Origin of the sequence: Bordetella genomosp. 13, assembly GCF_007679965.1 — a bacterium.
GTDB lineage: Bacteria > Pseudomonadota > Gammaproteobacteria > Burkholderiales > Burkholderiaceae_B > Bordetella.
Genome location: NZ_VEHL01000003.1, coordinates 341,768 through 396,745 on the forward strand (window position 1 = coordinate 341,768; position 54,978 = coordinate 396,745).

54 protein-coding genes (2 of these 54 only partly in view) are annotated in these 54,978 nt (G+C 70.2%); 21 read left to right on the forward strand and 33 right to left on the reverse strand.

Features of this window, described 5'->3' with window-relative positions; translation table 11 throughout:
• On the forward strand, positions 1-8 hold the end of the coding sequence (locus FS845_RS10275) for an LLM class flavin-dependent oxidoreductase (RefSeq protein ID WP_144633920.1). 1,372 nt of this gene lie to the left of the window's left edge; 8 of the gene's 1,380 nt are visible here — the last part of the coding sequence; its start codon lies beyond the left edge, outside the window; it ends in the stop codon at positions 6-8.
• A gap of 52 nt (positions 9-60) precedes the next feature.
• Complete coding sequence (locus FS845_RS10280) at positions 61-1,311, forward strand: acyl-CoA dehydrogenase family protein (protein ID WP_144633923.1); 1,251 nt, start codon at positions 61-63, stop codon at positions 1,309-1,311.
• Between the two features lie 83 nt (positions 1,312-1,394).
• Here the strand turns inward: FS845_RS10280 and FS845_RS10285 are convergent, their stop codons facing one another.
• The 7 genes from FS845_RS10285 to FS845_RS10310 form a co-directional block, all read right to left on the reverse strand.
• Positions 1,395-2,180: a 2-keto-4-pentenoate hydratase gene (locus FS845_RS10285; RefSeq protein ID WP_144633926.1), complete on the reverse strand. Its 786-nt coding sequence runs from the start codon at positions 2,178-2,180 to the stop codon at positions 1,395-1,397.
• Positions 2,181-2,225: 45 nt separating this feature from the next.
• A complete protein-coding gene (locus tag FS845_RS10290; RefSeq protein WP_144633929.1) occupies positions 2,226-3,257 on the reverse strand; it encodes a DUF1963 domain-containing protein in 1,032 nt (343 codons plus the stop codon).
• 71 nt (positions 3,258-3,328) lie between these two features.
• A complete protein-coding gene (locus FS845_RS10295; RefSeq protein WP_186332228.1) occupies positions 3,329-5,206 on the reverse strand; it encodes a PAS domain-containing sensor histidine kinase in 1,878 nt (625 codons plus the stop codon).
• Between the two features lie 195 nt (positions 5,207-5,401).
• Entirely contained in the window at positions 5,402-5,572 is a 171-nt protein-coding gene (locus FS845_RS26485; RefSeq protein WP_186332229.1) for a hypothetical protein, read from the reverse strand.
• 67 nt (positions 5,573-5,639) lie between these two features.
• A complete protein-coding gene (locus FS845_RS10300; RefSeq protein ID WP_144633932.1) occupies positions 5,640-6,602 on the reverse strand; it encodes an aldo/keto reductase in 963 nt (320 codons plus the stop codon).
• A gap of 104 nt (positions 6,603-6,706) precedes the next feature.
• Complete coding sequence (locus tag FS845_RS10305) at positions 6,707-8,221, reverse strand: putative bifunctional diguanylate cyclase/phosphodiesterase (RefSeq protein ID WP_186332230.1); 1,515 nt, start codon at positions 8,219-8,221, stop codon at positions 6,707-6,709.
• A 214-nt stretch (positions 8,222-8,435) separates the two neighbouring features.
• Positions 8,436-9,548, reverse strand: coding sequence for a calcium:proton antiporter (locus FS845_RS10310; protein ID WP_144633939.1), 1,113 nt, complete (start codon positions 9,546-9,548; stop codon positions 8,436-8,438).
• A 223-nt stretch (positions 9,549-9,771) separates the two neighbouring features.
• On the opposite strand from FS845_RS10310, the gene FS845_RS10315 reads away from it, so the two are divergent.
• On the forward strand, positions 9,772-10,362 hold the full coding sequence (locus FS845_RS10315) for a DUF4142 domain-containing protein (RefSeq protein WP_260986232.1): 591 nt from the start codon (positions 9,772-9,774) through the stop codon (positions 10,360-10,362).
• 74 nt (positions 10,363-10,436) lie between these two features.
• On the opposite strand, the gene FS845_RS10320 is transcribed toward FS845_RS10315, so the two are convergent.
• Both FS845_RS10320 and FS845_RS10325 read right to left on the reverse strand, forming a co-directional pair.
• Positions 10,437-12,311 (reverse strand): ABC transporter ATP-binding protein, encoded by a 1,875-nt coding sequence (locus FS845_RS10320; protein WP_144633941.1) that lies wholly within the window; start codon positions 12,309-12,311, stop codon positions 10,437-10,439.
• Between the two features lie 377 nt (positions 12,312-12,688).
• A complete protein-coding gene (locus FS845_RS10325) occupies positions 12,689-14,491 on the reverse strand; it encodes a uracil-xanthine permease family protein (protein ID WP_144633944.1) in 1,803 nt (600 codons plus the stop codon).
• 201 nt (positions 14,492-14,692) lie between these two features.
• Between FS845_RS10325 and FS845_RS10330 the strand changes: the two genes are divergently transcribed.
• The 10 genes from FS845_RS10330 (at position 14,693) to FS845_RS10375 (ending at position 24,159) form a co-directional block, all read left to right on the forward strand.
• Positions 14,693-15,910, forward strand: coding sequence for an acyl-CoA dehydrogenase family protein (locus FS845_RS10330; protein WP_144633947.1), 1,218 nt, complete (start codon positions 14,693-14,695; stop codon positions 15,908-15,910).
• 191 nt (positions 15,911-16,101) lie between these two features.
• Positions 16,102-16,914 carry a MetQ/NlpA family lipoprotein gene (locus FS845_RS10335; RefSeq protein ID WP_144633950.1) on the forward strand — a complete coding sequence of 271 codons (813 nt, stop codon included), beginning with the start codon at positions 16,102-16,104 and terminating at the stop codon, positions 16,912-16,914.
• 45 nt (positions 16,915-16,959) lie between these two features.
• Positions 16,960-17,550, forward strand: coding sequence for an NADPH-dependent FMN reductase (gene ssuE, locus FS845_RS10340; protein ID WP_144633953.1), 591 nt, complete (start codon positions 16,960-16,962; stop codon positions 17,548-17,550).
• A gap of 56 nt (positions 17,551-17,606) precedes the next feature.
• On the forward strand, positions 17,607-18,779 hold the full coding sequence (gene ssuD / locus FS845_RS10345; RefSeq protein ID WP_144633957.1) for an FMNH2-dependent alkanesulfonate monooxygenase: 1,173 nt from the start codon (positions 17,607-17,609) through the stop codon (positions 18,777-18,779).
• Complete coding sequence (locus FS845_RS10350) at positions 18,776-19,951, forward strand: acyl-CoA dehydrogenase family protein (protein ID WP_144633960.1); 1,176 nt, start codon at positions 18,776-18,778, stop codon at positions 19,949-19,951. The genes ssuD and FS845_RS10350 overlap by 4 nt, the downstream gene beginning before the upstream one ends.
• A gap of 24 nt (positions 19,952-19,975) precedes the next feature.
• Positions 19,976-20,794: a methionine ABC transporter ATP-binding protein gene (locus tag FS845_RS10355; RefSeq protein WP_144633963.1), complete on the forward strand. Its 819-nt coding sequence runs from the start codon at positions 19,976-19,978 to the stop codon at positions 20,792-20,794.
• Positions 20,794-21,459: a methionine ABC transporter permease gene (locus tag FS845_RS10360; RefSeq protein WP_144633966.1), complete on the forward strand. Its 666-nt coding sequence runs from the start codon at positions 20,794-20,796 to the stop codon at positions 21,457-21,459. The genes FS845_RS10355 and FS845_RS10360 overlap by 1 nt, the downstream gene beginning before the upstream one ends.
• A gap of 39 nt (positions 21,460-21,498) precedes the next feature.
• Positions 21,499-22,329 (forward strand): MetQ/NlpA family ABC transporter substrate-binding protein, encoded by an 831-nt coding sequence (locus FS845_RS10365; RefSeq protein ID WP_144633969.1) that lies wholly within the window; start codon positions 21,499-21,501, stop codon positions 22,327-22,329.
• Between the two features lie 80 nt (positions 22,330-22,409).
• Positions 22,410-22,625 carry a molybdopterin-binding protein gene (locus FS845_RS10370; protein ID WP_144633972.1) on the forward strand — a complete coding sequence of 72 codons (216 nt, stop codon included), beginning with the start codon at positions 22,410-22,412 and terminating at the stop codon, positions 22,623-22,625.
• Positions 22,626-22,860: 235 nt separating this feature from the next.
• Positions 22,861-24,159 (forward strand): acyl-CoA thioesterase/bile acid-CoA:amino acid N-acyltransferase family protein, encoded by a 1,299-nt coding sequence (locus tag FS845_RS10375; RefSeq protein WP_144633975.1) that lies wholly within the window; start codon positions 22,861-22,863, stop codon positions 24,157-24,159.
• Positions 24,160-24,261: 102 nt separating this feature from the next.
• Here the strand turns inward: FS845_RS10375 and FS845_RS10380 are convergent, their stop codons facing one another.
• The 10 genes from FS845_RS10380 to FS845_RS10425 all read right to left on the reverse strand — a co-directional run bounded on the left by FS845_RS10380 (position 24,262) and on the right by FS845_RS10425 (position 33,772).
• Complete coding sequence (locus FS845_RS10380; RefSeq protein WP_144633978.1) at positions 24,262-25,047, reverse strand: ABC transporter permease; 786 nt, start codon at positions 25,045-25,047, stop codon at positions 24,262-24,264.
• A gap of 139 nt (positions 25,048-25,186) precedes the next feature.
• The gene (locus tag FS845_RS10385) at positions 25,187-25,963 is read right to left on the reverse strand and encodes an ABC transporter ATP-binding protein (protein ID WP_144633981.1); all 777 of its coding nucleotides are present in this window, start codon (positions 25,961-25,963) and stop codon (positions 25,187-25,189) included.
• Complete coding sequence (locus tag FS845_RS10390; protein WP_144633984.1) at positions 25,960-27,072, reverse strand: ABC transporter substrate-binding protein; 1,113 nt, start codon at positions 27,070-27,072, stop codon at positions 25,960-25,962. The genes FS845_RS10385 and FS845_RS10390 overlap by 4 nt, the downstream gene beginning before the upstream one ends.
• 163 nt (positions 27,073-27,235) lie before the next feature.
• The gene (locus tag FS845_RS10395; protein ID WP_144633987.1) at positions 27,236-28,777 is read right to left on the reverse strand and encodes a class I adenylate-forming enzyme family protein; all 1,542 of its coding nucleotides are present in this window, start codon (positions 28,775-28,777) and stop codon (positions 27,236-27,238) included.
• Positions 28,778-28,808: 31 nt separating this feature from the next.
• Positions 28,809-29,234, reverse strand: a complete 426-nt coding sequence (locus FS845_RS10400; RefSeq protein ID WP_144633990.1) for a PaaI family thioesterase — start codon at positions 29,232-29,234, stop codon at positions 28,809-28,811.
• A 152-nt stretch (positions 29,235-29,386) separates the two neighbouring features.
• Positions 29,387-30,391, reverse strand: coding sequence for a zinc-binding dehydrogenase (locus FS845_RS10405; RefSeq protein ID WP_222129982.1), 1,005 nt, complete (start codon positions 30,389-30,391; stop codon positions 29,387-29,389).
• Positions 30,392-30,427: 36 nt separating this feature from the next.
• Positions 30,428-31,441, reverse strand: coding sequence for an ABC transporter substrate-binding protein (locus tag FS845_RS10410; protein WP_260986233.1), 1,014 nt, complete (start codon positions 31,439-31,441; stop codon positions 30,428-30,430).
• The gene (locus FS845_RS10415; protein ID WP_144633996.1) at positions 31,438-32,220 is read right to left on the reverse strand and encodes an ABC transporter permease; all 783 of its coding nucleotides are present in this window, start codon (positions 32,218-32,220) and stop codon (positions 31,438-31,440) included. The genes FS845_RS10410 and FS845_RS10415 overlap by 4 nt, the downstream gene beginning before the upstream one ends.
• Positions 32,217-33,023 carry an ABC transporter ATP-binding protein gene (locus FS845_RS10420; RefSeq protein WP_260986234.1) on the reverse strand — a complete coding sequence of 269 codons (807 nt, stop codon included), beginning with the start codon at positions 33,021-33,023 and terminating at the stop codon, positions 32,217-32,219. The genes FS845_RS10415 and FS845_RS10420 overlap by 4 nt, the downstream gene beginning before the upstream one ends.
• A complete protein-coding gene (locus FS845_RS10425; protein ID WP_144633999.1) occupies positions 33,020-33,772 on the reverse strand; it encodes a GntR family transcriptional regulator in 753 nt (250 codons plus the stop codon). Before FS845_RS10425 ends, FS845_RS10420 begins: the two co-directional genes overlap by 4 nt.
• 400 nt (positions 33,773-34,172) lie before the next feature.
• Between FS845_RS10425 and FS845_RS10430 the strand changes: the two genes are divergently transcribed.
• Complete coding sequence (locus FS845_RS10430) at positions 34,173-35,378, forward strand: acetyl-CoA C-acyltransferase (RefSeq protein WP_144634002.1); 1,206 nt, start codon at positions 34,173-34,175, stop codon at positions 35,376-35,378.
• 251 nt (positions 35,379-35,629) lie between these two features.
• Complete coding sequence (locus FS845_RS10435; protein ID WP_144634005.1) at positions 35,630-37,213, forward strand: PepSY-associated TM helix domain-containing protein; 1,584 nt, start codon at positions 35,630-35,632, stop codon at positions 37,211-37,213.
• A 157-nt stretch (positions 37,214-37,370) separates the two neighbouring features.
• Here the strand turns inward: FS845_RS10435 and FS845_RS10440 are convergent, their stop codons facing one another.
• From FS845_RS10440 to FS845_RS10455, 4 genes are all read right to left on the reverse strand, one after another.
• On the reverse strand, positions 37,371-38,645 hold the full coding sequence (locus FS845_RS10440; RefSeq protein ID WP_144634008.1) for an RNA polymerase sigma factor: 1,275 nt from the start codon (positions 38,643-38,645) through the stop codon (positions 37,371-37,373).
• Positions 38,642-39,052, reverse strand: a complete 411-nt coding sequence (locus FS845_RS10445; RefSeq protein WP_144634011.1) for a VOC family protein — start codon at positions 39,050-39,052, stop codon at positions 38,642-38,644. Before FS845_RS10445 ends, FS845_RS10440 begins: the two co-directional genes overlap by 4 nt.
• Positions 39,053-39,075: 23 nt before the next feature.
• Entirely contained in the window at positions 39,076-39,492 is a 417-nt protein-coding gene (locus tag FS845_RS10450; RefSeq protein ID WP_144634014.1) for a YciI family protein, read from the reverse strand.
• Positions 39,493-39,604: 112 nt separating this feature from the next.
• Positions 39,605-39,958 carry a YciI family protein gene (locus FS845_RS10455; protein ID WP_144634017.1) on the reverse strand — a complete coding sequence of 118 codons (354 nt, stop codon included), beginning with the start codon at positions 39,956-39,958 and terminating at the stop codon, positions 39,605-39,607.
• 245 nt (positions 39,959-40,203) lie between these two features.
• On the opposite strand from FS845_RS10455, the gene FS845_RS10460 reads away from it, so the two are divergent.
• From FS845_RS10460 to FS845_RS10480, 5 genes are all read left to right on the forward strand, one after another.
• Positions 40,204-41,226 (forward strand): ABC transporter substrate-binding protein, encoded by a 1,023-nt coding sequence (locus FS845_RS10460; RefSeq protein WP_144634020.1) that lies wholly within the window; start codon positions 40,204-40,206, stop codon positions 41,224-41,226.
• Positions 41,223-42,038 (forward strand): ABC transporter permease, encoded by an 816-nt coding sequence (locus tag FS845_RS10465; protein WP_144634023.1) that lies wholly within the window; start codon positions 41,223-41,225, stop codon positions 42,036-42,038. Before FS845_RS10460 ends, FS845_RS10465 begins: the two co-directional genes overlap by 4 nt.
• Entirely contained in the window at positions 42,026-42,766 is a 741-nt protein-coding gene (locus tag FS845_RS10470) for an ABC transporter ATP-binding protein (RefSeq protein WP_144634026.1), read from the forward strand. Before FS845_RS10465 ends, FS845_RS10470 begins: the two co-directional genes overlap by 13 nt.
• A complete protein-coding gene (locus FS845_RS10475; protein ID WP_144634029.1) occupies positions 42,759-43,067 on the forward strand; it encodes a hypothetical protein in 309 nt (102 codons plus the stop codon). The genes FS845_RS10470 and FS845_RS10475 overlap by 8 nt, the downstream gene beginning before the upstream one ends.
• Before the next feature lie 182 nt (positions 43,068-43,249).
• Positions 43,250-43,909 (forward strand): HD domain-containing protein, encoded by a 660-nt coding sequence (locus FS845_RS10480; protein WP_144634032.1) that lies wholly within the window; start codon positions 43,250-43,252, stop codon positions 43,907-43,909.
• 276 nt (positions 43,910-44,185) lie between these two features.
• Here the strand turns inward: FS845_RS10480 and FS845_RS26810 are convergent, their stop codons facing one another.
• The 3 genes from FS845_RS26810 to FS845_RS10490 are packed head-to-tail and all read right to left on the reverse strand — an operon-like array spanning position 44,186 to position 46,160.
• Complete coding sequence (locus FS845_RS26810) at positions 44,186-44,311, reverse strand: hypothetical protein (protein WP_260986235.1); 126 nt, start codon at positions 44,309-44,311, stop codon at positions 44,186-44,188.
• Positions 44,312-44,340: 29 nt separating this feature from the next.
• Entirely contained in the window at positions 44,341-45,312 is a 972-nt protein-coding gene (locus FS845_RS10485; RefSeq protein WP_144634035.1) for a flagellar motor protein MotB, read from the reverse strand.
• Positions 45,309-46,160: a motility protein A gene (locus FS845_RS10490; protein ID WP_144634038.1), complete on the reverse strand. Its 852-nt coding sequence runs from the start codon at positions 46,158-46,160 to the stop codon at positions 45,309-45,311. The genes FS845_RS10485 and FS845_RS10490 overlap by 4 nt, the downstream gene beginning before the upstream one ends.
• A gap of 327 nt (positions 46,161-46,487) precedes the next feature.
• Between FS845_RS10490 and FS845_RS10495 the strand changes: the two genes are divergently transcribed.
• Positions 46,488-48,083: an NYN domain-containing protein gene (locus FS845_RS10495; RefSeq protein WP_144634041.1), complete on the forward strand. Its 1,596-nt coding sequence runs from the start codon at positions 46,488-46,490 to the stop codon at positions 48,081-48,083.
• 171 nt (positions 48,084-48,254) lie between these two features.
• On the opposite strand, the gene FS845_RS10500 is transcribed toward FS845_RS10495, so the two are convergent.
• The 7 genes from FS845_RS10500 to FS845_RS10530 all read right to left on the reverse strand — a co-directional run.
• The gene (locus FS845_RS10500) at positions 48,255-48,455 is read right to left on the reverse strand and encodes a DUF3008 family protein (RefSeq protein WP_144634044.1); all 201 of its coding nucleotides are present in this window, start codon (positions 48,453-48,455) and stop codon (positions 48,255-48,257) included.
• A 379-nt stretch (positions 48,456-48,834) separates the two neighbouring features.
• Entirely contained in the window at positions 48,835-49,575 is a 741-nt protein-coding gene (locus FS845_RS10505; protein WP_260986236.1) for an ABC transporter ATP-binding protein, read from the reverse strand.
• Positions 49,572-50,321, reverse strand: a complete 750-nt coding sequence (locus FS845_RS10510; RefSeq protein WP_144634047.1) for an ABC transporter ATP-binding protein — start codon at positions 50,319-50,321, stop codon at positions 49,572-49,574. The genes FS845_RS10505 and FS845_RS10510 overlap by 4 nt, the downstream gene beginning before the upstream one ends.
• On the reverse strand, positions 50,314-51,459 hold the full coding sequence (locus FS845_RS10515) for a branched-chain amino acid ABC transporter permease (protein WP_144634599.1): 1,146 nt from the start codon (positions 51,457-51,459) through the stop codon (positions 50,314-50,316). The genes FS845_RS10510 and FS845_RS10515 overlap by 8 nt, the downstream gene beginning before the upstream one ends.
• A 78-nt stretch (positions 51,460-51,537) precedes the next feature.
• Positions 51,538-52,419 carry a branched-chain amino acid ABC transporter permease gene (locus FS845_RS10520; RefSeq protein ID WP_144634051.1) on the reverse strand — a complete coding sequence of 294 codons (882 nt, stop codon included), beginning with the start codon at positions 52,417-52,419 and terminating at the stop codon, positions 51,538-51,540.
• Positions 52,420-52,437: 18 nt separating this feature from the next.
• A complete protein-coding gene (locus FS845_RS10525) occupies positions 52,438-53,598 on the reverse strand; it encodes an ABC transporter substrate-binding protein (RefSeq protein ID WP_144634054.1) in 1,161 nt (386 codons plus the stop codon).
• A gap of 138 nt (positions 53,599-53,736) precedes the next feature.
• Positions 53,737-54,978: the 3' portion of a benzoate-CoA ligase family protein gene (locus FS845_RS10530; protein WP_144634057.1), read on the reverse strand. 318 nt of this gene lie beyond the right edge of the window; the window shows 1,242 of its 1,560 coding nt (coding positions 319-1,560); its start codon lies beyond the right edge, outside the window; it ends in the stop codon at positions 53,737-53,739.

The following is a 54,978-nucleotide window of genomic DNA, read 5'->3' on the forward strand; positions in this document are numbered from 1 at the left end:
TGGCATGAGGCCGGCGCGCCTGCCCGGCGTGAAGGGCACGCACATGCGAGAGGGAACCCCATGAACCATGCCGATACGACCGACGTGGACGCCGGCTCCGATGCCTGGGGCGCCGCGCCCAGCGCGCGCTACGAGGCGCTGGCGCAGCCCTGGCGCCCGCTGTTCGCGCGCATCCGCGCCGGCGCGGTCGAGCGCGACGTGCGGCATCGCCTGCCGCACGAGGAGATCGCCTGGCTGCGCGAGGCCGGCTTCGCCCGCGTGCGCCTGCCGGAGGAATACGGCGGCGCGGGGGCGACGCTGCCCGAATTGTTCGGCTTGCTGGTGGAGCTGGGCGCGGCCGACACCAACGTGGTGAATGCCTTGCGCGCCCACCTGGGCTTCGTCGAGGATGTGCTGACCTCGCACGAGACGCAGTGGCGCGCGCGCTGGCTGGATCGGCTGGCCGCCGGCACGCTGATCGGCGCGGGGCTGTCGGAAGCGGGCGGCGCCAGGGTCGGCACGTTCTCGACCCACCTGACGCGCGACGCCGGCGGCGTGCGGCTGGACGGGCAGAAGTTCTACACGACGGGGTCGCTGTTCGCGGACTGGATCGCGGTGGGCGCCCAGGACGGCGACGCGACCGTGTTCCTGCAGGTGCCGCGCACCGCGCCGGGCGTGGAGGTGCTGGACGACTGGGACGGCTTCGGCCAGGCCCTGACGGCCAGCGGCACCGCACGCTTCACGGACGTGCGCGTCCAGCCCGACTGGCTGCGCCCGTCGGCGGAGCGCTTCCCGTATGCCGTGCCGTTCTATCAACTGGTGCACCTGGCCTCGATCGCCGGCATCGGGCGGGCCCTGGCCGACGACGTGGCGCGGCGCGTGCGCCAGCGCGACCGCGTCTACAGCCATGGCAACGCGGCGCGCGTGTCGGAGGATCCGCAGATCCTGCAGGTGGTGGGACGGGTGCGCGGCGCGGCCTATGCCGCCCGCGCGATCGCGTTGCAGGCCGCGCGGGCCATCCAGGGCAGCCACGACGCCCACGCCGATCCCTGCGGCGACCAGGCGCGGCGCCTGCGAGCCACCACGCTGGCCCACGTGGAAGTGGACCAGTCCGTGTCGGTCATCACGAAGCTGGTATTGGATGCCAGCACCGAGCTGTTCGACGCGCTGGGCGCCTCGGCCACGCTGCGCACCGAGGGCCTGGACCGGTATTGGCGCAATGCGCGCACGATCGCCTCGCACAACCCGCGCATCTACCGCGAGCGCCAGGTGGGGGCGTATGCCGTCAACGGCACGGCGCCGCCGACCTCGTATCGGGTGGGGAAGGGCTGACGTCGCGGCAGAGCTCGGCGCGAGAGCGAACGCCCGCCGGTCCGGACCGCCGCGCGAGGCGGCCCGCCATCATCGGCCGGAAGTCAGGCCCGGGCCAGCGATGCGCGCAGTTCGCCGCCCGCGTAGACGCCCGCGATCGACACGCCGGCGCGCGGCAGGTCGAAGGGCTTGGCGATGGCGCCGGCGGTGACGATCTCGCCCTTGCGCAAGGTGATGCCGCGTTCGCAAGCGAAGTCGTACAGGTAGCGCAGCGAATCCAGCGGATACGACAGGTCGTCGCCTTCGAGCGCCTGCGCGTGCGGCACGCCGTCGACCTCGACGCGGGCGCTGGCGATCACGCCGTCGATGTCGCCGGCGGCAATTTCCGCGCCCAGCACGAAGGCGTCGAAGCCCACGCCGTCGCCGATGAAGCTGGGCAAGCCCACGGCACGGCGGTCCGTGAAGCGTGATTGCACCAGTTCGAAGGCCGGATGCGTGCTGGCCACGGCGTCCAGCACGTTGGCTGGCGCATCGCCCGGGGCGATGTCCCGCGCCAGCACGAAGGCGATCTCGAACTCGACGGTGAATGCAGTGTCGGGGCGGGTGAGGCGCACGGTGGCGCCGGCCGCATGGACGCGTGTTTTCAGCAGGCGGCCGATCAGCGGGCGCTTCAGCTGCGCGGCGCGCAGGCTGGCGGGGCTGCCCAGGCCCAGCTTCCAGCCCGCCGTGGGCGTGCCCAGCACGGCGACGAAGCGGTCCTGCAATTGGTACCCCTGGTCCAGGTCGGCCGGCCGCTGGTCGGCGGGCAGTTCCTTCAGTTGCGGCGCGCCGCGCCAGGCGGCGGCAAGCAGTTCGGCGGCGGGGGCGGGATCGTAGGCGGAGGTGTTCAAGCTTGTGCTTCCGGGATGGGGAATGCGCCGGCGGCGGCGCGGGAGTCAGGTCTGCTGGTAGACCGCGACCACCTGGTCGAAGCGGCGCTCGGCCAGGTCGTTGGAGCGTATCAGGAAATACACGGTGCCTTCGCTCAGGTCGCCGCCCCAGTCGGACAGGTCGACCTGCCACAGCAGGCGCCATTGCTGCGCCTGCGCATGGATGCGATCGAAGTGCGCATGCCATTCGTCGCGGCTCAGGTGCTGCTTGCCGAACTGGGTGACGACCACGGCGTCATAGCGCGGATCGCTCTGCTCGGGCAGCGGGCTGCCCAGCAGCTGGTGCCGCTTCCAGGCCGGCTCGGGATAGGACTCGCCCAGCTGGTCGAGCACGTCCCGGTAGGTATCGGAGAACGCGCCGTCGCCTTCGGCGGTTTGCCGTTTCATCAGCGGCTCGGCTTCGAGGGCCTCGGGATCGGGCAGGCGCAGCGCGTACTTCAGCGTCATGAAATGCGCGGGGGCGCCGTAGTTCGTGGCCAGGGCCTCGGATGGCTTCTGGCCGTACTTCACCATCATGTCGCGCAGTTCGCGCTGCTGGCGCTGCATGGCCTCGGCCAGGTCGGGCGGCATGGCCAGCGGCTTCAGGGCCTCGCGCGGGGTCTGGTCCCACAGCACGCGCGCCGGGCGCATGCCGGTCTCCCACGGGCCCACGGCCAGGTCATAGAAGAACAGCAGGCGGCCCTGGGCGGGCAGGGGCTTGGCGACCTCGCCCAGCGCATGCGCCTCGGCCAGGTCGATCTGGCCCATGAAGGCATAGGGCAGCCTGGCCTTCAGGTGCGCGCGCATCTCGGCGGCCGCCGCGTCGTTGCCCCGCCTGGCCAGGGCCTCGGGATCGGCCGGCGGTAAGGGCCGCGGCCATTCGGCGCCCGCCGGCAGGTCGGGCGTGCCGCCCAGGCGGGTGGCGCCCGGCGCCTTGGCCGCCTGCCTGGCGGGCTGCAGCACGATGGACGGCACCAGCGCCTGCGTGACGGCCTGGACCTGTTGCGCAGTGAGGTGCTCCTGCAGGGCATGCATGGCGTCGGCGGGCATGTCGAACATTGCGCGGGTCCTTGGCGTGGCGTCGGGGCGTGGCGCCCATTATAGGGAGCAGCGCCGCTCCCCGCCGCGATTCAACCCTTCCCCGGCCCCTGGCCGCGCGCCAGGTTGCGCTGCTGCTGGTTGCGCAGCACGTGGCGCACCTTGCGGGCCAGCGCCTCGCGCGTGTAGGGCTTGCTGAGCAGTTCGACCCCGGGGTCGAGCCGTCCCGAATGCACGATGGCATTCTCGGTATAGCCCGAAGTGAAAAGCACCGCCACGTTGGGCAGGCGCTGGCGCGTCTGGCGGGCCAGCTCGGGGCTGCGCAGCGGGCCGGGCATGACCACGTCGGTGAACAGCAGGTCGACGGGCGCGCCGCTCTCGACGATGGCCAGGGCGCTGACCGCGTCCTTGGCCTTGAGGATGCTGTAGCCCAGGTCGGACAGCATGGCCACGACGGTCTCGCGCACCTGTTCGTCGTCCTCGACCACCAGGATGGCCTCGGTGCCGCCCACCACCGGGCCCACCTCGGGCTCGACCACGTCCTCCTCGTCCTGCGCCACGCGAGGCAGGTAGATGCGCACCGTGGTGCCTTCGCCGGGTTCGCTGTAGATCTTGATGTGGCCGTTGGACTGCTTGACGAAGCCATACACCATGCTCAGGCCCAGGCCGGTGCCCTGGCCCTCGGGCTTGGTGGTGAAGAAGGGCTCGAATACGTGTTCCAGCACTTCGGACGACATGCCGGGGCCGGTGTCGGAGATGGCCAGCATCACGTACTCGCCGGGTTCGACGTCGGCATGGCGCGCGGCGTACACGTCGGTCAGGGCGGCGTTGCCCGCCTCGATGGTGAGCTTGCCGTGGCCGGCCATGGCATCGCGCGCGTTGATCGCCAGGTTCAGCACGGCGTTCTCGATCTGCGAGGTGTCGGCCAGCGTGTTCCAGAGGCCCGCGGAGGCGATGGTCTCGACCTCGATGCCCTCGCCCAGCGCGCGGCGCAGCATGTCGTCCATGCCGCGCACGAAGCGTCCCAGATTGACGACGGTGGGCGCCAAGGGCTGGCGCCGTCCGAAGGACAGCAGCTGCGAGGCCAGCTTGGAGCCGCGCGACACGCCGTTCAAGGCGTTGCGCAGGCGCGTCTGGGCGCGTTCGTTGCCGCTGGCCGCGATTTCCTTGACCAGCAGTTGCAGATTGCCGCCGATCACCTGCAGCAGGTTGTTGAAGTCATGGGCTACGCCGCCGGTGAGCTTGCCGATGGCCTCCATCTTCTGCGATTGGCGCAGCGCATACTCCATCTGCGCGCGCTCGTGGGCTTCGTCGCGCAGCCGGGTGTTGGCGGCTTCCAGGCTGGCGGTGCGCTCGGCCACCATGGCCTCGAGCGACTGGTTCATCTGGGCCTGGCGCTCGATGATCAACTGCAGCACGTGCGCGGCGTGTTCGCGGTCCGGGCTGACCCGGCCGGTGGCGGGGTCGGCCATGGCGGCCATGTCCTGCAGCTGCGCGATGGCCGCCTGCTGGCGGGAGGCCTCGCGCTCGTGCATCTTCTGGCCGGAGATGTCGCGCGCCTCGACGATCAGCAATTGCACGGTACCCTGATCGTCGCTGACGGGGGTGAGGGTGACGTCCACGTCGCGCAGCGCCTTGTCGCCCGCCTTGACGCACAGATGGGTGTCCCAGCGCACGGTCTCGCCCCGCGCGGCGCGCCGGATGGCGTCGCGCCAGCTGTCGCGGACGGACTCGGAGCCCTGCCACCAGCAGGTGTTCCAGAACGGCTTGCCGGAAATCTCGTCAAGCAGGATGCCGGCTTCCTGCATCGCGGCGGGGTTGATGTCCAGCACATTGCCGTCAGGGTCGAGCACGCCCGCAAACTGGGTGAGGCTATCCAGCACGATACGGGCCAGCTTGTGGCGGCGCTGCTCGGCAGTGTCGTCGAGATAGAGCGTCGTGCCGCGCACGGTGACGGGGAAGGCGGACATAGGCAGACGGGACCTTGCGTAAGGGCAAATAGCGGCCGGTGGAACGATTACACCCCAAGGGGGCGCCTCAGGCATCAGAGGCGGCATCCGGTTGTGGCAAATCGTCACCGGCGGTGCCGGCGCATCGTGCATCGCGGACACGGAAAGCGCCAGCGTAGCAGCCCCAGCAAGCGGCGTGCCGGGGAATTGCGGCAATCAGTGGCCCGTATCGGGGTAATTGGGGCCCGGGTCGCTGAAGCCGCCGTTGCTGTAGGGATTGGCGGCGCCGGGGTGCGGCGGGCCGGGATGGGAGAAGTCCTGGTTGGCGCAGCCGGCCAGCAGGCCGGAAAGCGCCAGGGCGGAAATGGCGAGGACGCGAGCGATCATGCGGGTCTCCTGAAAAAGGACCGTCCCCCCATTGTGGCCCTTTGCGCAGCGCGGTCAAATCGGCGCGTCAGGCGCCGGCGCTGGCCTTCTCCAGCACCGCCATGTCGGCCGGCGACAGCGTCAGCGCCGCGGCGCGCGCGAAGCTCTCGACCTGCTGGCGGCGCGTGGCGCTGGCGATGGGCGCGGTGACGCCCTCGCGCGCCATCAGCCAGGCCAGTGCCACCTCGGCCGGCTTGGCGTCCTGGCTTTCCGCCACCTGGTCCAGGGCGTCCAGGATGGCCATGCCGCGCGGATTCAGATATTTCTTCTCGATGCCGGCGCCGCGCGCGCTTTGCGACAGGTCGGCGCGGCCGCGGTACTTGCCCGACAGGAAGCCCGAGGCCAGGCTGTAGTAGGTGACCACGCCCAGGCCCTCGCGCAGGCACAGTTCGCGCAGCGGGCCGTCGAACGACGCGCGGTCGTACAGGTTGTATTCCGGCTGCAGCACCTGATAGGCGGGCAGGCCGTGCTGGCGCGCGGTCTCCTGGGCGGCGAACAGCAGTTCGGCGTCGTAGTTGGAGGCGCCGATGGCGCGGATCTTGCCGGCGCGCAGAAGCTTGTCGTACGCGCCCAGGGTTTCGTCGTGCGCGCTGTCGGGATCGGGCCAGTGCGAGAAATACAGATCGATGGCCTCGACGCCCAGCCGCGCCAGCGAGTCTTCCACGGCGCGCAGGATCCACTTGGCCTTCAGCCCCTTGTGGCCGGGCCGGCCCAGGTCGGAGCCCACCTTGGTGAAGATGACGACCTTGTCGCGCATGGCGGGACGGGCCTTCAGCCACTTGCCGATGATGGTCTCGGATTCGCCGCCCTGGTTGCCCTCGGCCCAGCGCGAATAGACGTCCGCCGTGTCGATGGCGTTGAAGCCGTGGTCGATGAAGGCGTCGAGCACGTCGAAACTGGCGGCCTCATCGATGGTCCAGCCGAACACGTTGCCGCCTAACACCAACGGCGCGATGTCCAGGCCGGTCTTTCCCAAGGGACGTTTCTGCATGCGTGTACTCCTGCTCGAGTGGGGGAAGGCCGGACGCCTCGTGGCGTCCGCCGCGGTGTTTTCCAGCATACCGCGCGGCGCTGAACCCGCAATGAACGGGCCCGTCAGGCCGTGCGGAAGTAGTCCAGCGTGCGGCCCGCGTTCACGGACAGGTCGCCGGCCTGGCCTTCCTGCACGCCGGAATCCAGCAGGTCGGGCGTGGCGCGGCCCACGCCGTCCGCGCTCACCACGGTGCCCAGACCCTGGCCCAGCCCGACCAGCGCGCGCACCAGCCGCGCGTTGGATTCGTCGTCCATGTGCTCGACCAGGCGGCGGTCGATCTTGACCTTGTCGAAGCGGAACTCGCGCATGTGGTACAGGTTGGAATAGCCCGTGCCGAAGTGGTCCAGCGCGATGCGCACGCCGGCTTGTTGCAGGGGATCGATCAGGCCGCGCGCGGCGCGCGGGTCCTGCACGACCATGTTCTCGGGAATGTCGACCTGCAGCCGCGCGGGCGCCAGGCCGGCCTGCCGCAGCCGCTGCAGGATGCCGGCGGCCAGCTGCCTGTCCTTCAGTTGGCCGGGCAGGACGTTGATGGCCAGCGTGACGTCGTCGGGCCATTGCAGGGCCACGGCGCAGGCCTGCTCCAGCAGCCGCTCGGCCAGTAGGTGGACCAACCCGGTTTCCTCCGCGGTGGGCAGGAAGCGTTCGGGCGGCAGTTCCTCGCCATCATCCGCGACCCAGTACGGCGTGGCCTCGAAGCCCACGATGCGGCCGGACTGCAGATCGTGCGTCGGCACGAAGCGCGGCTGCACGCGGCCGGCCAGGATGGCGTCCTTCAGCAAGCGCTCGAGCTGCGCGCGTTCCTGCACCAGCCGGTCCATCTCTTCCTCGAAGAACCGAAACGCCGAGCGGCGCTCCGACTTGGCGCGGTACAGCGCCACGTCGGCCTTGCGCACCGCCTCTTCCGCCGTCGCGGCATTGCCGGGCAGCAGCGTGATGCCGATGCCCACGCCGATGGAGTGCGAGCCGCCGCCCGCCGGCAGCGGCTCGGCAAGCCCCTGGATGACGCGCAGCGCGATGCCCGACGCCGACTCCGGCCCGGTCAGGTGCTGGGCGAGGATGACGAACTCGTCGCCGCCCAGCCGCGCCACCATCTCGCCGGCGCGCACCGCGCCCAGCAGGCGTTGCGCCACGACGACCAGCACGGCATCGCCCACGTCGTGGCCGCGCACGTCGTTGACCTGCTTGAAGCCGTTCAGGTCGAGCATGAGCACGGCATGCACCGCGCCGGCCGAGGGCGGCGAGGCCACCGCCACGCGCAGCGCTTCCTCGAACTGGCGGCGGTTGGGCAGGCCGGTCAGCGGATCCTGGTAGGCCAGTTCGCGCGCCTGGCGCTCGGCCTGGCGGCGCTGCGCCATTTCGCGCTTCTGTTCGCGATAGCGCCGCAGCGAGAAGATCAACAGGCCCAGCATCAGCACGCCGCCGACCAGCAGCATCTCGTCCAGTTCGACGATCCGTTCGTCCGCGCTGGTGCTGCCTTCGGTCAGGAACAGGTCGAATTCGACGCAGAGGTAGGCGAGCACCGCGATGACGGCGGCCAGCATGCCCAGGTCGGTCAGGGTGACGCGGTGCTTCATGACGAACCGCCTTGCGCGCGCCAGGGCGCCTGGGCGCGCGGGTGCGTCCTCGTTTCCGGGAAGAGATCGGCCGGCGCGGGCCTGCAGCAAAGGTGGTTCATTCATCGAGGCCTCGACAGGAGGAGGCAAAAGAAAAGTCAGGCGGACATTTGCCGCAGATTCTCCGCGCCTGGCAAGGGCGGTCAAGCCCCGTTGCCGTCGTGGCGCCCGGCGCCTACAGCCCCATCATCGTCAACACCACGAATGTCGCGAACAGCACGAAATGGGTCATGCCTTCGATGGCGTTGGTCTGGCCGTCGTTCAGGTTGATGGCGGCCACGATCAGGGTGACCAGCATCATCACGGTCTGCAACGGGGTCATCGCCATCTGGAAGGGCTGGCCGTTGTACAGGGCCAAAGCCTCCATCAGCGGCACGGTCAGGATGACGGTGGCCAGCGACGCGCCCATCGCGATGTTGACCACCGACTGCATGCGGTTGGCCAGGGCGGCACGCAGCGCGGTAAGGATCTCGGGGCTGGCCGAGATCACCGCCACCACCAGCGCGGGCAGGGCCGGCGGCGCGGCGATGCCCTGCAGCGTCCTGCCCAGCGTCTGCGACATCACCTCGGACAGCGCGCCGATCACGACGAGGCCCGCCACCAGCACGCCGGCCGATGCGCCGATGGGTTGCGGTTCGGCCGGCGGATCGACGGCGTCCGCCGCCGCGGGGCGCGCGCGCCGACGCGGCTTGTCGGGATAGCTGTAGCTGAAGAAATAGCTGTGCGGCCCGGTCTGCATGCGCAGGAACACCGCGTACAGCGTGATCATCGCCACGATGGTGAAGCCCGAGTACACGTGCCACGCATGCCGGGGAATGAACTCCGGCACCACCATGGACACGGTGATGGCGGTGAGGATCATCACGCCGTAGGTGCGGCCGGAGTCGTCGTTGTAGGATTGCTCGCCATGCTTGATGCCGCCCATCAGCGCGGCCAGGCCGAGGATGCCGTTGATGTCCAGCATGACCGCGGCGTAGATCGTGTCGCGCACCAGCGTCGGCGAATTCTGGTTGGACATGACGATGGCCAGCACCATCACCTCGACCACCACGGCGGACAGCGTCAGCACCATGGTGCCGTAGGGATCGCCCACGCGCTGCGCGATGTGCTCGGCGTGGGCCGCCACCCGCAGCGAGGCGCAGATGATGGCGGCCACGAGCACCGCCGTGGCCACGCCGGCCACCAGACCTCCGTTATGCAACAGCGGTTCTTCGACGGCATAGGCGCAGACCGCGCCGGCCGCCGCGATCCACAGCAGGGTTTCTTCCTTGGCCAGGCGCGACAGCATGCGGGAGACTCCAGGAGCGGGCCGGCGGCGCGGCCGGCGGACGAGGGGCAGGGCACGGGCAAGGATGCCATGCCGTGGCACGGTGCGCAAAAAGCATGCCCCGGCGGGCGGCTTGCGCAGATCGGGCGAGGCTGGGCACGGCGGTTGCTAAGGGGAGTGACCGGCCGCGGCGGCCCGCACGGGCGTCCGCGGTGATCCGGCCGACCTTTGGGAGAAATCAACGATGAAACTGCACACCCTGGCTTTGAGCATCCTGGCGGGTACCACGATGGCCCTGGCGCAACCCGCCTTCGCGCAGAAGGCGCCCACGACGACCGCGCCGGCCGAGAGCTCGGCCAGCCCCGCCGGCACGCAGAAACTGGACAGCTCGGACCGCGATTTCCTGGAGAATGCGGCGCAGGCCGGCCATCTGGAGATCGAAGGCAGCAAGCTGGCCGCCACGAAGGCCAAATCGGCCGACGTGAAGTCGTTCGCTGAAAAAATGATCGCCGACCATGGCAAGGTTGGGCAGGAACTGGACGCCCTGGCCAAGAGCAAGGGCTACACGCCGCCCACCGAGCCTTCGATGATGCAGAAGGCCAAGCTGAAGGCCCTGGACGTGCGTGACGAAAGCTTCGACAAGGCCTATGCCGACTCGATCGGCGTGTCGGCCCACGAAGATGCGGTGGAGCTGTTCACCAAGGCCTCGAAGGAAGCCAAGGACGCTGACGTGAAGGCCTTCGCTGCCAAGACGCTGCCGGCCCTGCAGGAACACCTGAACATGGGCAAGGAACTGCAGAAGAAGGTCGGCGACGCCGACAAGGCCAAGCAGTAAGCATCGCCCGCGCATGCCTTCCGATGGCTGCCCGCCCGCGAGGGCGGGCCGGCGGCCCCGGGGCCGCCCGACCCCTACGCCGGCAGCCCCGGCGTGTCGTCCTCGTAGTCGGCCTCGGCAGGCGCCGGTGGCTGGGCGCCGTCGTCCAGCATCAGGCCGCGCGTCAGCTCGAGCGCCTGGCGCTCGAACAGGCGGCGGTATAGGCCGTTGGGCAACCGGATCAGCGATTCGTGGTTGCCCTCTTCGACGACCCGTCCGTGGTCCAGCACCAGGAGCCTGTCCAATGCGCGCACGGTCGAAAGGCGATGCGCCACGACCAGCGTGGTGCGGCCGACCATCAACCGCTCCATGGCTTGCTGGATCAGCACTTCGCTTTCGCTATCCAGGCTCGACGTCGCCTCGTCCAGGATCAGGATGGGCGCGTCGGCCAGGAAGGCGCGCGCGATCGCCACGCGCTGGCGTTCGCCGCCCGACAGCTTGATCCCGCGTTCCCCCACCAGCGTGTCGTAGCCCTTGGGCAGCGCCTCGATGAACTCGTGTGCGCTGGCCAGCCTTGCCGCGGCCTCGATCTCGGCACGCGTGGCGCCGGGCCGTGCATACGCGATGTTGTCGGCTAGCGTGCGGTGGAACAGGACCGGCTCCTGTTGCACGATGGCGATCTGGCCGCGCAACGAGTCCTGGCGCACCGCGGCGATGTCCTGCCCGTCGATGGTGATGGCGCCGCCGTTGATGTCGTACAGCCGCTGGATCAGCTTGATGAAGGTGGTCTTGCCCGAACCCGAGTGACCCACCAGGCCGACGCGTTCGCCCGGCGCGATGCGGATCGAGAAGTCGTCGTACAGCGGCCGCGGATGATTGCCGTAGCGGAACGTGACGTGGTCGAAGCGGATCTCGCCCTGGCCGATGCGGATGGCCGGTGCGCCGGGCGCGTCGTCGATGCCCAGCGGCTGGGCGTCCAGCGACACCAGCTCTTCCATGTCGTTGACCGAGCGCTGCAGGTTGCGGATGTGCATGCCGACCTCGCGCAGGTAGCCTTCGAGGATGAAGAACATGGTCAGCGCGAACGTGATGTCGCCGACCGTGGCCTCCTTGCGTACCCATAGCAGCAGCGCCACGCCCAGGATGGCGGCCTGCATGGCGGTCAGCATCAGGCCCTGCAGGCCGCCGTTGAGCGTGCCGCGCTTCCAGGTGCGGCGCGTGCGCGAGCGCCACTTGTCGATGACGCGGCCCAGCCGTTCCTCCTCGCGCGATTCGGCGCCGAAGGCCTTGACCACCGGGTTGCAGCTGATGGCGTCGGCCAGCGCGCCGCCCATGCGGGTATCCCACGCATTGGCCAGGCGGGCCGACGGCGCGACGAAGCCCAGCGACACCGCGCAGGTGATGCCGATGTACAGCAGCGAGCCGATGCCGACCACCACGCCCATCACGGGCCAGTGCCAGCCCAGCAGCAGGGTGGCGCCCAGCAGCATGGCCACGGACGGCAGCAGCGCCACCAGCAGCGTGTCGTTCAGCAGGTCCAGCGCCCACATGCCGCGCGTGATCTTGCGCACCGTCGAGCCGGCGAAGCTGTTGGCATGCCAGTCGGTGGAGAAGCGCTGCACCTTGTGGAAGGCGTTGCGCGCGATGTCGCTCATCATGCGCAGCGTCAGGCTGATGATGTTCATGTAGACGAACTGGCGCAGCACGGTGCCGGCCAGGCTCAGGCCGGTCAGCGCCCAGAAGGCGGCGATGGCCGCGTTCCAGGCAGCGGCCTGCCCGCCCGCGCCCGACGCCAGCGCGTCGACCAGGCGGCCGGCGTACAACGGCGTCAGCACGTCGGACAGGGCGGCCAGCAGCATCAGCGACGCGATGGCGCCGATGCGCAGCGGCTGTTCCAGCCAATGGCGGAAGGTAAAACCAAGGACGTCCTTGAAGACTTGTCCACGGAAATCGAGTTTTCTGCGAGTCATGACTGCGCCCCGCCGGCGTCGTGCGCCATGGGGCTTCCTTGTGCGAAAAACGGACACGGCCGCATTGGGGCGGCGGAATACGGGCTGGAAGTGCGGTGGGCTGGCGCGGCGGACCGCGTGCGCCCGGGCTGCGGGGCGGATAGGCGAGGACCGGGTGGGGTCGGACCTAATGCCGCGGCATGGGACGTGGGAAGGCGATACGTACGGTGAGCATGACACGCCTCCTGGTTGGGGATGAAGGATACCGGCGCCTGGGACCAGGCCTGCGCGCCGTGGAGTCGGCGCGCGCTTGCCACAGGCGATGCCGCAAGCGCGGCCTAGGGATTGTACTAGGTTGCGTGGCCTGTCGGCAAGGCCGGCCGGCCGCGCGTGGGCGCTCAGTGGTCGAAATGCAACCGGAAATACGCCTGTCCGTTGCGCTGGCCGGCGCTCAGCCGGTCGGCCAGGCGTTGCAGCAGCACGGCGGAGACGCCCGGCAGCGCGCGGTCCAGCGCGGCCTGGAAGGCCTCGTCGTCGGCGTCCAGCAGGTCTGCCGGGGCGGGGGCGTGGCCCGCCAGCTGCAAGGGCGCGCCGCTGTGCAGCAGTTCCAGGTCGAGGTTGTATTCGTCGAAGCTGCCGCGGATGCGCGCCACCTGCCGGCCGCCGCCCGCGGCCGCGATGGCCTCGGCGGCTTCCAGCGCGGCCGCCGCGGCGCGGCGCACCACGTCGCGGCGCGCGCCCCAGGCCGCGCCCTGGGTCTCGACGAAATCGACCAGCGCGCCGGCCAGTCCGCCCGCGACGGGATGCGGCGCATGCCGCGCCGTGTCGTCGGGCAGCGCGGCCAGGTCGCGCTGGGCACGCCGCGACGTGCCCAGCCGGAACACCAGGTTCAGCACGATGGCCACCAGCCCCGACACGATGACGCCGCTTTCCACCAGGAAGCGCATCGCGGGCGGGAAGTGGCCGGGCAGGCCCGGTACCAGCATCACGCCCACGCCGGCCACGAAGGACAGGCCCACCATGAAGGTGCCGCGCGCGTCGATGGCGCGCGAGGCGATGAGTTCGACGCCCGAGACGATGAGATAGGCGGCGGCATAGATCTCCACCGCGCCGATCACCGGCGTGGGGATGAGCGTCAGCGCCAGCATGGACTTGGGCACCAGCGCCATCAGGGCCAGCAGGGCGCCGGCGGCCAGGCCGACATAGCGCGAGGTGGAGCGGCTGATGTGGGCCAGCGCGATATTGGCCGACGAGGTCACGCTGGGATAGCCGCCGAAGAAGCCCGCGGCCATGTTGGCCAGCGAGCCGGCGCGCATGCCGCGGCCCACCATGCGCATGTCGGCGCGGCGCCAGTCGGCATCGTCCATCTTGTCCAGCAGGATGGCGGTGCCCAGCGTGTCCAGCTGCACCATCACCGACAGCAGCGCCACGGCCACCAGCAGGCCGGGATCCACGCCGAACACCGGCGTCACCAACGAGGGCAGCGCGAAGTAGGGCGCCGCGGCCAGTTCCTCGCCGCCGTGCAGGTGTCCCAGCGCGCCCGACAGCGCCACGCCGGCCAGCACGCCCGTCAGCAGCGCAAAGAGTTTCATGCGGCGCGAGCCCCATACCGACAGGGCCACGATGACGGCCAGCGTGACGCCGCCCACCAGCAGGCTGCCGCCGTCGAAGTCGTTGCCGTGCAGGCCGGCGGTGTGCTGCAGCGCCGGCGCGATCAGCGACAACCCGGTGACGCAGACCACCACGCCCGCCACGGTGGGCGGGAACAGCGCGCGCAGGCGCGGAATGACCTGTCCGATGAACAGGCCCACCAGGCCGTTGACGATGCCCGCCAGCACCAGCCCGCCTGGCCCGTACTGCACCAGCAGCGTGCCGGCGATCATGACGATGATGGCGTCGGGCATGTGCACGATCAGCGCGCCCGCGCCGGTTCGGCCGCCCCAGGCCTGCAGGAAAGTCGCCAGGCCCATGCCCAGCACGGTGGCCGTGACCAGGCTGCTGGTGTCCTGCACCGACAGGCCCGCGATGCGGGCGCTGGCCAGCACGTAGGCGATCAGGCCCAGCGCGGTGGCGGCATGCTGCACGGCCAGGCCCAGCAGGGCGCCCGTGCCGGGACGTTCGTCGGCGGCATAGACCAGGTCGGGCGGACGGCGCCGCGAGGCGGACGACGGAGGCAGGCGCAGGCGGGACAGGAGCGGCATGGTGGGCGGCACGGGGAAAGGGGGCGGAACCGGGCCGTATTATCGGCGCATTGCGCGCACGGCGAGAATGTCGTTTTCCCGGACGTGCACGCGGCCGCCGCCGGGCGCATAAGCAATCGCCTTTTTCTTAGTCGTGCCCCGCGTCCCGATCCCGCACACTGCCCGCAATCGTCATCGCATCGGCAAGGAGGCCGTACGCACATGGACACGATACTGGGCATCGAAGGCGCGACCCGCCGACGGGCCGCGCTGGCACAGTTGCCGGAGCTGGCCCGCCGCATCGGCGAGGACGCCGCCGCGCGCGAGGCGCGCCGCGAGCTGCCGCATTTCGCCTTCGTGCTGTTCCGCGATTCGGGGCTGGGCGCGCTGCGCATTCCGGCCGAGCAGGGCGGACTGGGAGGATCGCTGGAGGACGTGTTCGACGTCATCGCCACGCTGGCCGCCGAGGAATCCAACGTGGCGCACGCGCTGCGGCTGCACTTCGACGTGACGGAGACGCTGTTGCTGGGCCCGCGCAACGCGCATGCCGAGCTGCAGGTGCAGCGCGTGCTGGAAGGCGCGATCTACGGCGGCGCGGCCACCGAGCTGGGCACGGCGCGGCCGGGACAGATCGAGACGACGCTGACGCGCCATGGCGACCATTACCGCGTCACGGGCCGCAAGTACTACGCCACGGGCACGGCGTTCTCGGACTATGCGCGCGTCAACCTGCGCGACGAGGAAGACCGCAGCGTGGTGGCCTTCATCCCGGTGGCGCGCCAAGGCGTGCGCGTGCTGGACGACTGGGACGGCATGGGCCAGCGCATGACGGCCAGCGGCACGCTGGAACTGGACGACGTGCGCGTGGAGCCGCACGAGGTCCTGCCGCGCGAGTCCGGCAACCTGCTGGGCCGCCATACCGGCGCGTTGCGGCAGCTGCATCTGGTGGCCGTGGCCGCGGGCATCGTGCGGCGCGTGTTCCGCGATGCGCGCGACTACGTGCTGGCGCACGGGCGGCCCGTGCAGCACAGTCCTGCGGCCACCGCGCGAGAGGACGGCTTCGTGCAGCACGTGGTGGGCGAACTGGCGGCGCAGAGCCTGGCCATCGACACGCTGGTGCGCGAGAACGCGCGCACGCTGGACCGGTCGGCCAACGCCATCGCGGCGGACGCGCCGGATGCCGAGGCGCTGGTGCTGGACAGCGCGCTGGTCACGGCCAAGACGCAGCTGATCGTGTCGCAGCTGGCGCTGCGCGCGGGCGAGCGCCTGTTCGACGCGGGCGGCGCCTCGATGACGGCCGCGCGGCACAACTTCGACCGGCACTGGCGCAACCTTCGTACCGTGGCCAGCCACAACCCGCTGTCGCACAAGACGCGCGTGCTGGGCGACTACCACCTCAACGGCACCACCGTGCACCTGGAGGAAGGCAAGGTGTTCTGACGGTTCGCGGCTGCCGCGGCAAGGGGCGATGGGCGCGCGGTCCGCGCGGGACGGCCCCTACATAACTTCCAGCCATTGCACGGCCTTGCAAGCGCGGCTGCCGCATATATCCACATACCGACTAAGTATTTTTCGGCGTCCATGCCGCGGTGCAGAATCCCTTCGATCCAATACGAAACGAAGGGTTTGCGATGCATAAGGTTATGCGCGTGCTGGCGGGTGCGATGGTCATGGCGGCGCTGTCCGCATCGGCCGGCGCGGCCGACAAGGGCGCGGACAAGAACGCCATCAAGGTCGGCGTGTCCGTGGGCACGGGCGAGAAGATCTTCGAAGTGGTCAAGCGCGTCGCGCAACGCGACGGCCTGGAGATCGACGTGGTGGTGTTCAACGACTACCAGCTGCCCAACGCGGCCCTGGCGGCCGGCGACCTGGACGCCAATGCCTTCCAGCACAAGCCCTTCCTGGACAACCAGATCAAGACGCGCGGCTACGACCTCGTGCCCGTGGGCCTGACCGTGACCGCACCGCTGGGCTTCTACTCGCGCAAGATCAAGGCGCTGCAGGACTTGCCGGAAGGCGCGTCGGTGGGCATCCAGAACGATCCGTCCAACGGCAACCGCGCCTTGCTGCTGCTGCAGGCCTACAAGCTGATCACGCTCAGGCCCGAGGCCGTCAGCGCCAACACCGCGACCCCTCAGGACGTGACCGCCAATCCGCGCCGCCTGAAGCTGGTGCCGCTGGACGCGGCGCAACTGCCGCGCTCGCTGGACGACCTGACCGCCGCGTCGATCAACAACGACTACGCCACGCAGGCCGGCCTGGTGCCGGCGCGGGACGCCATCGGCCGCGAATCGCCGACGGGGCCCTACGCCAACCTGATCGCGGTGCGCCGCGCGGACCAGGACGCGCCCTGGGCCAGGCGCCTGGTGCGAGCCTATCAATCGCCCGAGGTGCGGCAGTTCATCGAGACCGAGTTCAAGGGCTCGCTGGTGCCCGCGTTCTGACGGCGTCGCGCGCCGTCCATCCCCATTCATAAGTTGTCTTCCGACATGAGCATTCTTACCCTGGCGGGCAGTCCGTCGAACCGTTCCCGTTCCTCCGCCTTGCTGCGCCACGCCGCCGACCGCCTGGCCCAGCGTGGCCAGGTGATCCGCGAGGCGGGCCTGCGCGACATTCCCGCCGAAGACCTGATCGAGGGCCGGTACACCAGCCATGCCGCCGCGGACCTGCGCCGCCGCGTCGAGGCGGCCGACGTGCTGCTGGTCTCCACGCCGGTCTACAAGGCCTCGTTCGCGGGCGGCCTGAAGGCCGTGCTGGATCTGCTGGACGAGCGCTCGCTGGCCGACAAGATCGTGCTGCCCATCGCCACCGGCGGCAGCCCCGCGCACCTGCTGGCGCTGGAATACAGCCTGAAGCCCGTGCTGTCCGCGCTGGGCGCGCGGCACATCCTGGCCGGCGTGTACGCCACCGACAAGCAGGTGCATTTCTCCGAGGACGGACAGACCGTGATCGACGACGAGGTGCGGCAGCGGCTGGACGACGCGGTGGACCGCGTGGTGCGGCACCTGGCGCCGGCCGCGCCCGCGCACCAGGCCGTCGACCTGGGGCGCCTGGTCGCCAATGGGCAACTGGGCATCTAGCCATCAGGGCCGCCCGCATCGCCCCGGCGGCCCGCCACGAGAAGAGAACACACAGCATGGACATCTTCTGGTTCATTCCCACGCACGGCGACTCGCGCTACCTGGGCACGAGCGCCGGCGCGCGCGCGGGCAGCCATGACTATTTCCGGCAGATCGCGGTGGCGGCGGACACGCTGGGCTACGACGGCGTGCTGCTGCCCACGGGCCGCTCGTGCGAGGACGCCTGGGTGGTGGCGTCCAGCCTGATCGGCGCCACGCGCACCCTGAAGTTCCTGGTGGCGGTGCGCCCGGGCGTCAGTTCGCCGCAGATGGCCGCGCGCATGGCCGCCACGTTCGACCGGCTGTCGGAAGGCCGGTTGCTGGTCAACGTGGTCACGGGCGGCGATCCCGGCGAACTGGAGGGCGACGGTGTATTCGTCGACCATGACCAGCGCTACGCCATCACGCGCGACTACCTGAAGATCTGGCGCGGCACGCTGGAAGCCAGCCATCATGCGGGCGACTACAGCCTGCAGGGCGAACAGCTGACGGCCAAGGGGTCGAAGGTGCTGTATCCGCCCGTGCAGAAGCCGTATCCGCCGCTGTACTTCGGCGGCTCATCGGAAGCAGCGCACGCGCTGGCGGCCGAGCAACTCGACGTCTACCTGACCTGGGGCGAGCCGCCCGAGGCGGTGCGCGCCAAGATCGAGGACGTGCGCGAGCGGGCCGAACGGCTCGGCCGCAAAGTCCGCTTCGGTATCCGCCTGCACGTGATCGTGCGCGAGACCGAGGCGCAGGCCTGGGCTGCCGCCGACGAGCTGATCAGCCACCTGGACGAGGACACGGTGCGCGCCGCGCAATCGGCCTTCGGCCGCATGGACTCGGAAGGCCAGCGCCGCATGGCCGCGCTGCACGGCGGCAAGCTTGAGGATGGCAAGGGCGGACGCTCGCACCTGGAAGTCTCGCCCAACCTGTGGGCCGGCGTGGGCCTGGTGCGCGGCGGCGCGGGTACGGCCCTGGTGGGCGACCCGGATACCGTGGCGGCGCGCATCCAGGAGTATGCCGACCTGGGCATCGAGACTTTCATTTTCTCGGGCTATCCGCACCTGGAAGAGTCGTACCGCTTCGCCGAGCTGGTGTTCCCGCTGCTGCCGGGCAAGGCGCGCGCGGTGGCCGGCGGCGGTGTGCTGACGGGTCCGTTCGGCGAGGTGATGGCCACCGAGCTGGTGCCGCAGGCGGCCGCCCGATGACGTCCGACCGCCACGATGCCGCGCGGGCTCGCGTCGACACGCTCGCCGCACAACTGGCCGAGACGGCCGTCGCGCGCGACCAGGCGGGCGGCCATGCGCGGGCCGAGCGCGAAATGATCCGCGCCAGCGGCCTGCTGGCGCTGTCCGTACCCCAGGCGTTCGGCGGGGAGGGCGCGTCGTGGTCGTCCATCCTGTCCGCGGTGCGCCGGCTGGCGCAGGCCGACAGCGCGTTGGCCCATCTGTTCGGCTTCCACCATCTGCAGGTGGCCGGGGTGCTGCTGTACGGCGGGCCCGAGCAGCACGAATACTTCCTGCCCCGAACCGTGCGGCAGCGCCTGTTCTGGGGCAATGCGCTGAACCCGCTGGACAGGCGGGTGGCGGCGGTGGAAGACGGCAAGGGCTACCGGCTGGACGGCGAAAAGAGCTTCAGTTCCGGCTCCGTGGGCGCCGACATGCTGACCCTGTCGGCCTGGCATGCTTCCACCGGCACCGCGCTGATCGGCGCGCTGCCCACCGACACCGCGGGCATCGCCGTGCAGGCCGACTGGGATGCCTTCGGCCAGCGCCAGACCGACAGCGGCACGGTGCGTTTCGACCACGTGCGGCTGGATCCCATCCACGTGTTCCAGGCGCCGGGCGCCACGCCGGCGCCGCGGGCCACCTTGCGCTCGCAGGTGGCCCAGCTGATCGTGACCAATCTGTACCTCGGCATCGCGCAGGGCGCGCTGGCCGAGGCCCGGCGCTTCGTCCTGGAGGACGCGCGGCCATGGTTCGCCTCGGGCGTGGCACGCCAGGCCGACGACCCCTACGTGCAGGAACGCTTCGGCGAATTCCGCCTGGCCGTGCGCGCGGCCGAGGCGCTGGCGGACATCGCGGGCGCGCGGCTGGACGCGGCGCTGGCGCGCGGCGACGAGGTCACGGCCATCGAGCGTGGCGAGGTCGCGGTGGCCGGCGCGGACGCCAAGGTCTGGGCGCACCGCGCGGCGCTGAAGGTGGGCACAGAGCTGTTCGAGACCACGGGCGCGCGCTCGACCTCGGCGCGCTATGGCTACGACCGCTACTGGCGCAACGCGCGCGTGCATACGCTGCACGACCCGGTGGCCTACAAGATCCGCGACCTGGGCCGCTATGCCCTGGACGGCGTGCCGCCGGAACCCTCGCCCTATTCCTGACCATGCCCGTGACCGGAGTCTTCCATGAGTGAGCACGGCCTGTCCCTGGCCCCGCCGGTGGCCGCCCTCGCGCCGCGCGAGCTGATCCGCCTGGAAGGCGTCAGCAAGCGCTACGCCGGGCGCGGCGGCAGCTTCGACGCGGTGCGCGACGTGTCGCTGTCGATCCGCGCGGCCGACACCTTCGGCATCATCGGCAAGAGCGGCGCGGGAAAGTCCACGCTGCTGCGCCTGATCAACCTGCTGGAGCGGCCCGACGCGGGCCGCGTGCAGGTCGCCGGCACCGAACTGACCACGCTGCGCAAGCGCGACCTGCGGCGGGCGCGCCAGTCCATCGGCATGATCTTCCAGCAATTCAACCTGCTGCAGAACCTGACGGTGTTCGACAACGTGGCCTTCCCGCTGCGGGTGCACGGCCTGCGCGACCGCGCGCAGATCGAGGCGCGCGTGACACGCTGCCTGGAGATCGTGGGGCTGACCGACAAGCGCGACAGCCATCCCGCGCACCTGTCGGGCGGGCAGAAGCAGCGCGTGGCGATCGCGCGGGCGCTGGTCAGCGAGCCCGCGGTGCTGCTGTGCGACGAGCCGACCTCGGCGCTGGACCCGCAGACCACGCGCTCGGTGCTTGGCGTGCTGCGCGACGTCAACCAGCGCCTGGGCGTCACCATCGTGATCGTGACGCACGAGCTGGCCGTGGTGCGCGCGCTGTGCCGCCACGTGGCGGTGATGGAAGGGGGCAGGGTGGTCGAGCAGGCCGAGATCTCGCGCGCGGGGGTCACGCTGCATACCGCGCTGGGCCGCGAGCTGATCCGCGAGGCCGCGCATCCCTACGAAGAGGTGGCCTGATGTTCGACACCTTCGTGCAATTGCTGCCGGAGCTGGCCGTGGCCGCCGGTCAGACCTTCCTGATGCTGGGCATCGCGCTGGCCGCATCCATCCTCATCGGCGGGCCGCTGGGCGTGCTGCTGTTCCTGACCGGGCCGGGCCAGTCGCTGGCGCATCCCGCCGTGAACCGCGGCGTGGGCTGGGTCGTGAACGTGGTGCGGTCCTTCCCGTTCATCATTCTGCTGGTGGCGCTGGTGCCGTTCACGCGCGCCATCGCCGGCACGTCCATCGGGCCCACCGCGGCCGCCGTGCCGCTGTCGTTCGCCGCCATCCCGTACTTCGCGCGGTTGGTGGAGCAGTGCCTGCGCGAGGTGCCGCGCGGCGTGATCGAGGCCGCGCACGCGGCCGGCGCGTCCGAATGGCAGATCGTGTGGCGCGTGCTGGTGGTCGAGGCGCGCTCGGGGCTGGTGCTGGCCCTGACGGTGCTGTCGGTCAGTTTTCTTTCCTATTCCGCGGTGGCGGGCGTGGTGGGCGGCGGCGGCATCGGCGACCTGGCCATCCGCTACGGCTACTACCGCTTCCAGACCGATGTGATGGTCATCACCGTGGCGCTGCTGGTGGTGCTGGTGCAGATCATCCAGTTCGTCGGAACCACGGTGGCGCGCCGCATCGACAAGCGCGGATGACCCTTGCCGCCCGCGAGGCGGCGCCCTACGGAGATTGGCATGCAATTCGTATTGAAGACCCTGCTTGCGGCCGGCGTGCTGGCCATGATGGCGGCGACGCCCGCGCACGCGGCCGATCCCGCCAAGCGCGAGATCGTGTTCGGCGCCACCGCCGGCCCCTACAGCGACCAGATCAAGCTGGGCATCAAGCCCATCCTGGAGAAGCAGGGCTATACGGTGAAGATCGTCGAGTTCAACGACTACGTCCAGCCCAACTTCGCGCTGGCGCAGGGCTCGCTGGACGCCAACGCGTTCCAGCACGAGGTCTACCTGAAGAACTTCAGCAGCAAGAACAAGCTGTCGCTGTCCGAACTGGTGAAGGTGCCGACCGCGCCCATCGCCATCTACAGCAAGAAGTTCAAGAGCGTCGATGCCGCGCCCGAGGGCGTCACGGTGGCGCTGCCCAACGATCCGACCAACCAGGCGCGCGCGCTGGTGGTGCTGCAGCAGTTGAAGTGGATCACGCTGCGCGACGGCTACGACCCCATCACGGTGTCGGAGAAGGACGTGGCGCGGAACCCGAAGAAGATCAAGCTGGTGCCGCTGGAGGCCGCGCAGCTGCCGCGCTCGCTGGACGATACCGATTTCTCGTTCATCAACGGCAACTTCGCGCTGGCCTCGGGCCTGAAACTGACCTCGGCGCTGGCGCTGGAGGACACCACGCCCACCTACCAGAACCTGGTGGCGGTGCGTACCGCCGACCTGGACAAGCCTTTCGCGCGCGACATCGCGGCGGCGTACCGCTCGCCCGAATTCCTTGCGGTGACCGAGCAGTCCTTCGCCGGCTTCGTCAAGACCGAGGACCAGCGCAGGCTGGCCGCGGCGAAGTAATCCCTGATGACCTCCCGCAGCCGCGCAAGCGCGGACGGGCTCCGTTTCTCGATTCATCCCACGTTTGCCAGGAGCACACCATGACCACCCCCACCATCAACGCCCGCAACCAGTTCCGCGGCAAGATCCGTGAAATCGTCCACGGTCCCGTGCTGTCCGAGCTGGACATCGACACGCCCGCGGGCACGGTGACCTCGGTCATCACCACCCGTTCCGTCAAGGAGCTGGACCTGCAGGTCGGCACCGAGGTGCTGGCCTTCGTCAAGGCCACGGAAGTGGCTGTGGCCAAGCTCTGATCCTGCCGCGCGCGCGGCGTGGGCGGCTCAAGTGGGCCGCCCAGATGAAGCGGCACGGCGCGCGTCCAACCGCAGTATCCTGTCGATGGCTTATGAGTTCATAGCCAGAAAGTCGGATACTCCGCCCGTGACGGCGCGGGCGCTGCGGGACAATGATGCGGCGCGTGCGCGCACGGTCCTTGCGGCCGGTGCGCGCCGCCGCCTGTCTCATCGTTTCCCAGGACCCCGGATCATCATGCCCGCCATCGATATTTCTCCCGCCGTCGCGCTGTCCGACGTCACCCGCCGCATCACACTGTCCGGCTTCCCCGCCGGCGCCGAGGTGTTGGTCAGCGCCACATCGCGCCAGGCCGATGGCCGCCTCTGGCAGAGCCGCGCGTCGTTCCGCGCCGACGGGCAGGGCGCGGTGGACCTGTCGGCGGCGCAGCCCTTGTCCGGCAGCTACGAGGGCGTGGATCCCAACGGACTGCTGTGGTCGCAGGCGCCGGCGGATGCGGACGCGGCGGGCCTGCCCGTGGCCATCGGCCCTGGCCAGCCGGTGCCCGTGCGCATCGACGCGCAGGCAGGCGAGGCCCGCGCCCAGGCCACGCTGACCCAGGTCTACGCCGCGGACGGCGTCGTGCGCCGCGAACTGCGCGAGCAGGGCCTGGTCGGCTCTCTTTACACCCCCGCCACGCCGGGCCCGCATCCCGCCATCGTGGTGATGAACGGCTCCGGCGGCGGCATCAACGAGGCGCGCGCGGCGCTGTTCGCCTCGCACGGCTACGCCGCGCTGGCGCTGGGCTATTTCGGCGCGCCGGGCCTGCCCTCGCACATCTCGCAGACCCCGCTGGAATACTTCGAGAAGGGCCTGCAATGGCTGCGCGACACCGTGAAGCCCGCGCACGGCTTCATCGCGGTGTCGGGCCAGTCGCGCGGCGGCGAACTGTCGCTGCTGCTGGGCGCGACCTATCCGGAACTGGTGTCGGCGGTGATCGGATACGTGCCCAGCTCGGTGGTGCATGGCGTACTGAACGCCGGCCGCCCGGGCGAGGGCCGCTTCGCACCCACCTGGATCCTGCGCGGAGAGCCGGTGCCGCACGTGTGGCAGGACAACGCCGCGCAGGACTGGTCGGCGGTGGACAGCCTGGCCGAGCCGCGCCGCCAGGCGCAGGCCTTCGTGAATGCCCAGCGCGACACGGCCGCCGTGGCGCGCGCCCGCATCGCGGTGGAACGCATCGCCGGACCGGTGCTGCTGATCTCGGGCGGCGACGACGGCTACTGGCCGTCCAGCGCGTACTCGCGCGAGGTCGCCGACTCCCTGCGCGCGGCGGGACACGCGTATCCGGTCGAGCACCTGGACTACCCCGGCGCCGGCCATGCCATCCAGGCGCCCAACGTGCCGACCACCGAGATCGCCAAGCCGCATGCGGTGTCGGGCATCGTGCTGACGGGCGGCGGCACCGCGCAGGCCAATGCGCAGGCCAACGCCGAATCGTGGCAGGGCGTGCTGCGCTTCCTGAAGGACGCCGTGGCGGCCCGCGCCGCGCGCTGATTTTCCTGCGTCGAAAACGAAAGAGCCGCCGGACACATCGTCCGGCGGCTCTTTCTTTTGCTGCTGTGGCGGCCCGCCCGGCAGGCCGCGTGTGCGCCCGGATCAGGTCTGCGCGGTGCGCGCCCGCTCGGCGCGCTCGGCTTCCCAGAACACGACCTTGCGGTGCACCAGGCGCACGGTTTCCGTGCCGATGATGCCGATGACGGCCAGCAGCACCACCGCGGCGAACATCGTGCTGACGTTCATGTTGACCGCCGACGAGCCGATCAGGTAGCCCAGCCCGGCCTCGGACGACACCAGTTCGCCCACCACCGTGCCGATCAGCGCCAGCGAGATGCCGATCTGCAGGCCCGCGAAGATGTCGCCCGCCGCCGCCGGCAGCTTCACGTGGCGGAACAGGTACCAGCGGCTGGCCGAGAAGGCCTTGCACGCATCGATCAGGTCCGGGTCCACGCGGCGGATGCCGACGATGGTGTTGACGAACAGCGGGAAGAAACAGATCAGCACGACCAGCACGACCTTCGAGGCGATGCCGAAGCCGAACCACACCAGGATCAGCGGGGCCAGCGCCACCTTGGGCGTGGCCTGCACCGCCACCAGCACGGGATAGACGAACTTCTCGAAGGTGCGCGACTCGGCCAGCAGGGCGCCGAACACCAGCGCCAGGACGCTGCCGATCAGGTAGCCCAGGAGGGTGGCGTACACCGTGTAGCCGATGTGCCGCCAGATGGTGCCGTCGGCGAAGCCCGCCACCAGCGCGTGGAACACGGCGCGCGGGCCGGGCAGCACGTAGTCGGGCATGTCGAACGCGATCACGCCGTAGTGCCAGACGACCAGGATCACAGCCAGGGTGATGAGGGGGTAAACCAGTTGCGTTAGACGATGCATGGTGTGGGTACCTTTGCTGCCAGGCGGCACCCATGACGCAAGAAACGGGTGCCACTTGATCGGGGGGCGCGGCGGATCCGGCCTTGCGGTCCGCCTGCGTTGCGCCTGGGGGGAGGCGCGCGGCGCCTTGGGGCGATATTCAGACGAAGTGTTGACGCAGGTGTTGGCAGGCCTGCGCGAACTCGGGCGTGGCCATGGTATCGAGGCCGCGCGGACGCGGCAGGTCGATGCGGAAGTCCTCGACGATGCGCCCCGGGCGCGCTGACATGACCAGCACGCGGTCGGACAGGAACACGGCCTCGGGAATGCTGTGCGTGATGAACATCACCGACTTCTGGTCGCGCATCCACACGCGCTGCAGTTCCAGCATCAAGTGCTCGCGCGTCAGGGCGTCCAGCGCCGAGAAGGGCTCGTCCATCAGCAGCAGTCGCGGGTCGCGCAACAGCATGCGGGCCAGGCCCACGCGCTGCTGCATGCCGCCCGACAGCTCGTTCGGGTAGTTGTCGGCGAAGGCTTCCAGGCCCATCAGCTGCAGCAGCTCGCGGGCGCGCACGCGGGCCCGGTCCAGGTCCTGCCCCAGGGTCTCGGCCGGCACGATCACGTTGGCCAGCACGGTCTTCCAGGGCAGCAGCGTGGGTTTCTGGAAGGCGATGCCGATGTCGGGACGCGGCCCGCGCACCGCCTCGCCCGCGATCTCCATCGCGCCGGAGGTCGGGGCGAGCAGGCCCGCCGCGATCTTCAGCAGCGTGGACTTGCCGCAGCCCGACGGGCCCAGCAGCGTGACGAACTCGCCCGCGCCGATGCGCAGGTCCACGTCGCGCAGCGCCTCGATGGCGCCGCGCCGCGTGCGATAGACCAGCGACAGGCGCTGTGCGTCGAGCATGGCGTCGTTGGCCACGGGTGCGGACTGCGTCATTTGGCCGCCTGGGCCTTGGCGCGCACGGCGTCGGCGTCGAACTTCGAGAATTCGGGCACCAGCGAGTTGTCGAAGATGCGCTCCACCGGGATCTGGTCGGTGTTGAACTCGCCGGCTTCATGCATGGATTTCACGAAGCTCTTGATGACGCCCAGGTCGAACTGGCCGACCGTGCGCGCCTGGCCTTCGGGCGTGCGCAGCACCTTGGACATGCGCAGCTTGGCCAGCGAGGCGGCCTGCTCCAGGTTCTTCGCGGCATCGCCGTCCTTGGGCCTGGATTCAGGCTGCATGCGCCAGAAGGCTTCCACGCACAGGTTGGGATTGGCGTCGCACGCCACCAGGGCCTTGGTGTAGGCGCGGCCGAAGCGGGCCAGCAGCTGCGGATCGTTCTTGACGGTGTCCTGGTGCGCGATGAAACCGTTGCTGTTCATGCGGCGGAACGTGTCGGGGTAGGGCAGGCGGCGGATCTTCGTGCCGGTCTGCTCCAGCATGGCGTGCCAGATGCTGTTGTAGTTCAACGCATCGACGCGGCCCTGGCGCAGCGCCAGGAAGCCCGAGCCCAGCACGCCGACGGCGACGATGTCGACGTCCTTGCCGGCGGTCAGGCCCTGGTTGCGCAGCAGCGCGCGCGTGCTGGGTATGGTGCCCCAGGTGAGCGCGCCCACGCCGATCTTCTTGCCCTTCAGGTCGGCGATGCTCTTGATGTCGCTGTCTTCCAGCACGGCCAGCTCGATCTCGTTGGCGGGCGTGGCGTTGTAGAAGTAGGTGACGGGCAGCGGCGTCTTGCCGGTCTCGTACGAGCCCAGCACCGGCTCGGGCAGCGGGAAGCCGACGGTGATCTTCTTGGAGGCCACCTGCGGCAGCAGCGCGCCCGCGCCCTGGAACACGATGGTCTTGACCGAGATGTTCTCCTCGGCGAAGAAGCCCAGCTCGTTGCCCAGCGCGTACACGCCGCCGCTGTCGGCGGTCAGCGGGATGGCCAGGCCGACCGTGACCTCGTCGGCGGCCTGCGCGGCCGTGCCGGCGCCCGCCAGCAGCAGCGATGCGGCCAGCGCGGCGGCCAGGGTGGCCCCGTTGGCGCGACGGCGGGAAAACAGATGATGGATCATGATTGCCTCGATTCGGTAGTGCGTGCGATGTCTTGCGTGGAATGAACCGGCCGCCCGCGCGGCCGACCCGCGATGATGCCCGTGCGGCATCGGCCAGCCAAAGAACGGTTGCTTGTATGGACAGGTGCGTTCGGCATATGCGGCGCGTCCGGCCTTGTCGTGCTCAGGCGGCGCGGCCGGGCGACGCATCGCCGGGCGACGCTTCGCCGCGCTCGGCCACCCGGGCCTGCGCCTCGTCCTGTAGGCGCTTGCGGTCCAGCTTGTTGGTCGATGCCAGCGGCAGTGCGTCCACGATCCACACCCGGCGCGGATGCTGGTAGGCGGCGGCGTTGGCCAGGGTGTACCGGCGGATCTCGTCCTCGCTCAGCTGCGCGCCCGCGCGCGGCACCACGAAGGCCACCGGCTTGGTGCCCTTGATGTCGTCGGGCACCGGCACCACGCAGGCCTGCTGCACGCCCGGATGCGTCTCGATGATCTTCTCGACCTCGCCCGGATAGATGTTCTCGCCGCCGCTGACGAACATGTCGTCGCGCCGGCCCACGAAATAATGGAAGCCTTGCTCGTCGCGGCGGAACACGTCGCCGGTGACGTAATGGCCGTCCTCGGTGAAGGGCGGCTTCAGGTCGGGCCGCTGGTGATAGCCCAGCATCAGGCCGGGGCTCTTCATCTCCAGCATGCCCTGGCCGGGGCCGTCTTCCGCGCCGCGCGACAGCCGCACCGACACCTGCGGGTGCGGATAGCCGATCGACATGGGCGGGGTGGGCAGACCCTGCGGGTGCGGGCCGAACACCACGGGTCCGCCCTCGGTCGTGCCGTACGCGTTGATCACGCGGGCATTGGGCAGCATGGCGTGGATCTGCGCCAGCAGGCTGGCGCTGACGGGCGCCGAGCCCATGCGGATCACCTTGACGGACGACAGGTCGGTCTGCGCCAGCAGGTCGCGCTCGCGCAGCATCATGGCGATCATGGGCGGCACGGCGGTCAGCCAGGTGCAGCGATAGCGCCCGATGCAACGGATGTAGGCCTGCGCCGTGAACTGCGGCAGCAGTACCGTGGTGGCATGGCTGGCGATGGACAGGAAGGCCAGCGCCAGCGCGTTCATGTGATAGAGCGGCGCCGCGATCAGCGCGCGCTCGTCGTCCAGGGGCGTGGCCACGCGGCGCGTGTCCACGGTCCACAGATGGCTTTCGTGGGACAGCAGCACGCCCTTGGGCTTGCCGGTGGATCCCGACGTGTACAGCATCAGCGCCACTTCCTGCGGCGCCGGTGCGTGGATGGGCTCGCGGCCGGGCGCGAGGAATCGCAGGAAACCGTCGCCATCCAGCGGCACGGTGGCCAGCCCGGCCGGCACACTGGCCAGCCGCGCGTCGTCGTGCAGCACCAGGCGAGCGCCGCTGTCGGCCAGCACGTAGGCGATGGTGGCGGCCGGAAACTTGAAGTTGACCGGCACGGCCACCAGCCCGGCCCGCATGATGCCCATCACGGCGGCCACGTAGCGCACCGAGTTGGCGGCCAGCAGCGCGATGCGCGCGCCGCGCGGATGCCCGCCCAGCCGCAGGGCCTGCGCCACGCCCTCGGCCAGCTCGTCCAGCTCGGCGTAGGTGCAGGGAGTCTCGTTCAGGTCGGCGTCCACGCCGATCAACGCGACCCGCTGGGGGTCGGCCGAACGGTCGATCAGGTCGCCGAGGTTGCGGGCGCGGGTCATGGTGCTGCCTTGTGCGGTTGCGGGCTCGGGATCAGGCCTTGGGCGTGGCGGTGGAGTAGGCGCCGCGGCCGCTGGCCAGCAGCTTGCCGTCGGCGTCGTACACCTGGGCTTCGGCCACCGAGATCTGCGAGCCGAACTTCACGACCTTGCCCTTGGCGGTCAGATCGCCGGGCATGGCGGCGCGGTGGTAGTCCACGCGCAGGTCGATGGTGGGCACGCCGCGGCCGGTGTAGGACACCAGGGCCCAGTCGGCCGTCAGGTCGACCAGCGCGGCCAGGATGCCGCCGTGCGTGTAGCGCTTGTCGGGGTTCACGACCCACTCTTCGCGCCACTTGGCGCGCAGCTCGATCTCGCCTTCGGACACGGACACCACTTCGATGCCCAGCCACTGGTGATAAGGGCCGCGGGTCAGGCGGGCCTGGATGTCTTCCTTGGTGGGGACGGTGTTTTCGCTCATTGAGTTCTCTTCGATCAGGTAATAAGAACCGGCCAGATGGCATCCGCGCTGCATTGGGCCGGTGCGACGCGATCCGGGCCGCGGCGGATCCGGCTACGCCGGTCCGCCTGTGCGGCGCCCCCTGGGGGGAAGCGCGCAGCGCTTCGGGGGGGTCAAGGATTCACGATGACTTTGCCCAGCACTTCGCGATCGCGAATGAGCGCGAGGCCCGCGGCGGCGCCTTCCAGCGGCACGGCGCGGTCGATCAGCGGCTTTACGGTGCCTTCGGCGATCATGTCCAGCAGCGCCTTCAGGTTGTCGTCGTAGAAGCTGTTGGAGCCGCGGATATTCAGCTCGAAGCTCCACACGTAGCGCAGGTCTTCCTTGGGATCGTGGCCGGCCGTGGCGCCGCACACCAGCAGCGTGCCGCCGCGCTTGAGGCACTTCAGCGAGGGCACCCAGGTATCGCCGCCGGTGAAGTTGATGACCACGTCCACGCCGCCCTCGTAGTTGCGGCGCTGCGGCTTGCCGTATTGGCCGATGGCCCACTTCGAGAAGTCGGTCTCGCGGTAGTTGATGACGTGGTCGGCGCCCAGTTCCTTCAGGGCCTGCGCCTTGGCGTCGCTGCCCCCGCAGGCGATGACTTCGGCGCCCAGCAGCTTGGCCAGGATGACGCAGGCGGTGCCCACCCCGCCGCTGGCGCCCAGGATCAGCACGCGGTCGCCCTTCTTCACGGTGTTGTGCGTGATCAGCATGCGGTGCGCCGTGCCATAGGCCACGGGCAGGGCGGCGGCGTCGTCGAAGCCGACCTTCTCGGGCAACGCGATCAGCTGGCCGGCCGACACCAGGCAGTACTCGGCCATGCCGCCGTCCAGCATCTCGCCCATCAGGCCCTTGGCCTTGTTCAGCGGATTCACCAGCACGCGGTCCCCGGCCTTCCAGCCGTCGACACCGGCGCCCACTTCGACGATCTCGCCGGCCATGTCCAGGCCGATGACCACCGGCAGCGGCACCTTGATGCCGGGCATGCCCTGCACCGTGAACACGTCGTGGTAGTTGAACGAGGAGGCGCGCACGCGGATCACCACGTGGCCTTCGGTGACCGCGGGCACGGGCTTGTCGGTGACGACGCGCAGTTGGTCCAGATCGCCGTGCTGGTCCAGGACCAGCGCTTTCATCGTCTTGCTCATGGGAATTCCTTGTCTGTGGTGGCGTTACTTGATGGATTTGGATTGCTGCCAGGGGCCCGAGACGAACAGGTCGTCCTTCAGTTCACCCTTGATCAGGCCGCTTTCGGCGAACACCTGGTGCTGGCGCTTGAGCGTGTCGATGTCGGCGGGCTCGAACGAGATGCGGTACATGTCGTTCCACAGGCCGGCGTACACCTTCGCGTCGTTCTCGGGCAGGTTGGCCGATTTCTGCAGGATGCCCACGACTTCCTTGTCGTGACCCTGCGCCCAGGTCAGGGCATTGCGCATGCCGGCGATGGTGCGCGCGACCACCTCGGGATGGGCCTGCACGAAGTCGCTGCGCACCGCGCCGATGCCGATGTAGGGCACCGAGTCGGACTTGGTCAGGCGGCGCCATTCGTCGGCGAAGCTGCCCAGTTTGGTGACCTTCAGTTCGTTCAGCTGGGCCACGGTGACCGAGCGCAGCGCGGCGGCGTCCACCTGCTTCTGCGCCAGGAACTGGGCCAGGCGCGATTCGTTGCCGCCCACCAGCGAGAAGTCGTTGGCCTTGATGCCGTGGTTGCCCGCCAGCACGGCGCCGGCGATCACGGCCACGGAGCTGCCGGCCGGCGACATGCCGACCTTCTTGCCGCGCAGGCCGTCCAGCGACTTGATCGGCGAACCCTCGGGCACGACGAACTGCACGTCGGCGGGCTGGGTGGCCGCGAAGATCCTGATGGGCACGCCCTCGGCCGCGCTGCTGAAGACGCCGGCCGCGGGCGCGCCGTAGGCCAGGTCGATGGAGTTGGACGCCAGCGCGCGCAAGGGCGCGTTCACGTCGGGAAAGCGCACGAACTCGACGTCCAGGTTCTGCTGCTTGAGGAACTCGGTGGCTTCCAGCACGGCGCCGTAGCCCAGGCTGACGCCGCTGCTCCAGTAGCCGATGCGAACTTTGTCGGCGGCATGGGCAGCGCCCGAGGCGAGGGCGGCCACGGCGACCAGGGCCGCGGACAGGGGTTTCTTCCATTGCATCATGATGTGCACTCCCAGTGCTTTCAAAGAGGTTTCCAGCGGAAGAGCCGGCGTTCCAGGGGCTTGAGCACCCCGCTTTCGATCAGCAGCATCAGCACCACCAGCAGCAGCGTCCAGGCGAACACCTGGTCGGTCTGCACCAGGTCGGCGGCCTGGCGCAAGCGGTAGCCGATGCCGTCGGACGAGCCCAGCGTCTCGGCCACCAGCGAGACGCGCCAGCCGAAGCCGAAGGCCAGCCGCGCGCCTGAGAAGAAGTAGGGCAGGATGCTGGGCAGGTAGATCTTGCGCAGCACCTGCGCGCGCGACATGCGGAAGCTGCGCGCCAGCTCGACGTGCTGGCGGTCGACGTTCTGCGAGCCCTGCCACACGTTGGTCAGGATCAGCGGCATCGCGGTCATGAACACCACGAACACCGTGGTGGCGTTGGAGATGCCGAACCAGATGATGGCGAACACCGCCCAGATGGCGGACGACACGGTGTTCATCACGGCCAGCAGCGGTTCGAAGAAGCGCGCCAGCGCGCGGCTGGAGCCCAATGCCAGGCCCAGCGGCGTGCCGATCAGCGCGGCCAGCACGAAGCCGGTGACCACGCGCGACATGGTCACGCCGATGTCGTGCAGGAAGCTGTCGGTGCGCGTCAGGTTCAGGAACGCCTGCAATACCTTCTCGGGTCCGGGCAGCACGAAGGCGGGCATGCGTTGCGCGGCCAGGAACCAGATCAGCACGAAGATGGCGGCCAGCGCGACGCGCTGGGCGACCAGCAGGCCGATGCGGGCGGCGGGATGGCTCAATGCGGTGGCGCTCATTGCTGCACCTTCAGTCGAAGCTGGCGCGTCTGCTCGGCGACGTCGCGGTCGGTGGGCACGCGCGGCCGCGCCAGCGGCACGGGCACGATCTCGCGTACGCGTCCGGGACGCGGGGCCAGCAGCACGATGCGGTCGGCCAGCACCACGGCCTCTTCCACGTCGTGGGTGACGAACAGCACGGTGGTGCCCTTCATGGCCTGGATGCGCAGCAGTTCCTCGTGCATCTGCGTGCGGGTGTGCGGATCGAGCTTGGAGAAGGGCTCGTCCATCAGCAGGATGTCGGGCTCGATGACCAGGCTGCGGGCCAGGGCCACGCGGCTGCGCATGCCGCCGGACAGCTGGTGCGGCCAATGGCGCTCGAAGCCGGCCAGGCCGACCATCTCGAGCGCCGCGTCGGCGCGGCGATGGCGTTTGGCCGAGTCCACGCCCTGCGCCTCCAGGCCGAAAGCGACGTTCTCGCGCACGCTGCGCCACGGCAGCAGGCGATCTTCCTGGAACAGGTACGCCATGCGCTGCCAGTCGCGGAAGCGTTCGGCGGGCTGGCCGTCGATCTCCAGCGCGCCGCCGTCGCGCGTCAGCAGGCCCGAGATGATGTTCAGCAGCGTGCTCTTGCCGCAGCCGGACGCGCCCAGCAGGGCCACGACCTCGCCGCGGCCGACCGAGAAGGAAATATTGCGCAGCGCTTCGAGCCCGTCGAAGTGCTTGGACACGCCATCGACGCGCAGCATGGCGGGCGCGATGTCGGTCGTGGCGGCAGGCATGGCCTGCCCGTGGATCTGCGGCTGCGCGGCAAGGACGTTCATCGCCAGCTCCCTGGACCGTTGACGGGGATCGCCGCGCCGGTCTCTGCCAGGCTGGCGTACAGTTTTTCCAGGGTCATCGCCTGGAATGTCTCGATGTGGCGGCGCGCGATGGTTTCCGCGCGCTTGCCATCTCCCTCCGCCAACGCCTCGATCAGCGCGTTGTGGTCATGCTTGATCTCGGGCTTGGTCTTCTGCACGCCGAAGCCCAGCGCCACCAGGCGCGACATCTCGTCCATCAGCTGGCCCAGCGTGCGGTGCAGCCGCACGTTGCCGCTGGCCTGCGCAATGGCCAGGTGGAAGGCCTTGTTGGCGTCCATGAAGACGTCGATCTGGTCGCTGAGCTGCAGTACCGGGTGCTGCACGCGGCAGGCGGCTTCCAGTTGCCGCAGCAGCGCGATGTCGGCACGGCCGGCGGCCAGGCGCGCGGCCAGCGGTTCCAGCTGCACGCGCAGGGTGAAGACCTCTTCGACGTCGCGCAGCAGGATGGGCGCGACCTGGTAACCCTTGCGCGGCCGCGAACGCACGAAGCCTTCCTGCGCCAGGCGCGTCAGCGCGATGCGGCAGCTGGTCTTGCGGATGCCATAGCGCGCCATCAGTTCGGGCTCCGTGACGAAGGCGCCCGGCGGCAGGCGGCACGACAGCACGTCGCGCCGCAGGCGCACGTAGGCGTCGTCGCCGAAGCTCAGGGGCGCCGCCGTTTCATCGGAAACGGAATCGGGGCTCGACACGGAGAGTTGAATGTCTGGCATCGCTGTGGGGCTTTTTCATCGCTGCGCTGAACGGCTCACAGAAGAGATGAAGTGCGCTTACACCTCATCGATTCTAGGGACGTGCCGCGCCCAGGCGAACGAAGAAAAAATACTTTGCATATGCCCAAATGGACAGGTTTCACGGGGTTTGTGGGCAACTCAGTTGGGCCGCCCAGCCAGCCGATGCACCGTCTTCGCGCGTGCCCTGGCGCGGTGCGGCAAGGCGGCAAGGCTGGCATGCAGCGGCTTGCCGCGCCGGCATGCTGCAATTATCATGATGATCAACATTTATTTTGTCCTTTGCGCATTTGCCATGCCTGGGGCCGCCCCAAAACCGGGATGCATCGCCGCGCCCCATGGCTGTGCGTTGTCCCTCTTGCCTTTTCATACGGAGTCCTGCATGACGAATGAAGATCCCATCGTGATCGTTTCGGCCGCACGCACACCCCTGGGCCGTTTCCAGGGCGCGTTGGCGCCGCTGGCCGCGCCCGCGCTGGGCGCGCACGCCATACGGGCCGCGCTGCAGCGCGCGGGCCTCGATGCGGCGCGCGTGGACGAAGGCTTCATGGGCTGCGTGCTGCCCGCGGGCACGGGGCAGGCGCCCGCGCGCCAGGCCATGCGCGCAGCTGGGCTGCCCGACGCGGCCGGCGCCACCACCGTCAACAAGGTGTGCGGCTCGGGCATGAAGGCGGTGATGCTGGCGCACGACCTGCTGCGGGCGGGCTCCGCCGACGTGGTGCTGGCCGGCGGCATGGAGTCGATGAGCAACGCGCCGTATCTGCTGGCCAAGGCGCGTGGCGGCTATCGCTACGGCCACGACCGCCTGTATGACCACGCGGCGCTGGACGGTTTGGAAGACGCGTACGAAGCGGGCCGCCCCATGGGCGACTTCGGCGAGGCCGCCGCCCAGGCCTACGGCTTCGACCGGTCCGCGCAGGATGCCTATGCGATGGAGACCTTGCGGCGCGCCCGCGCCGCGGTCGAAGGCGGCGCCTTCGGGCAGGAGATCGTGCCCGTGCCGGTGCCGGGCAAGGGCGGCGATACGCTGGTCGCGCAGGACGAGATTCCCATGCGCGTATCGCCCGACAGGATCCCGTCGCTCAAGCCCGCGTTCCGGCCCGATGGCACGATCACCGCGGCCAGCGCGTCGGCCAATGCCGACGGCGCGGCCGCGCTGCTGCTGACGCGCCGGTCGATCGCGTTGCGCGACGGGCTGCCGATGCTGGCCGAGATCCGTGCCCACGCGACGCACAGCCAGGCGCCCGCCTGGTACACCACCGCGCCCATTCCCGCGATCCGCAAGGTGCTGGATCGCGCGGGCTGGCAGGTGGGCGACGTGGACCTGTTCGAGATCAACGAGGCCTTCGCCGTGGTGGCGATGGCGGCGGCGCATGACCTGGGCATCGCGGCCGAACGCCTGAACGTGCATGGCGGCGCCTGCGCGCTGGGGCATCCCATCGGCGCGACCGGCGCGCGGCTGCTGGTCACGTTGCTGTACGCCTTGCGGCAGCGCGGCCTGCGGCGCGGCGTGGCCGCGTTGTGCATCGGCGGTGGCGAGGCCACGGCGGTGGCGGTGGAACTGCCGCAGGCGCGTGGAATGTCGTAGGCGTCTGGAGCGTCGCAAGCGCTCGCGGCCTGCCGCAGGCGCCGGCGGACCCGGCAGGCGCATCCGGTGGCGCGATTCCCCCGCGCCCTGCGCGATCGGATCTGTGGAATAATGAACGACAACAAGTCTCAATAGCATCCTGGGGCCCGCCTGGCGGCGGCCTCCCTCCGGCGCGGCGGCCAGCGGCCGCCGCCTGTGCGGCGTTTCGCCCGGCGGCTATCGGGTGGATCCAGCACGCATCGAGGACCGGCATGAGAGCCGACGGCAAGCGCGAGGGGTTGCGGCAGGCGATGGCCTGGCTGCACACATGGTCAGGCCTGATCCTGGGCTGGCTGATGTTCATCATCTTCTTCACCGGCTCGCTGAGCTACGTGCGCGAAGAGATCACGGCGTGGATGCACCCCGAGACGCATCGCGTCACGGAATCGCGCGGCGACGCGGTCGCCGGCGCGGTGGCGGTCGGCCTGGCGCATCTGCAGGAGCATGCGCAGGGCGCGACCCGCTGGTGGATCGACCTGCCGGGGCCGCGGGACGGCAGCCTGGGCGTGGCCTGGCGCAGCCAGGAGCCGCGCGGTCCGGTATCGCGGGCGACCCTGGATCCCGGCTCGGGGCAGGGCCTGTCGGTGCGCGCCACCGAAGGCGGCGACTTCTTCTATCACCTGCACGGGCACCTGTACGGCATGCCCCGGCTGTGGGCCCGCGCGCTGATCGGCTTCGCCGCCGCGGTGATGTTCGTCGCGCTCATCTGCGGGATCATCCTGCACAAGAAAATCTTCATCGATTTCTTCACGTTCCGGCCCGGCAAGGGCGCGCGGTCCTGGATGGACGGGCATGCGGTGTCGGCCGTGCTGGCCTTGCCGTTCTACCTGGTGATGGCGTTCAGCGGCATGCTGCTGACGGGACCGAGCATCATGCCGTGGGCCAATCCCTCATTGCCGGGGCCGGTGGTGGGCACGGACATCCGGGGTCGCGTGGCGGCGCCGGCGGCGGCCAGGCCCGGCGCGGCCGCGCAGGAGGCGCCGCCGCCCGTCGAGGCAGTCTTGCCGCGTGTGCTGGCGCAGGCGCGCCAGGCGTGGGGCGACGACGGCGTGGCGCGCATCGTCGTGATCAATCCCGGCACCGCTCGCGCCCAATACGACGTGCGGCGCCGCGGCGGCGGACCGGTGCAGCCCGACGACCAGCGCCTGTTCGACGCGGCCGGCCAATCGCTGCCCGGCACGGCCGCGCAGCCGGGCGCCGCGGTGGTCGTCTACGAAAGCCTGCAGGCGGTGCATCGCGGCCGCTATGCCGACGCGCTGCTGCGCAACCTGCTGTGGCTGTGCGGCCTGCTGGGCACGGCGATGGTCGCCAGCGGCCAGCTGCTGTGGGTGGCCAAGCGCGTGCCCGCCGGCAAGCGGCCCACGCCGGGCCAGCGGCTGGTGCAGGTCGTCAATGCCGGCATCCTGGGCGGCGTGCCGCTGGCCGTGGCGGTGTACTTCTGGATGAATCGCCTGGCGCCGGCCGGGCTGGCCGAGCGTGCCGACCTGGAAGCGCGCGGCTTCTTCATCGCGTGGGGCCTGTGCCTGGCGTGGGCGGCCATCAGGCCGTATCGTCACGCATGGCGGCTGCCCCTGGCGCTGGCAGCGTTGCTGCTGGCCGGACTGCCCGTGCTGAACGCCGAGACGGGCGGGCTGGGCCTGATCGACAGCATGTCCCATGGACAATGGGCCGTGGCGGCGTTCGACCTGTATGCGCTGGGCGTGGCCGCGTTGCTGGGATGGGTAGCCTGGCGGACGGGCCGTGCGCGGGTGGGCGCGCAGCCGCCGCGCCGCGGGGTTGACGCCGCGCCGGCCTGAGGACGAGCGGCGGATCGGTCGGCGCGATGCACGACCTGCCGTGCGGGCAGGTCCGGCGACGTGCCGCCTGGACGGCGGGACGTGCGGCGCCAGGCGCGAGCGGCACCCGCCGCAAAGTTTCGTACGCGGCGGCCCGCGCGGCTGGCCATCCCGGGCATCATTGCAGCATCCGCCGCGCGCGCTGCTCCAGTATCTGCTTCTCGGTGGCGTTGCGCGTCATGCCGGCCGCGCGCAGGAACTCCTGTCGCGCCTCATCCGTGCGGCCCAGCTTCGCCAGCAGGTCGGCGCGCACGCTGGGCAGCCAGTGATAGCACGCCAGGGCGGGGTCGGCCCCCAGCGCGTCCACGCAATCCAGGCCGGCCTGCGGGCCCCAGGCCATGCCCACGGCCACGGCGCGGTTCAATGCCACGACGGGGGACGGCGCCACTTGCGTCAGCACGTCGTACAGCGCCACGATGCGCGGCCAGTCGGTGTCGGCCGCGGTGGGCGCGCGTGCATGGCAGGCCGCCAGCGCGGCCTGCAGCGCATAGGGGCCGTGCGCGCCGCCGAGGGCCTCGGCGCGCTGCAGCGCGTCCAGCCCGCGGCGGATCAGCAGGCGGTCCCAGCGGCCGCGATCCTGGTCCATCAACAGCACGGGATGGCCTTGCGCATCGGTGCGCGCGTTCAGGCGCGAGGCCTGGACCTCCATCAGCGCGCACAGGCCATGCACTTCGCTTTCACCAGGCGCCAGGCCCGCCAGTACGCGTCCCAGCCGCAGCGCCTCGGTGCATAGCGCGGGACGCGTCCAGTCCTCACCCGCGGTGGCCGCGTAGCCTTCGTTGAAGATGAGGTAGATCACCTCCAGCACCGAGGCCAGGCGCGCGGCGCGCTCGTGCGGGCCGGGCACCTCGAACGGCACCTTGGCGGCCGACAGCGCGCGCTTGGCGCGCACGATGCGCTGCGCGATGGTGGGCTCGGGCGCGAGGAAGGCGCGCGCGATTTCCGCAGTGGACAGCCCGCCCAGCACGCGCAGCGTCAGCGCCACGCGCGCGTCCGCCGACAGCATGGGATGGCAGGCCGTGAACACCAGCCGCAGCAGGTCGTCGCCGATGTCGTCCTGGCGCGCGGCGTCCAGGGCGTCGACGAAATCGGGCTCGACGTGCTCGCTGCGCGCTTCCATGTCCTGGCCCAGCTCCTCGTGCTTGCGCGCGTGCAGCGCATGCTGGCGCAGCAGGTCGCGCGCGCGATTCTTGGCGGTGGTCATCAGCCAGGCTCCGGGATTGTCGGGCACGCCGGCCCGCGGCCAGTGTTCCAGCGCGGCCAGCAGCGCATCCTGCGCCAGTTCCTCGGCCACGCCGACGTCGCGCACCATGCGCGCCACGCTGGCGATGACCTTCGCCGCCTCGATGCGCCAGACCGCCTCGATGGCGCGGTCGGTGGCCTCGCGCGTCATTGCACGCCGCCCATGGCCTCCGGGTCCATGTAGAACACTTCCCAGGCGTGGCCGTCCAGGTCGTCGAAGCCGTGCTGGTACATGAAGCCATGGTCCCGCGCCTCGCGCGGCGCCGTGCCGCCGGCGGCCAGGGCCTTCTGCACCACGGCCTCTACCTCGGCGCGGCTGTCGCAGTTCAGCGCGATCAGCACTTCGGTGGCCTGCGTGGCGTCGGCCACGGGCTTGCTGCAGAAGGTCTTGAAGTAATCGCGCACCAGCAGCATGGCGTGGATGTGCTCGCCGATGACCATGCACGTGGCGTTCTGGTCGGTGAACTGAGGGTTGAAGGTGAAACCCAGTTTGGTGAAGAAGGCCACGGACCTGTCCAGGTCGGCCACGGGCAGGTTGACGAAGATTTGCTTGGGCATGGCGGTCTCGCTTGGTGAGGCGCTCAGGCGCGGGGGCTGGTCGCTTGGTGGAAGTGTTCCATGGCCGGGCCGGGCATGAAGTCCTCCAGCTCGCCGACGCGGCGGACTTCGATGGCGCAAGGCCGGCCCGGGCCGCGCGGGTTGGGATAGCGCTTGCTCCATTCCAGGGCTTCCTCGCGCGTGCGGACCTGGATGAGGGTGTAGCCGGCGATCAGGTCCTCGCCCTCGGCGAAAGGGCCGTCCGTCACGCGGCGGCGGTCCTCGCCGTCGTACTGGACGCGCCAGCCTTCGGCGCTGCTTCGCAGGCCCGCGGCGTCCAGCAGCACGCCGGCGCGCGCCAGTTCGTCGTGATAGGCGGCCATGGCCGCCAGCAGGGGTTCGCCGGGCAGGGCGCCCGCCTCGCTGTCGGCGCTGGCCTTGACGATGATCATGTAGCGCATGTCGATCTCCTGGGGGATGGGCCGCGGCATCGCGGCGTTCATGAGGACGACGAACGGCCCGCGCGCGGATCGACATGCTCGTCGACGAATCAGGGAAACCCCTGATCGGCCGTTATTCGAAACAGGGCGCCAGCCTGCGCACCTCGACCGTGGCCCACTGGGCGGCCGGGCATTCCTGCGCGATGGCGATGGCTTCCTCGCGCGTGACGTCCTGCAGCAGGAAGAAGCCGCCGATCATCTCCTTGGCTTCGGCATAGGGACCATCCAGCAGGGTCGGGCGGCCCTCGCGCGTCTGCACGCGCACGCTCTCGCCGGTCGAGGCCAGCGAGCGGGCGTCCGCCAGCTTGCCGCGCGCGTGCAGCGCTTCACCGAACCGGACCATGGCGGCGTAGGCCTCGCGGCCCTGTTCTTCATCGCGCTCGGCGCGCTGGCCGACGGGTTCGACGATAAGCAGCATGTACGACATGGAAGCTCCAACGGGGTCGCCGGGCGCCGGGGCGGCGTGCGGCATGGTCTCTGGCGGGTTGTACGCCGGCCGGCTGGACGGACGCAAGAGGGCGTTGCGGCATGGGACGGGGCAGATGCGTCCTGTGAGCTGCCTAAGCATATAACCATAAATTATTATTTCTTTTTATTACCTTCCTTAGAATCATAAGAAATCAAGAGCCACGCCCGTGCCTGGCCCATTTCATCCGCATTAGGAAAAGAATCATGTTGCGCAAGTTGTACGCCGCCGCGCTGCTGGCCGCAGGCCTGGCCAGCTTCTCCACCGCCGCGCCGGCCGCCGGTCCCGTTCTGGAGATCGGCTATCTGCCCATCCTGCCCGATGCCCAGCTGTTCGTGGCGCTGGAGAACGGCACGCTGCAACCGGCCGGCGCGCCCGCGCCCAAGCTGGTGTCGTTCCAGAGCGGTCCGGCGATGACGCAGGCGCTGATCGCGGGCCAGCTGGACGTGGCCTACGTGGGCATCGGCCCGGTGCTGGTGGCGCGCGCCAAGGGCGCCGACATCAAGGTCGTGGCCTCCAACATCGTCGAGCAGGTCAGCGTGCTGGCGCTGGGCGAGCTGGCGCCGTACTTCGCGTCGGGCGAGCCCTCGACCGCGTTCGCGCGCTTCGCCAAGGACAAGGGCCGCAAGGCCCGCATCGCCAGCTATCCCAAGGGCGCGGTGCCCGAGGCGGCGCTGCAGCACTGGATCCGCAAGGAACTGAAGGCCAACCCCGCCGACATCGACTTCGTCTACCAGGGGGAGGCGCAGATCCAGCAGTCGCTGATGACCGGCGCCATCGACGGCGGCGCGGTGCTCGAGCCCACCACCAGCGCCGTGCAGCGGCGTGTGCCCGAGGCGCGCGTGGTGGCGCGCGGGTCTCAGCTGTTCCCCAAGCAGCCCGGCGCCGTGCTGGTCGTGCGCGAGAAGCTGATCGCGCAGCATCCCGAGCTGGTGCAGCAACTGGTGCGCGCGCAGATCGACGCCAGCACGCTGCTGCGCGACGATCCGGCCAAGGCCGCGGGCTACGTGCAGAAGTACGTGGGCGGCGGCCGCCTGGATCCGGAACTGGTGCAGCAGGCCATCCGCAATTCGCGAGACCAGTTCGAGGCCGATCCGCGCGTCATCGTCAAGCCCACCGGACAGCTGCAGGACTTCCAGGCCGAACTGGGCACGCAGGCCGAACGCGCCGACGTCGCGCAGTTGTTCGAGCCCCGCTTCTACGAAGCCGCGGCGAAGGCCGCGAAATGACCCAGGCCGCCGCCACGCTGGCGCGCGAGGCCACTGCCGCCGCGACCACGGCGCCGCGGCTGCCCGGCTTGCGCCGCGCCTTGTACGGACTGTTGGGCATCGCCCTGTTCGTGGCCTTCTGGAAGGCCGCGCTGGCCTGGGAATGGGCGCCGCGCGGCACCTTGCCTGATCCCTTCGGCCTGCCGGGCGCGCTGCTGCGCGAGTGGCAGTCGGGCCGGCTGTGGCCGGCCGCGCTGTCCAGCCTGGTCCATTATTTCTGGGGCCTGTCGCTGGGCACGGTGCTGGGCTTTTCCTTCGGGCTGGCCGCGGCCACGCTGCGCCGCTTCGACATGCTGCAGGCCTGGCTGGTGCGCGTGCTGCGGCCGATCCCGCCGCTGGCGTGGGTCGTGTTCGCCATCGCCTGGTTCAAGGTCAGCCATGCCGGCGCCGCCTTCGTCATCGCCATCGGCGTGTTCTGGCTGAACTACTTCGCCACCTACGCGGCGGTGCGCAACGTCGAGCCGCGTTTCTACGAACTGGCGCGCGCCTTCGGCCACGGCGGCTATGCCGCCCGCGCCTGGACGGTGACGCTGCCGGCCATCGCGCCGGGCGCCCTGGCGGGCGTGCGGGCCGGCATCGGCCAGGCCTGGATGACGCTGATCGCGGCCGAACTGCTGGGCGTGCCCGGCATGGGCCAGGAAATGAACGCGGCGGCGGGCGTGGGCGCCTACGACGTGGTGGTGGTCTACATGCTGGCGATCTCGCTGGTGTACACGCTGTGCGACCTGGTGTTCGTGCAGGCCGAGAAGAGGGTGCTGCAATGGCGTCCGTGATGGCTTTCGACGATTTCTCGTACACGCATCCCGGCGCCGACGCGCCGGTGATCCGCGGGCTGACGCTGGACATCGAGGCGGGCAGCTTCGTGGCGGTGGTGGGCGGGTCCGGCGTAGGCAAGTCCACGCTGCTGCGCGCCGCCGCGGGCCTGACCGAGCCGGGCGGCGGCACGGTGCGTTTCCATGGCACCGGCGCGGCCGACCGCCGGCCGCGCGCGGTGGTGTTCCAGGACGGCCGGCTGATGCCGTGGCGTCGCGTCGATGCCAACGTGGCGTATGGCCTGGAAGGCCTGGCGCTGTCCAGGCCCGAGCGGCAGCAGCGCGTGCGCGCGGCGCTGGCCCTGACCGGCATGGCCGCCTTCGAGCGCCGCTGGCCCCACCAGCTGTCCGGCGGACAGGCGCAGCGCGTGGGCATCGCCCGCGCCCTGGCCGTCAAGCCCGACCTGCTGCTGATGGACGAACCCTTCAGCGCGGTCGACGCCATCACGCGCCGCAATCTGCAGACCGAGCTGATCCGCGTGTGGGAAGCCTCGGGCGCGGCCATCCTGTTCGTCACGCACGACATCGAGGAGGCCGTGTTCCTGGCCGACCGCGTGGTCGTGCTGGGCGGGCATCCGGCCTCGGTCGTCGGCACACTGGACATCGCCGAGCCGCGCCCGCGTTCGCGGGTCGGCGCGTCCTTCGCGCGCGACGTCGCGACCGTCACCGAGCTGCTGCAGAATGCCTGATACCCAGCCCGTCCGCCTGTTGATCCACGCCCCGACGCCCGAGGCGCTGCAGCGCGCGCGCCGCAATGCGGCCAACCTGTTGAAGGCCGAGCCTTCGGCGCAATTCGAGATCGTGGTCAACGCGGGCGCGGTGGCCGCCGCGCTGGCCCAGCCGGATGCCACGGACGCGCATCTGGCGGTGTGCGCCAACACGCTGGCCGCGGCGGGCCTGCAGGCGCCGGAAGGGCTTGCGGTAGTGCCTGCCGCGGTGCTGCACCTCGCGCGGCGGCAGCAGGAAGGCTGGGCGTATATAAGGGCGTGAGCCTGCAAGGGTCTGAGCCGACAGGGGCCCGAGCCGACAGGGGCCTGAGCCCGCCGTGCCGTAACGGTGTATGCTGTGTTTTTATACAGCTATCCGCGATCGCCGACCGCGCGCGCTGCGTCCTGCGCCAAGTGTGCAAGTGCGCCGGGTAGCGCCGGGCCTATCCGCCAGAACAATTCCTCATGCACACCGAATCCCCCGACTGGACCGCCCGCTTCATCGCCATCGCCGCCGAGCAGGCCGATGGCGATGGCGCGCACGACCTGAACCACCTGCACCGCGTCTGGCACGTGGCCGCCACGCTGCTGGAGGACCACCCCGAAGCCGATGCGCTGGCGGTGCAGGCCGCTTGCTACCTGCACGACCTGGTCAACCTGCCCAAGAACCACCCCGAACGTGCCCAGGCCTCGCGCATGGCGGCCGAACTGGCGCGCCGCAAGCTGGCCGACGCGGGCTTTCCCGCCGGCAAGCTGCCCGTGGTGTGCCACGCCATCGAAGCGCACAGCTATTCCGCCGGCATCGCGCCGCGCACCATCGAGGCCAGCATCGTGCAGGACGCCGATCGGCTGGATGCGCTGGGGGCGGTGGGGCTGGCGCGGCTGTTCTACACGGCCGGGCGCATGGGATCGGCGTTCGCGCATCCCTCGGATCCGCTTGGCCGCGCGCGCGAGCTGGATGACCAGGCCTACGCGCTGGACCACATCGAACGCAAGCTGGCCGGGCTGCCGGCCTCGATGCAGACCGAGGCCGCGCGCCGGCTGGGCGAGCAGCGGGTGGCCTGGCTGCGGGAGTTCCGCGATACGTTCGTGGCGGAATGGGGGCAGCCGGACATGGCGGCCTGAACCTTGGTAGCGGCGCCGCCGGGCAGCGAGACCTGGCGGGCAAGCGCGGATACGTGTCCGCGCATGTGGCTCTTGCGAAGCCGCGATCGCGTTCTAGATCTTGCGCTTCGGCGACGCTGATGGTGGTCTGAGTGGCAGCATGGCGTTCATTTTCGCCGCCCGCTTGACCGCGGGAAATCCGTCGACGACGGCCTGGGCCTGCGCAGCCGCTTCGGCATGATCGCAGCAATAGCGGAAGCGGAACAGTTCGGCCGGCTGGCCGGAATCGGCGCCTGCCTAGTCATGGATCGGCTGCAGCGTGGCGGCGGCCCGGTCCAGACGATGCGCGGCAGGCGGCGTGCCGTCACCCCACGCCCATGCGGCAAAGCGGCGGTAGATTTCCAGCGCTTCGTCTTCGGTCATCAGGCCTCCCTTTCCCATGGAGCGCTGCGCTATCGGGCCTTTTCCACGGCGCCATGCGCCGGCTCGACGCTCGATGCCTTGGCCGTATCCGCCGGATTCGCCGCGCTTTCGCCTTCCTTCGGCGCCATCCGCATGATCAACTCCACGCGCCGATTCGCCGCGCGGCCCTGGGCCGTGTCGTTCGGCGACAGCGGGTGCGTGTCGGCGTAGCCCACGGCCCGCAGGCGGCTGCCGTCCACGCCGTCGCGCACCAGTTCGCGCAGCACGCTGGTGGCGCGACTGGTGGACAGTTCCCAGTTGGACGGGAACTGGCGCGTCTGGATGGGCACGTTGTCGCTATGGCCCTCGATGGACAGCGGGTGATTGCTGCGATTGACCACGCCGGCCAGCTTCCTGATCAGGCCCAGCCCGGTAGGACTGAGCGCCGCCTGGCCCGACGGGAACAGCAGCTCGGTGCTGATGCGGAAGCTGACCGACTGGCTGTTGACCACCACCTGGATGGAATCGCCCAGGTCGCCCAGGCCCATCTCGTCGATGGACGGCGGAGGGGCGGGGGCCGGCACCATGGGGCCGGTGGCGGCGCTTGCGGCGGGCTCGTGCTCCGGCGCCGCGGGCGCGGCGGCCGGATCGGGCAGGTGCGCCCATTCGGCGGGAATGGCCGGCAGGTCGTCCAGCCGCGCGACCTCGCCCTGGTAGGCGGGCAGCCCGCCGCGGGCCACGGAGCCCACCACGGCGACCGGCTGGTCGCGCGTGGTGTGCCAGCCGTACATGCGCGTCACGCCCAGCATCACCACCAGCATGGCCAGCAGCAGCGTCAGCAGGTCCAGGTAGGTGATGAGCCAGTTGTCGGGCTCGTGGTCGACCGCCTCGGGCACGTGCCAGCGCGCGAAGCGGTCGGCGTTCTGGCGGTTGGCGCGCGTCAGCGGCGAGGTGCGGCGGCGCTCGGCGCGGCGGCGCTCCTCGATCAGGTCGGCCAGCGAGGGCCGTGCCGCGCCGCTCATTGCCGCGCCGCCGCCTTGAGGGGGGCGGGCGCCGCGGAGGGCGCGCGGCGCGGCGCGGGCTTGGGCTCGGGCTGGCCGCCGTCGTAGACCTCGTCCTCGACCTGCAGCATGAAGGAGTTCAGCGTCTCGCGCACGACGGCGGGGCCGCGGCGCTCGCACATCATCGAGATGCCCTGCAGCACCATGTTCAGCAGCGTGACGCGCCGCTCGGTGCGGCGCTCGAGCTTGACCGCGACCGGCTTGCACAGCAGGTTGGCCAGCAGCAGGCCGTAGAAGGTGGTCATCAGCGCCACGGCCAGGTGCCGCGCGATGGCATCCATGGCGCCGTCGCCCAGCACCGACATCAGGTTGATCAGGCCGACCAGCGTGCCCAGCATGCCGAAGGCCGGCGCGAAGCTGGCCATGGTGCGGAACAGCTGGGCCTCGGCCTGTTCGCGGGCGCGCATGCGCGCGATGCGCCATTGCAGCAGCTCGATGATCTGTTCTTCGGGCGTGTTGTCGATGATCAGCTGCACGCCGGTGCGCAGGAAGGGGTTGGAGACCTTCTTCAGCGCCTGTTCGACCTTGTGCACGTCGTTGTTCATCCAGAGTTGCGACATGGCGACCAGTTCGTCGATGTCGCGCTGGGTGTCCAGGCGGTCGTTGCGGAACACGGTGCGCAGCAGCGGTGGGATGCGGCGGATCTCGGACAGCGGATAGGCGATGAACAGCGCGGCGCAGGTGCCGCCCAGCACGATGGCCAGGCCGGGCAGGTTCAGGTAGGCCAGCGAGTCGATGGCCGAGAAGGCGACGACCAGGACCAGCGTGACGACGCCGAGCAGCAGGCCGATGAGGGTGGAGAGGTTCATGAATTCAGGCCCTGAGAGGGTAGCGCGGGGGAGGCGGCGGGCAAGGGCCCGTGGCGCAAGGCACCCGGCCGGAAGATTCTAGCCACGGGGGCGGGCGTCCAATCGACCGAAAAACGGCCGAAAACCTCAGGTTTGGGGCGGGCTTGCCGTTAACTTCGGGTTCTGGGGCGGGGCGATGGGCCTGGGGCGGCCGGAGCGCGGGCGCCGTTGCGATACGGCACCGATATTCCGCCCAGCGGCAGCCGGCGCGGCCTTCCGCGGGCGGGCATGAGATCATCGTGGATTGAGCCGGCTCCCTTGGGCCGGCGGATTTCCCCGGAGCAACACATGCCGATCCCTCAAGACAGCGCCAGCATGGCGGTGTTCTGCGACTTCGAGAACGTCGCCCTTGGCGTGCGCGACGCCAACTATGCCCGCCTGGACATCCGCTTGGTGCTGGAGCGCCTGCTGCTCAAGGGCAGCATCGTGGTCAAGAAGGCGTATTGCAACTGGGACCGGTACAAGGAATTCAAGGAAGGCATGCACGAGGCCAATTTCGAGATGATCGAGATCCCGCACGTGCGGCAGTCCGGCAAGAATTCGGCCGACATCCGCTTGGTGGTGGACGCGCTGGACCTCTGCTACACCAAGGCGCACGTCGACACCTTCGTCATCGTCAGCGGCGATTCCGACTTCTCGCCGCTGGTGTCCAAGCTGCGCGAGAACGCCAAGCGGGTGATCGGGGTGGGCGTCAAGCGCAGCACCTCGGACCTGCTGGTGGCCAACTGCGACGAATTCATCTTCTACGACGACCTGGAGCGCGAGCGGCGCCGCGCGGCCGAGTCGCGCCATCCCGTGGTCGTGCCGCTGGTGCCCGCCACGCCCGCGGCGGTGGCGCAACCCAACATCGACGAGGCCGAGAAGCGCAGGCAGCAGGCGCTGGAGATCCTGGTGCAGACTTTCGACGCGCTGACCACGGAAGAGGGCGACAGCCAGCGCATCTGGGCGTCCACGCTGAAGAGTGCCATCAAGCGGCGCAAGCCCGATTTCACCGAGTCGTACTACGGCTTCAAGGCCTTCGGGCAGTTGCTGGAAGAGGCGCAGGCCCGCGGGCTGCTGGCGCTGGGACGAGACGAGAAGTCGGGCACGTACGTCAGCCGGGCGGCCACGCCGAACCTGGCGGTGCGGCCGGCGGGCGGCAGGTCGCGGCCGGCGCGGCGCGAGGCGAACGGGGGCAGGCAGGAGCGGGCGGGATTGGGCCGGCAGCGGCAGCCGGCGCGGCCGGTGGCTATCGAGGGGGCGGACACGTCGCCGCAGGCCGTGGGGGCCGCCATGGCCGCGTCCGGCGCATCGACCGTAGCTCCGGGTGAACCGCAGCGGGATCAGGACCGGGATCAGACCCGAAGCCGGCCGCCGGGCAGGCAGCGCCGTGGAGCGCGGTTGGCGCCGCCGGATAGCGCGCGACCGGGGCACGGGCCCATGGCGGATGCTTCGGATACCGCCTTGTCGCCGGCCGCGGCGGTGGAGAAGCAACACGAGCCGCGCGTGTGGCTGGACGAGCGCGATGGGCGGACGGGGAATGACGGCATGTCTTCCCACCGTGAGTCGGACGCGCACGCGCCTCAGACCGCCGAGTCGCACGGGGGCGACACGCCCCGGCCGGTCGCAGGGCATGCGAGCTCGCGGAAGGGCGCGCGCGGCCTCGATGAATCTGCAGGCGATGGAGATCGGAGCGAGCCTCTGGTGGACAGGCCTGTGGAGGCCCGCCCCGCCGCCGATCCTGCGGACGCCGCCAGCGCGCCCGACAAACCCGCCCGCAAGGCGGCCAAGCGGGCGACGAAGCGGGCCGCCAAGCCAGAGGCCAACGTGCAGGGCGAGACGCCAACCAAGACGGTCAAGCGCGCCCGGCCGGCGAAGAAGGCCAGGCCGGCCGTGGATGAATGAACGACGCGGTGGCCAGCTGAAGCGTTGCGCTGCGGCACGAAAGACGGAGGAAGGCTGCGGCGCGCCGGCGGCTCGATGTCTCGCCGAGCCGGATCGGTGGCCCAGCCGGGATGAGATAGAAGGGATATGGGAGCACGTCGCCGGTGGGGCGGCCATGCTCCCATCGTCCGGTCAATGATGCGACCGGGATGCCTGCTTGTGCTGCGGCTTGCCGCTGCGCGAGGTGTGCGCCATCTTTTCCAGTTCCGGCTTGCTCATGGACTTGTACATGGACTTGGACGCACCTTGCAGGTCGCCGACCTTGGTATCGCCCTTCTTGGCGGACAGGGCGGCGCCGGCGGCCTTTTGCTGGGCTTGGGACTTGGCTGGCATGGAGAGCCTCCTTGACAGTTGTCGTCTGGCCTCGAGGGCGACACCGGCAGGATGCCGATACGTCCTCGCAACCATGGCTACATCCTAACAATGCCCGCCCGACGTGGATGCTACGTCCCGTTGCCGGATGAAAACGGCCTGTGCCGCACGGCCGCTGCCCCAGGGCATGGCGGTAGCCCTGTCGATTCGCGTTACATCATCTTCGGCAGGTCGGTCGGGGCCGCGGCATGCGCGGGGCCGGTGCGCACTATGGATGCCCGCGCGACGGCGTGCGAGCCGACTTTGCCGCATGGCGCCCGGCCCTCCCGCGTCCGGCGCGAAAGGCCCGTATTCGCCGATGTCTGCCCGGCGCCGTCGCCCGGCTGCCCCGGCCGGTCCCTCACACGCCCAGATAGCGCGCCAGCTGTGCCGGCTGCGCCGCGAACGCCGCGCTGTCGCCGCTTTCCACCAGCAGGCCCTTCTCCATGACGACGCACCGGTCGGTGTGCGCCAGCACGGCGCGGAAGTTGCGGTCGACGATCAGGGTCGACATGCCCGTGGCGCGGATGCGGCCGACGATGTTCCAGATCTCCGCCACGATCAGCGGGGCCAGGCCCTCGGTGGCTTCGTCCAGCACCAGCAGGTCGGGATTGGTCATCAGCGCCCGGCCAATGGCCAGCATCTGCTGCTCGCCGCCCGACAGTTGCTGTCCGCCGTGGTCCAGGCGCTCGCGCAGGCGCGGAAAGGTCTCCAGCACGCGCTCGTACGTCCAGTCCGGACGCTGGCCGCGGCCGGCGCGCGCCGCCACCATCAGGTTCTCGCGCACGCTCAGGTTGGGAAAGATACCGCGGCCCTCGGGCACGTAGGCCACGCCCAGCCGCGCGATGGCATGCGGCGCGGCGCGCGTGCAGTCGCGGCCGTCGACGCGCACGCTGCCCCGCGCCGGACGCACCAGGCCCAGCAGTGTGCGGATCAGCGTGGTCTTGCCCATGCCGTTGCGGCCGACCAGGCCGATGGACTCGCCCGTGGCCACGTCCAGGTCGACGCCGCGCAGCACGTGGCTGGCGCCGTAATAGGTGTGCAGGCCGCGGGCCTGCACCAGGGCGTGGGCGGACGGCGCGTCCGGTGCGATCGGCATCATGCGTCCTCCCCCAGGTACGCCGTCTGCACGGCCTGATCGGCGCGGATGGCGGCCGGATCGCCGCTGGCGATGGCGCAGCCGTTGACCATCACCGTGATGGTTTCGGCCACGCGGAACACGGCATCCATGTCGTGCTCGACCAGCAGGATGGCGTGCTCGCGCTTCAACGTCTGCAGCAGGTCCAGGATGCGGTCGGTCTCTTCGGGGCCCATGCCCGCCAGCGGCTCGTCCAGCAGCAGCACGTCGGGCTGGCCGGCCAGGCACATGGCGATCTCGAGCTGGCGCTTGCGGCCGTGCGGCAACTGGCCCGCCGGGCGTCGCGCATCGGCCTGCAGGCCGGTGCTGTCCATGGCCTGGCGGGCCAGGTCGGTGCTGTGCGCGCAGCCCTCGGCGCTGCGCCACCAGTGCCAGAAGCGCTGCCGTCCGGCCTGCGCGGCCAGCCGGCAGTTCTCGTGCACGGTCAGTTCCGGGAAGACGGTCGAGCGTTGATAGGTGCGGCCCAGGCCGGCGCGCGCGCGGCGTGGCTGCGGCCACGCGGTGACGTCGTCGGCGCCCAGCCGCACCGTGCCGGCGCTGGGCGACAGTTCGCCGGACAGGATGTTGATCAGGGTGGACTTGCCCGCGCCGTTGGTGCCGATGACGGCATGCACGGCGCCGCGGCGCAGTTCCAGCGAGACGCCGTCCACGGCCACCAGGCCGCCGAAGCGGCGCGTGATGCCGGTCGCGGCCAGCATGACGTCAGCCATGGGAACCTCCGGATGGGATGAGGCCGCCCGCGCGGTCTCGGCGCGGGATGCTGTCCTGCGGCGGGCCGGCGGCCGGGTCGGAGGACAGGGCCGGCGCGACGGATGCTGCAGAGGTCGCGGATGCGGCGGACGCGGCGACACGCCGTGCGCTGGCCGAGGCGTGCGCGGCGTCGCCGGGCATGGCGCCGGCCCGGATGACGCCTGTACCGCTGGCCGCCGCACCGTCCGCCACCCCATCCCGGTGCGCCCTGCGCAGCCGCGCCGGCAGGCCGATCAGCCCGTCCGGCAGCAGCGCCACCAGCGCGATGATGGCCAGCCCCAGCGACAGGTGCCAATGCTGCGCATAGGTGCCGAACACGGCTTCCGACTGGAACAGCTCCTGCAGCAGCACCAGCGCCGCGGCGCCCAGCACGGCGCCGCCCGGCCGGCGCTGCCCCCCCAGGATCACCATCAGCAGGGCCAGGCCGGATTGCTCCCAGGCCAGCAGTTCGGGCGTGACGAAGCCGTCCTTCAAGGCATACAGGAAGCCCGCCAGCCCGGCCAGCATGCCCGCGAGCACGTAGGCCGTCAGCTTGTACGGGTAGGTGTCGTAGCCCGCGGCGCGCATGCGCTGCTCGCTGATGCGGATGCCGGCCAGGGCCGCGCCGAACGGCGAGCGGCGCAGCAGGCCGATGAACAGCCATCCCAGCGCCAGGCAGGCCAGCGCGAAGAAATAGAAGACGGTGTCGCGGGACAGGTCGAACAGCAGGCCGCCGCCGAAGGCGGGTTCGGGCCTGAAGTACAGGTAGATGCCGTCGCTGCCGCCGCCCGCCTTGGTGTCGTGGAAGACGTAATACGCCATCTGCGAGAACGCCAGCGTGACCATGATGAAGTAGATGCCGCGCGTGCGCAGCGCCAGCGCGCCGGTGACCAGCGCATAGAGGCCCGCGCCCGCGACCGCCGCGGGCAGCAGCCACCACAGCAGCGCCGGCCCGGCCGACGGCGTCAGCAGCGCGGCGCCGTAGGCGCCGATGCCGAAGAAGGCCGCGTGGCCCAGGCTGACCAGGCCCGCGCCGCCCACCAGCAGCTGCAGGCTGAGGGCGAACAGCGCATAGATCATGATCTTCAGCGCCAGCCCCGTGGCGTAGCCGCCCGCCAGCGACGGCAGCACGGCCAGCGCCAGCAGGACCAGCAAGGGCACGGACAGCGAAAGGAATACGGCACGGCGCATGAGGAATCAGCCTTGTTTGAACAGCCCTTCGGGCTTGCACAGCAGGATGCCGGCCATCAGTACGTACACCAGCACGCCCGCGGCGGCCGGGAACAGCACCTGTCCGAAGGTCTCGACCACGCCCACCAGCATCGCGGCCAGGAACGCGCCGCGGATCGAGCCGATGCCGCCGATCACCACCACCACGAAGCACACGATCAGCACGCCGTGGCCCATGCCCGGATACACCGACGACACGGGGGCCGCGATGGTGCCCGCCAGCGCGGCCAACGCCACGCCGGCGGCGAACACCAGGCGGTACAGCCGGTTGATGTCGATGCCCAGCGAGCCGATCATCTCGCGGTTGCTGGCGCCGGCGCGCACCATCATGCCCAGCCGCGTGCGGGTGATGACCAGGTACAGCGCCAGGCCCACGCCCAGCCCCACTGCCGAGATGAACAGCCGGTAAATCGGATACGTCATCAGCCCGCCCAGCGGGATGGAGCCCTGCAGCCACGCGGGCACCGGCACGCCGTGCACGTCGTTGCCCACCAGGATGCTGCGCAGCTCTTCGAACACCAGGATCAGCCCGTACGTCATCAGCACCTGCTGCAGGTGGTCGCGCCGGTACAGGTAGCTGAAGAACGCGGCCTCCAGCACGTAGCCCAGCAGCGCCGCGGCCGCCACGCAGACGACCACGGTGGCGAAGAACCCGCCGCCCAGCGTGCGGTCCACCCACGGCCCCAGCGCGAACGCCATGTAGGCGCCGATCATGTAGAAGCTGCCATGGGCCAGGTTGATGATGCCCATGATGCCGAAGATCAGCGTCAGCCCGCTGGCCACCAGGAACAGCAGCAGGCCGTACTGCAGGGCATTCAGGCACTGGATGAGGAAGACGGCGGGGTCCATCGCGGCTCCGGCGGGGGATTACATGCGGCAGCCGCGCGCCGGGTCGGCCAGCTTGCGCACGGCCACTTCCTGCACGACGTTGTCCAGGCCGCTGACTTTGCGCAGGTAGATGTCCTGCACCGGGTTGCCGGCAGGCGACAGCGTGTAGGCGCCGCGCGGGCTGTCGATGGTGGCCGCGCGCATTGCCTTGCGGAAGTCGTCCTTCCTGGCGATGTCGCCCTGCACGGCGGCCAGGCCCGCCTGCATCATCTGCGCGGCGTCATAGCCCTGCACGGCATAGACGTCGGGCGGCATGGTGTAGGCCTTGCCGTAGGCCTCGCGGAAGGCGTTGTCGCGCGGGGTGTTCAGGCCGTCGGCGTAGTGCAGCGTGGTCAGCAGACCCTGGGCCGAGTCGCCCTGGGCCTTCAGCGTCCCGTCGGTCAGGAAGCCCGAGCCGTAAAGCGGGATGGTCTTGCCCAGGCCCGCCGCGTGGTAGTCCTGCACGAACTTCACCGCGCCGCCGCCCGCGAAGAAGGCGAACACCATGTCGGGCTTGGACGCGGCGATCTCGGTCAGCAGCGCCTGGAATTCCACGTTGGGGAAGGGTACGTTCAGGTGCTTCTGAACCTTGCCGCCGGCCTTCTCGAAGCCCTCCTGGAAGCCGTTGACGGCCTCGTCGCCCGCCGCGTATTTCCAGGTGACGGTGATGGCCGTCTTGTGGCCTTTGGCCGCGGCGACGGGGCCCATGGCGTAGGCCGGCTGCCAGTTGGTGAACGACGTGCGGAAGATGCCGGGCCCGCACATCGGGCCGGTGATGGCGTCGGCGCCCGCGTTGGGCACGATCAGCGTGGTGTTGCTGTCCTTGGCCGCCTTGGCCAGGGCCATGGCCACGCCCGAGTGCACCGTGCCCACCAGCACGTCGACCTGGTCGCGCTTGATCAGCCGGTTGGCGTTCTCGGAGGCCTTGGCCGGGTTGGACTCGTCGTCGACCTTGAAGTATTCGATCTCGCGGCCGCCCAGCTTGCCGCCCTGTTCGGCCACGTACAGCTTGAAGCCGTTCTCGATGGCGTTGCCCAGCGCGGCGTAGGTGCCGCTGTAGGGCAGCATGAAGCCCACCTTGATCTTGTCGGCGGCCGAAGCGCCGGCCGCGAGGCAGAGCAGGGCGCCGGCGGCGGCGCCGCGCAGAATGGCGTGTTGCATGGTTGTCTCCTGGCTTTTATGTGTGCGGCCGGCGTGGCCGGTGTTGCGGGGTGATGCGCTATGCGATGCGATTGAACGATGCGATTGAACGATGCGATTGAACGATGCGGCCGACGGATGCGCGGGCGACGCCCGCAGCTACAGCGACGCTTCCTCCAGCTGCCGCAGCCGGAACCGCTGGATCTTGCCGGTGGCGGTCTTGGGCAGTTCTTCGGTGAAGTTGATCTGGCGCGGATACTTGAAGGGCGCCAGGTGCTGCTTGACGTACTGCTGCAGCGCCGCGCCGGTGCTGTCGTCGGGCTGGTAGCCCGGCCGCAGCACCACGTAGGCCTTGGTCTTGACCAGGCCGTCGTGGTCGGGCACGCCGATCACGGCGGCCTCCAGCACGGCCTCGTGCTGGATCAGCACGTTCTCGACCTCGACGGGCGAGACGTACTGGCCGCTGACCTTGATCATGTCGTCGCTGCGGCCGGCATAGGTGTAGTAGCCGTCGGCGTCGCAGACATACTTGTCGCCGCTTTTCAGCCAGTCGCCCTGGAAGCACTGGCGCGTCTTGTCGCGGTTGTTCCAGTACATCAGCGCGGTGCTGGGGCCCTTGATGTACAGGTCGCCGATGGCGCCGACCGGCACGGGCAGGCCGCCGTCGTCGCGCAGCTGCACCTCGTAGCCCGGCACGGGCTTGCCGGTGGTGCCGTAGCGCAGCTCGCCCGTTCGGTTGGACAGGAAGATGTGCAGCATCTCGGTGGAGCCGATGCCGTCCAGGATCTCGCAGCCGAAATGGCGCGTGAAGCGGTCGCCGATGTCGCGCGGCAGGGCCTCGCCCGCCGAGGTACAGACGCGCAGCGCCACCTGCTGGCGCGGCGGCAGGTCGGCGGCGGCCAGCATGCCGGCGTACAGCGTGGGCACGCCGTAGAAGATGGTGGGCCGGTGCGTCGTCAGCCGCCTGAACACCGCCTGCGGCGTGGGGCGCTCGCCCATCAGCACGGTGGTGGCGCCCACCGACAGCGGAAAGGTCAGGCCGTTGCCCAGGCCGTAGGCGAAGAACAGCTTGGCGGCCGAGAACACCACGTCGTCCTCGCGGATGCCCAGCACGGGCTTGGCGTACAGCTCGGCGGTATGCCACAGGTTGCCGTGCGTGTGCACCACGCCCTTGGGCTTGCCGGTGGAACCGGACGAGTACAGCCAGAACGCGATCTCGTCGGCCAGCGTGCGCACCGCGGGCACGGTGGGCGAGGCCGCCAGCAGCGCGTCGAACCGCAGCGCGCCCGCGGGCGGCGCGCCCTCGGGCTGCGACACCACCAGGTGCTCGACGTCATGGCCGCCCTGGGCCATGGCGGCCTGCAGCACGGGCAGCAGCGCACCGGACACGAACACGGCGCG

Bases quoted from the DNA above. Each gene is read 5' to 3' on its own strand.
- FS845_RS26810 (WP_260986235.1), bottom strand. From the start codon at position 44,311: ATGACCGAAGACGAAGCGCTGGAAATCTACCGCCGCTTTGCCGCATGG.
- FS845_RS10400 (WP_144633990.1), bottom strand. From the start codon at position 29,234: ATGAGCGAAAACACCGTCCCCACCAAGGAAGACATCCAGGCCCGCCTG.
- FS845_RS10315 (WP_260986232.1), top strand. From the start codon at position 9,772: ATGAAACTGCACACCCTGGCTTTGAGCATCCTGGCGGGTACCACGATG.
- FS845_RS10405 (WP_222129982.1), bottom strand. From the start codon at position 30,391: ATGAAAGCGCTGGTCCTGGACCAGCACGGCGATCTGGACCAACTGCGC.
- FS845_RS10455 (WP_144634017.1), bottom strand. From the start codon at position 39,958: ATGTCGTACATGCTGCTTATCGTCGAACCCGTCGGCCAGCGCGCCGAG.
- FS845_RS10440 (WP_144634008.1), bottom strand. From the start codon at position 38,645: ATGACGCGCGAGGCCACCGACCGCGCCATCGAGGCGGTCTGGCGCATC.
- FS845_RS10380 (WP_144633978.1), bottom strand. From the start codon at position 25,047: ATGCATCGTCTAACGCAACTGGTTTACCCCCTCATCACCCTGGCTGTG.
- FS845_RS10480 (WP_144634032.1), top strand. From the start codon at position 43,250: ATGCACACCGAATCCCCCGACTGGACCGCCCGCTTCATCGCCATCGCC.
- FS845_RS10365 (WP_144633969.1), top strand. From the start codon at position 21,499: ATGCAATTCGTATTGAAGACCCTGCTTGCGGCCGGCGTGCTGGCCATG.
- FS845_RS10320 (WP_144633941.1), bottom strand. From the start codon at position 12,311: ATGACTCGCAGAAAACTCGATTTCCGTGGACAAGTCTTCAAGGACGTC.
- ssuE (WP_144633953.1), top strand. From the start codon at position 16,960: ATGAGCATTCTTACCCTGGCGGGCAGTCCGTCGAACCGTTCCCGTTCC.
- FS845_RS10325 (WP_144633944.1), bottom strand. From the start codon at position 14,491: ATGCCGCTCCTGTCCCGCCTGCGCCTGCCTCCGTCGTCCGCCTCGCGG.
- FS845_RS10425 (WP_144633999.1), bottom strand. From the start codon at position 33,772: ATGCCAGACATTCAACTCTCCGTGTCGAGCCCCGATTCCGTTTCCGAT.
- FS845_RS10300 (WP_144633932.1), bottom strand. From the start codon at position 6,602: ATGCAGAAACGTCCCTTGGGAAAGACCGGCCTGGACATCGCGCCGTTG.
- FS845_RS10495 (WP_144634041.1), top strand. From the start codon at position 46,488: ATGCCGATCCCTCAAGACAGCGCCAGCATGGCGGTGTTCTGCGACTTC.
- FS845_RS10500 (WP_144634044.1), bottom strand. From the start codon at position 48,455: ATGCCAGCCAAGTCCCAAGCCCAGCAAAAGGCCGCCGGCGCCGCCCTG.
- FS845_RS10470 (WP_144634026.1), top strand. From the start codon at position 42,026: ATGGCGTCCGTGATGGCTTTCGACGATTTCTCGTACACGCATCCCGGC.
- FS845_RS10475 (WP_144634029.1), top strand. From the start codon at position 42,759: ATGCCTGATACCCAGCCCGTCCGCCTGTTGATCCACGCCCCGACGCCC.
- FS845_RS10505 (WP_260986236.1), bottom strand. From the start codon at position 49,575: ATGATGCCGATCGCACCGGACGCGCCGTCCGCCCACGCCCTGGTGCAG.
- FS845_RS10355 (WP_144633963.1), top strand. From the start codon at position 19,976: ATGAGTGAGCACGGCCTGTCCCTGGCCCCGCCGGTGGCCGCCCTCGCG.
- FS845_RS10385 (WP_144633981.1), bottom strand. From the start codon at position 25,963: ATGACGCAGTCCGCACCCGTGGCCAACGACGCCATGCTCGACGCACAG.
- FS845_RS10465 (WP_144634023.1), top strand. From the start codon at position 41,223: ATGACCCAGGCCGCCGCCACGCTGGCGCGCGAGGCCACTGCCGCCGCG.
- FS845_RS10420 (WP_260986234.1), bottom strand. From the start codon at position 33,023: ATGAACGTCCTTGCCGCGCAGCCGCAGATCCACGGGCAGGCCATGCCT.
- FS845_RS10490 (WP_144634038.1), bottom strand. From the start codon at position 46,160: ATGAACCTCTCCACCCTCATCGGCCTGCTGCTCGGCGTCGTCACGCTG.
- FS845_RS10485 (WP_144634035.1), bottom strand. From the start codon at position 45,312: ATGAGCGGCGCGGCACGGCCCTCGCTGGCCGACCTGATCGAGGAGCGC.
- FS845_RS10335 (WP_144633950.1), top strand. From the start codon at position 16,102: ATGCATAAGGTTATGCGCGTGCTGGCGGGTGCGATGGTCATGGCGGCG.
- FS845_RS10305 (WP_186332230.1), bottom strand. From the start codon at position 8,221: ATGAAGCACCGCGTCACCCTGACCGACCTGGGCATGCTGGCCGCCGTC.
- FS845_RS10435 (WP_144634005.1), top strand. From the start codon at position 35,630: ATGAGAGCCGACGGCAAGCGCGAGGGGTTGCGGCAGGCGATGGCCTGG.
- FS845_RS10395 (WP_144633987.1), bottom strand. From the start codon at position 28,777: ATGACCCGCGCCCGCAACCTCGGCGACCTGATCGACCGTTCGGCCGAC.
- FS845_RS10430 (WP_144634002.1), top strand. From the start codon at position 34,173: ATGACGAATGAAGATCCCATCGTGATCGTTTCGGCCGCACGCACACCC.
- FS845_RS10330 (WP_144633947.1), top strand. From the start codon at position 14,693: ATGGACACGATACTGGGCATCGAAGGCGCGACCCGCCGACGGGCCGCG.
- FS845_RS10350 (WP_144633960.1), top strand. From the start codon at position 18,776: ATGACGTCCGACCGCCACGATGCCGCGCGGGCTCGCGTCGACACGCTC.
- FS845_RS10450 (WP_144634014.1), bottom strand. From the start codon at position 39,492: ATGCGCTACATGATCATCGTCAAGGCCAGCGCCGACAGCGAGGCGGGC.
- FS845_RS10390 (WP_144633984.1), bottom strand. From the start codon at position 27,072: ATGATCCATCATCTGTTTTCCCGCCGTCGCGCCAACGGGGCCACCCTG.
- ssuD (WP_144633957.1), top strand. From the start codon at position 17,607: ATGGACATCTTCTGGTTCATTCCCACGCACGGCGACTCGCGCTACCTG.
- FS845_RS10295 (WP_186332228.1), bottom strand. From the start codon at position 5,206: ATGTCCGCCTTCCCCGTCACCGTGCGCGGCACGACGCTCTATCTCGAC.
- FS845_RS10460 (WP_144634020.1), top strand. From the start codon at position 40,204: ATGTTGCGCAAGTTGTACGCCGCCGCGCTGCTGGCCGCAGGCCTGGCC.
- FS845_RS10375 (WP_144633975.1), top strand. From the start codon at position 22,861: ATGCCCGCCATCGATATTTCTCCCGCCGTCGCGCTGTCCGACGTCACC.
- FS845_RS10510 (WP_144634047.1), bottom strand. From the start codon at position 50,321: ATGGCTGACGTCATGCTGGCCGCGACCGGCATCACGCGCCGCTTCGGC.
- FS845_RS26485 (WP_186332229.1), bottom strand. From the start codon at position 5,572: ATGATCGCTCGCGTCCTCGCCATTTCCGCCCTGGCGCTTTCCGGCCTG.
- FS845_RS10360 (WP_144633966.1), top strand. From the start codon at position 20,794: ATGTTCGACACCTTCGTGCAATTGCTGCCGGAGCTGGCCGTGGCCGCC.
- FS845_RS10445 (WP_144634011.1), bottom strand. From the start codon at position 39,052: ATGCCCAAGCAAATCTTCGTCAACCTGCCCGTGGCCGACCTGGACAGG.
- FS845_RS10415 (WP_144633996.1), bottom strand. From the start codon at position 32,220: ATGAGCGCCACCGCATTGAGCCATCCCGCCGCCCGCATCGGCCTGCTG.
- FS845_RS10525 (WP_144634054.1), bottom strand. From the start codon at position 53,598: ATGCAACACGCCATTCTGCGCGGCGCCGCCGCCGGCGCCCTGCTCTGC.
- FS845_RS10520 (WP_144634051.1), bottom strand. From the start codon at position 52,419: ATGGACCCCGCCGTCTTCCTCATCCAGTGCCTGAATGCCCTGCAGTAC.
- FS845_RS10310 (WP_144633939.1), bottom strand. From the start codon at position 9,548: ATGCTGTCGCGCCTGGCCAAGGAAGAAACCCTGCTGTGGATCGCGGCG.
- FS845_RS10370 (WP_144633972.1), top strand. From the start codon at position 22,410: ATGACCACCCCCACCATCAACGCCCGCAACCAGTTCCGCGGCAAGATC.
- FS845_RS10280 (WP_144633923.1), top strand. From the start codon at position 61: ATGAACCATGCCGATACGACCGACGTGGACGCCGGCTCCGATGCCTGG.
- FS845_RS10290 (WP_144633929.1), bottom strand. From the start codon at position 3,257: ATGTTCGACATGCCCGCCGACGCCATGCATGCCCTGCAGGAGCACCTC.